Raw genomic sequence first — 57,671 nt, 5'->3', positions numbered from 1 at the left:
AGAGCGGGTCGCCCCACTCTTTCATCATCCTTCCTATTACCATATCTAGTATACCACCCGGTTCCCCAAAAATCAAGGGCAAACCTACAGTTTTTCCAAGGTTTACAGGCCTTTTTCCCGGCAAAGAGGCCTGCGGGCCTCTCTCCCGGCTGCTGTCAGGCCTCTAACTGCCGGGAGAGGAACATGGCCGCGGCCTTGGCGCTTTCGGCGGCCTCCGCGCTGACCCGGGCGGGAGACTTCTCGCTTTTCAGAAGCATCACAGCCCCCATCACGTCTCCTACAGACACCACCGGGAACACAGCCAGCGCTGTGGCCGGCTGGCCCTGGGCCACCAGCACGGTGTTTTCCGCGTTGGAAATGAAATTCCGCTTCCCCTGCACCAGCTCCTCCAGCTGGGGGGAAAGGGGCTTGTGGAGCAGATCCTTTTTGGCAGAGCCGGCTACGGCGATAATCTGCTCGGTATCGCACACCACAGCCCCGTGCCCGGTCAGGTGTACCAGGGTTTCCGCATAAGCGGAAGCCAGTTGGGACATCTCCCCTACAGGGGAATACTTTTTCAGGATTACCCCGCCGGATACGTCTGTGAAAATTTCCATGGGCATCCCCTCCCGGATCCGCAGGGTCCGCCGGATTTCCTTGGGGATAACTACCCGCCCCAGGTCGTCTGCTTGTGTCAAGTAATCACAAAAGAAATTTTCGCTTAAAAGCCCTCTAAACTGGACAAGCTGTCTAGCCATTGAGAAAAATGAGGGCGTTTGTTTCGGATTGCTGGGATTGTAAGAGAATCTATCCACACGCAAGGGGCCCCTTTCCGATAATCAACGGCATTGAGCAACCGTTTGGATGGCGCCGTTTCTGCGCCGTGGTTGATTTCTTCCGGAGGGATTTCCTTTGTTTCCTCATAAAGCCAGTCCAAATTTCGCTGCTCATCGGGCTCCAGATAGTCCCCTTTCAAAACACGGACATCTGTAAATAGCAGTGCCTCAAATTCGTGAAGCTGTATATAGGGGATAAACCTCTCTGGGCGGCCCCTAAAATCCGGGTCTGATGTAATATTTGCTTTCAATGCTTCTTCTAAAATCCTGACAGATTGCCTGTGGTCCTGGTATTCCATCGCCTTCTCATACGCTGGGAAATCCGTCGGCAAACGGAAAAAATCAAACATGGTGGTGACATACGCACCCGTATCCTCAAGCAGCCAATGCATTATATCGTTTTTTGCCTTTTGATATTTTGACATCCCTCCACGGTATTCTTTTCCTGAATGTTTATCACGTCCGGTAAGAACACAGCGGGAATTTAAAACTATCTGCCCCCTGAAATGACGGTTAAGAGAAGACTTTACGAAAACCATTTCTGTCTGCCCTTCTGCCAAAACGTTCACGCGTATCATAGAGGCATCCCTCCCAACACGTTCTTCTCCCACAATTCTCCCAGCGTGTATTCTTTCAGCCAATCCCGCAATTCAGATTCTTTATGCCTGCGAAGGATACTGCATTGATTGACTGCATCATAATCAGCTGTAATTATATCGTCACAGGAAAACTGATCCAGCAGCAGGGGCGATTGGGTTGACACAATGATTTGCGAGGTTTTGCTTGCCATGCAGATCTCCTTGGCCAACAGAGAAATCGCCATGGGATGGAGGCCAATTTCAGGCTCATCTAAAATAATGGTCATGGGCGCGGTCCGGGGCGGTTGGAGCAGCAACGTGGTGAGGGCTACAAAGCGTAGAGCTCCGTCAGAAAACTGATGGGGGCCGAATACTTCCTCGCTGCCAGCCTGCTGCCAGTTTAGGGCCAGCCTGCCGTTATCCGGTTCCAGAATGAAATCATAAAACTGTGGGAGTACCATGCGGATATATCGGACAATCCTTTCGTAATAGAGCACTTCATCCTGGTTTTCCCGCATACGGTATAAAAATGCCGCTATATTCCCACCGTCTGAACGCAGGTAGCCTCCGTCTGTGGTATTGGTACTACTACGGATACGGGAATTTATAGTCGTATCGTTGAAATGGAAAACCTTTAACTGTCCCAAATATCTGCGCAGTGTTTTAGCAGTGGCCTCCCAGTCATCTGCCAGCCCAGCCTCAAAATGGCCCACACCAAATTCTTTCTCAAAAGGCATAAAGTGCCGCTGATCCTGGTATGACATACGTTCTTCGGAAAAAAACATCTGATCAGAAGCGCTTTTTTCAAGGCAAAAGGAATATATGTCCTCTTTTTCTCCTTCATCATCCGCGATTACCAATTTCCCCTGAATTTTCTCTGTTTGCTTTGCCCCCAAATAGAGCAGGGATTGAGGCCCTCCGTGCTGGGAGACATAGTGTTGCATTCCCCGTGTCATCATAAAAGAAATCATCTCTAAAAATGAAATGAGGTTGCTTTTCCCTGCGCCATTCGCCCCAATAATAACATTCACATTATGGAGCTCAATCTGGTTTTGTTCCATATCATTGTTATAAGAACGATATCCCGCCAAAGCGATCGACCGCAATGCTGTCTGTGCCATAAGTTTCCCTCCTTAAAAAGGAAATGCGTATATTCCATATTTTATCTATTATAGCCGTATTTCGTCCATTTTTCAAGCTTTCCATCTAATCTGAATTTCGGAATTATCCAATACATCTACCCTTTCAATGGCATCGTACATTTTCCCCCGCAGCTGCTCATCCGAACAAGCCAGACTATCTACCGCCTCTTTTAACGCCTGCCGGTCACTATCTTCTGCTTTCCTGGCCTGGGCCAGCCTTTCCTCTTCCATCCGCAGCGCAGCCAATTCTTTCTGCAGGCATTCTTTTTCATGAAGTAATTCCGTCTTTTTCTGAAGGAAGTCCTCCTTATCAAAGTTACCGGCGCGGTATTGCTCATATAGACTAAGGTTTTTGCTGTCCAACCCCTCCAATTTCGCCGAGATTACCTTTTGTCGTCCTCTGCACTCTTTCAAAGGGTCTACTGCCGGCGTTTTCCGGCTCTGCTTATATTGCTCTCCCAGCACCGCCAGATGGGCTTTGTACGCTTCCAGCACCACTCTTTCCAATTCAGTGCGGCTCCAATGGATTGGAGCGCACGGGGCGTCCTTCTGGTACATCTGCGTGGCACAGGAATAGTATTCGTCAAGACCAAAGGTCTTGCGCAGCCGACGGCCGCAATGCCCGCAGTAGTAGACCAGATCCGGGCGTTGAGTCCTGATAGCTTTCGTCCGTTTGGGCTTGCGGAGCGTGGCATTGGCCGCCTCATACTCCTCATGGGTCACCAGGGGTTCATGGCTGTCCTCTACGATGACCCATTGGGATCGATCCAGCTTATGCTGGACTTTTGCCCGGATCGTGGTATTCTCACACTTGAAATTGACCATCGCCCCAGTATACTTGTAGTCCTGGATGATTCGCAAAACGGCCTGGTGGCTCCACATGGGAGCGCTGTGCAGGTCGCTGCGGACAGTGCCTTTATGCTGCTGGGGCGTGGGAACACCCCTGCTATTGAGCATGGCAGCAATCTCCGTGCTTTTCATGCCGTCTATGGCAGAACGGAAAATCTCCTGCACAATGGGAGCGGCCACCGGGTCAGGCACCATTTCATGCTTGACCCCTGGTTTTTTCCTATACCCATAGGGGCAGTGGGTCACATACTGGCCTTTTGCCATCTTCATGTGCATGGCGGATTTTACCTTTTCAGACAAATCCTGACTGTACCGCTGGTAAATCAGGTTCTTGAACGCCACTTCGATCCCACCCGTGGTGCCCGCATATTTACTGCTGTCATAGCTGTCATTGATGGCAACAAACCGCACGCCAAGGAACGGGAAGATATGCTCCAGATAATCCCCCGTTTCCAGGTAATTCCTCCCAAACCGGGAAAGGTCCTTCACCACAATGCAGCCAATCTCCCCAGAACGGGCCAGCCCCAGCATCCGCTGCATTTCCGGCCTGTCAAAATTCGTGCCGGTGTAGCCATCGTCCCGGAACTCCCAGATGGGCATACCTTTCAAATCAGCAGTACCCTCTATATATTTTTGTATCACCAGCCGCTGGCTGTGGATGCTGTTGCTTTCATCCTTCAGTACGTTTGATTTCACATCCACGTCCTCCTGGGAAAGCCGCAGATACATGGCAATATGTTTCATCACGCCGCCTCCCGGTATTTTTTACAGGCAGCCAGCATCTTTTCAAATTCATCCATGTACCGGAACTCAATGGAGATGCTGTTGTCTGTGTCCAGCGTCATGCTTTTCACCATGGCCTGTATCATCTCAGCCGAAACACGGTCGGCAAGATAATACTGCTCAATAAGTTGTGACCATTTCTGTTCTCCATCCACCAGTTTTTCCATCTTTTTACGCACTCCTTTTTGTTCGGAAAGCTGCCGTTTCATACCCTGGATTTCATCCAGGTATCGCTTTTTGGCATATACATACTCGTCCCTTGTGAGGATGCCTTCTTTATAATCCGCATACAGGTCTGTGCACTGGCGGTTTCTCTTGTCAATTTCCTGCTCAAGTGCCTGCATACTTTCTGCCGGGGCCTTCTGCTTTGACCTGGTCTTTTCCATTGCCAGGCACTCTTTCAGCACCTTCTGCACATCCAGAAACAAATCCATCTGCCGCCGCAAGATGGCAAGCACAGCCGCATCAAGGTCATCGGCCCGGATATTCTTCTTCGGGCAGGCGGCATCACCTAATTCGATATGCTCCGGGCATTTATAATTAAAATAGCCCTTTTTCCCATCGTGACTGTAGGAATGCACCTGCTTGAGCACCCTCCCGCAGTCCGCGCAGCGCAGCAGGGAGCCATATGGGTTTTCCCGCTTAGGCAAGTGGGCGTACTTTCCATAGCAGCTTTTATATTTTTCTGCCGCCTGTTCGTTTACTGCCTGCACCTTGCCCCACAACTCCATCTCGATAATAGGCTCATGCGTGTTTTCTACCACGTCCCATTCTGCTTCCTCCGTGCGATGGAAGGGGATGCCTCGATACAGCGCGCTGCCAGAGCGTCCCTGGGCCAGGTGGCCAATATACACTACGTTTTTCAGAATGTCAGAAAGCACATGGCGGTTCCAGGGCAGATCCTTCCCCTTTTGGTTATTATTGGAAAAGATACCACGTTCAAACCGCAGGCGGCCCGGGGACGGAATGCCCCTCTCGTTCAATATCCGGGTGATAGTGCTGATTCCGTTCCCCTCTGCCCGCAACTGGAATATCTCCCGGACGGTATCCAGTGTTTCCGGGTCAGGGATAAGGTGGTTTTTATTGCTGGGGTCTTTCAGGTAGCCATACGGGGCATAACTGCCCACATACTCGCCCCGGAGCCGTTTGGCCTTCAGCGCCGAACCGGACTTACGGGAAATGTCTTTGGCATAAATGTCATTGATCAGGTTTTTCAGCGAAGCGCCCAACTCCTCGCTGGAGGACAGGTCCGCGCTGTCATAATGGTCATTGACCGCGATGAAACGGACGCCTAAAAACGGGAACACTTTTTCCAGGAGGTTGCCCGTTTCCACATAGTTGCGTCCCAGACGGGAAAGGTCTTTCACCACAATGCAGTCAATTTTACGGGCACGCACGTCCTCCAGCATCCTGCTAAAAGCCGGGCGGTCAAAATCCGTGCCAGTGCGGCCGTTGTCCGTATAAACCCCCGACAAAGCCAAATAGGGCCTTTCCGCCACATATCCCCGCAAAAAAGCCTCCTGGTTTTCCAAAGAGTCCGCATCCTTCTTGCCGTTATCTTCTACAGAGAGACGAAGATATAGGGCTGTGCGGAATAGACCTGGGGCCTGTACCGCTTCAACCGGCCTGTCCGATTTTCTTGACACGCGCGCCACTGAACTCACCTCCCTGCTCATTCAAAAACTGCATGATATCTTCAAACTGATTCTTCTGCCGGAACACCACTTCAATCTCCGCATCCTCGTACACGTTGATTCGTTCAATCAGGCTGACCACCACCAGCCGGGTAATTTCCGTGATATTCTCATACTGTCTGAACTGCGCAAGCCACCCCTGCTGCTGGCTCATGCCGTGGCGGAGATTGCTGCGCTCCATAGTAAGCCGCTCTATGGCCTGGTTCGCTTCTTGAATGCGGGAAGTAAACTCCTCCTTCATGGACAGGAATTCGTCCTTCGTGAGTATCCCGCTCCGCAGATCCTCATAGATATCTAGGCGCAGGGCGTTGTTCCTTTCCACGACCTGCCGCTGGAACGCTAAGCCAGCATCAATTTTCGCAAGCTCCGTATTCTCCCAGGACAAGGATTCGATTTTGTCCATGGCTTTCTCCATTTCCAGGATAACCTCAATCTGCCTTTGCACGGTGGCAAGGACAGTGGCGTCCAGCACGTCCTCCCGGATGCTGTGCTGGCTGCACTGGGTTTTATCCTGTTTGTAAGAGCTGCACACATAGTAAACGTACCGCTTGCCGCCAGAGTTTACCGTTTTCCGGAACATAGGCTTTTGACAGTCTCCGCAGAAAATACGGCCACAGTAGGGCTGCACAGCCTCCCCACGGGAACCTGCCCGGGTGTCTTCTTGCATAAGCTGCTGCACCAGGTCAAACTGGGGCCTGGGCACGATGGCCTCATGGGTATCCTCTACCCGCGCCCATTCGCGGGGGTCATTGTAAACAATCCGTTTTGTTTTATAATTTAGGGATGACCTTTTCCCTTGTACAAGGGTTCCCGTGTAGACCTCGTTCCCTAAAATCCGGCTCACCGTGACATGGCTCCATTTTGCCTTCCCGCTTGTCTGAAAGCCGGTGACAAAATGACTGCCAGTGGATTTCTTGTACTCTGCCGGTGACAATATGCCCATAGCGTCCAGCTTGCGGGCAATCTGTTCCGGGCTAAAGCCTTCTATTTTCCACTTGAAGATGTCGCGGACGATTTCTGCCGCATATTCATCTATGGCTAAGCGGTTTTTGTCCCCATCGTCTTTCTTATACCCATACGGCGTATAATTGCCCGTGTACGCCCCCTGCCGCCGCTTGGCCTCCAGGTTGCTGCGGACTTTGACCGAGATATCGCGGCTATAGGAATCGTTGATCAGATTCTTGAAGGGGATGATAATATTGTCCGTGCTCCCCATAGCAGCCGTATCATAGTGGTCATTCAGCGAGATGAACCGCACGCCAAGCTGTGGGAAAATTTTTTCGATATACTTGCCGCAGTCAATATAATCCCGCCCAAACCGGGAAAGGTCTTTTACCAGCACACAGTTCACGTCTCCGCGCCGGATGCTCTCCAGCATCCGCTGGAACTCCGGGCGGTCAAAATTGGTGCCGGTGTAGCCGTCGTCCTTATATTCTCCGTATAGCTCCATTTCCGGGTGACCTTTCAAATAGCCCATCAAAAGCTCACGCTGGTTGTGGATGCTGTTGCTTTCCGATTTGCCATTTTCAGAAAGCGAAAGGTCGCCATCATCCTTCGATAAACGCAGGTAGATGGCGACCTTAAACTTCTGTTCAAGCCGCATACTCATAGCGCTTCTCCTTCCTGTATCCCATAAACCTGAATGACAGGGGAGACGCTGATTTTGTCCAAGCTCATTATACAACAAAACGAGAGGAAAATCCAGTGGAAATCTTCCCCAATTTACAGAGAGCTTATCATCGTGCTGAAGCTGTCATTCAGGGTCTTGTCCTTGCCCGCATAGGAAACCCGGACCTTCACGTTCCCCACCCGAAAACAGTACGGGTCCTTTACCTGTTCCACATATGAGCGCACACGCTCCTCGAAAGGCAGGTTGTGGTCTACATGAACGGTGCGGATGTCCACCAGTTCGTCCAGGTCTTTTGCTGTCATTCTTTTTCTCTCTGCCATGTCGGTTGGCTCCTTTCTTTTTCCTAATATTGCCAATTCCCCGTTGGATTATGCACATATGGCCGGTTGGCCATATACAAGACTACACGGAGAAAAGCTCAGGATTACAACTCAAAAACAAAAATTTATCCTCTCCGGTGCCTGTGGCTAACAGGCCATAGGAATCCCACCTCCCCGCCTTCCTCATGGCCGGGCCGCGAATTACGGAAGTATCATTGTCCCGCTGCGGAGTCATCGCGTTGAGTTGGTGCCACCAACTCATACGTGCTTTTTAGAGAGAAAATTTGGAAATATTTTTTAGGATGTGCAGGAAAATATACTGGCGCAAATCCTCGTCCAACACACCGTTAATTCGGCTATAGCGGTTTATCAGGGGCATGTACAGTTCCACAACGTCCGCCAATGCCTCCTTATCACCCGCAACCGCCTTAGAGAGTACTTTAAAAAATATATCAGCAGCCATGATTTTCCCTCTTTTCCAAAGCTTCGCGCAGTTTTTTTAATCCCAGCGACCGCTGCTTGTAAACATACTGCACGGTGCATCCCATCTGATCCGCAATCTCCTGCGGGGTCATGTCGAATAGAAACAGCATGGTGATCACTTTTCTTTTTACTGGTGCTAACTTAGAGAAAGCATCTTCGACATACTCTTCCTCAAATGAAAATGATTCCGTGGCCGTCATCTCCGCAATCCAGTGGATTTCTCCTTCGTAGATGTCCGACTGCTCTTCGTGCAAATCCTCCAGTGAAATAGTATTTGCTACTCTTTCTTGCGATTTAAGGTAATTTAGACGTGCTCTATAGACCGTAACCTTCATCCATTTGGTAAACCGCGCCCTCAACTCGTCCCTTTCTGCGTTTTGCTGATACATGATGTGCTCCTTTCTGCCAGAACACACCATCAGAGCAGCCGAAACACAGAAACCCAGACACACCTTGATGGTATGCCTAGGCTCAAAATCAAAAGTTTATTGGTCTAACGATTCGCGGGATATCACCTCCTGGCCAGAAAAAAGCATAAAAGGCCACCCCACATTGCTGTGGGACAGCCTTTCGCCTCATAAAAAATCACATAGGTATGACTCTTTAGTGTGAATTTCCAAATAAGATAATTCCGCCATTTCCCTTCATTTATATATTATACACTAATAAATTCTAAAAATAAAGAATCTTAAATACATACACTCACTGTTAAACCATTAGTTTGTGTGAATCTTCCATTTTACTGAAATAAATCCAGGTTATCCAGCATTTCATTCACATCTGTATTCTCCTGTAAGGGAACCACTTTATCAGAGGCTTTTGTTTGGCCCAATTGCGCCTGCACCAGTTCCCTCACCATTCTTTCAATATCCCCGGGCTGGATGTTGTATGTGGCGTTTACCTCCACTTTGCATTTCGGGTTCTGCAAAGCCGGGTGGGCCTGCAAATACTCATCCAGTGCTGCAATGATGACAGCACTTTTCCGATTGCCCAGCCGTTCCAAGAGTTCTCCTGCCCGTATCTGCTCCTCCGTCTCCGCCGGGAATTGCAGCGTAAAACGGTACTTCCCATTCTTCCGCATGGCTTACCCCCTCAGCCTTGCAAGCTGTTTTTCTCCCAGCATCTCATAGCCCAGGGCGTTGGCATTGGGGGAGTCGATGAACTCGGCGTTGCCCACCAACGGGGACTCACTCAGATATGGCTGCAGGAGAATGCTGCCACCGCCAATGAAGATAGCAGGGTTGGCACGCAAATCCACCTGAAGCTCCCGGAGCTGGTTGAGGATGTCATTTGCATGGGATTGGGCCGCACGGAAGATTTCCTGCTTGACCTCCTCGGGCAAGTAAATCTTGCGCTCCTGTAACACCGCCGCGATATGCTCGTCCTCGATTTTCATATCATATTGCGTGCTGACCTTGCGGATGACATCGTTGTCCATGGTAATAACGCCCGTTTCCAGCGACCGGCAGAATTGCAGGTCAGGCTTGCCGTTTTGCAGGAGAAGGACATCTGTAGTGTAGCCGCCGATGTCGATAATGAAAAGGCGAAGGGTGTTCAGCACCATGCTGCTCTGGGGCACCACGGCCGCGAACGCTTGCGGGAATACCATCACCTGGTCAATGAGGATGGAATACGTGCGGTCTTTGTAGGTGAATTTTACCGTGCCGCTGCGCTTGAAGTAACCGGCAAACTTCTCCTTCAGACTGCCGTAATGCTCCGGCGGCAGGCCCACAGCCAGTTGGATGCGCTCGGTGGGCGAATAGTGACCCTTGCGCTCCAGCTCACGGGCAATGGCAAACAGGGTCAGGATGAAGTAGCGGTCATCCTGGGTTTTGTCCCGCATATAGTGGAGCCGTTTGCTGGCCAGCGTCCAGAATTTGCCGCCGTACTCCAGAATCTCATCGGACATGGGCGGCTTTACAGTGTGTTCGGTCAGGCCGGAGACAAAGGTGAACCGGGGTGTCTTGATGGCGTAGTTGCCGTGGTCGATTGCAATAAGCATAAGTACCTCCAAGAAGATTATTTGTTGTGATTACACGTCTTACTGTGCGCATTTGCAACGGGAATACGCAAAAATTTGCAAAAGAAAAAGAGCGGTTCTGAACCGCTCCTTCTCTTTACTGTATTTAGGTTGTCTTTATGAACCCATATTTTTCAGGCAGCTTTGGGTCCTGCTGCAGCATGGCCAATATCCTGCAAGCAGGCCCATTGGGCCGATTCCGACCGACTTCCCACGCCTCTACGGTCTTAGGAGAAACCCCCAGAAATTCAGCAAAAGTAACCTGGGTCATTTCCTGCCTGGAACGGATTTGCTTGATCATCTCCGGCGTATACGTCGAAAGAGGCTCAATTTCTTTTGATGAAACACGAACCGTCCGAAATGCACGCTTCCCCTCCGCGTGTTCCAAAGCTTCTCCCAAGCCTTTCATAATGCCTTCATAAACACTCATGCTGTGCCTCCCTCTTTCAGGGCCTTTTCAATCGCCCCAATCATCTTCTTGATTGCTTTCCGTTCTTCTTTTGTAAGATTATCTCTCTCACTCTTAGAATATGCACTGATTAAATATACTCTTTCACAAAACAGAAAATCAACATACGCTACGCGAGCACTGCCCCTTTTGCCTCTTCCTTCAAAAGGGAAACGAAGCTTCCGCAACCCACCGGTTTCCTTTATTACTGGTCCAATTTTGGGGTCAGACAATATCATACGCTGAAGCCTGAGAAGATCCATGTCAGTTAATCCCATGGATTTCCACTGCTTGTCAAACTCAGCAGTCATAACAAACTCCCGTATCATTCTATCCCCGCCTTCCATTTAAGTATACCCTATTCAATAGTAGTTGTCAACCTAGCCTTCCTGCAGAAAGAAAAAGGGCGGCATCTGCCAGCCCTTTCCCTCTATTTCTGTAACTTTGCCCAAATGAAATCATCCAGGCCCTTATAGCGCGGATCCCACACATAGGTGCCGTAACGGAAGCCCATGTGACCCAACAGGCTCAGAAGCTCATCATAGCCCTTCTGGACATACCAGTTCGTGCAGTAGTCCATATCAAAGGCCGTCTTGATTTCCCGTAAACCCACCTGCCGCAGCTCAGACAAAGCCTTTTCCAGCTTTGTCAGAGCATTCACACCGGGCACGGCTAAAACCGTCAGCCCGGTCAGAGCGTGGATAACATCGGCTTTCATGGGGCCTTCTGTCAACAGGATCGTCTCTTTGGGCTCCCCTGCCAAGTGTGTCCAGCCTTCAGCCCTACAGCCGCCGGAAAAACTCCCACTGGAAACCCAGCGGAACTTGCGCTTCTCTGTGTCGTCCAGCCGGACTTGCAACCCCTGCACCCGGCCCTGGATATCCTTCACAGGGATCAGTATCCCCGGGCGCTGGTGGACAAAGGCCCACTGGCCGGATTTTGTGCGGAAGAACCCTGGCACCCCGGCAAGCTGTGCGCCGTACCCCAGCAGGCGGTCGGCAATGGCAATGCCACTGCCAACAGGGATGGATTTGTATCCCAGCCGGACAATGTTGTCATCGGTCAAACCCCGGTTATGCAGGTTCTGCCGATGCCCGCCTGCCAATGTCAGCACGGACAGTAAGTCCTGATACGCCTTGTTCCGGGCCTCAATAGGTGCCAGCCGGTTTTCTCTGGGCTGCACCTGATCCTCCCAAGCGGCAGTCCGTTGGGGCGGGCTTATCCTCTCTATGATAGCCCTGCGTGCCTGCTCCCGGGGCGTGCCGGTAAACAGGGAGTACAGGTCAAAAATACCGCCTGCCTCCCCGCACCTTGCACAGCGGAACACCTCTTTCTTGAGGTTGATGTTCAGATGCTTGCCTTTGCCAGTATCACAACAGGGACAGGGTACATAGAAAGACGCTCTATCCGGGACGGGCAGCCCTAAAAGGGCCACCACATCCACCATGTAAATGCGCTCCATGTCAGGCGCTGGCTTTCAGAGCACAGTCCCGGATGAACTGCGCCGCTGTTTTAATCTCCTCGCCTCCGGTAAACTTCTCCGCGATCCACTTAATGGCCCCGGGGTCCAGCTTCAAGACCTCGCCCAAACTCTTCCCCTTGAACTTGACAATGGGACAGGGCACGTCCATGGCCTGTTTCAACTTTTCCTCCTGGGTCAGCTCTTTGGGGGCGGGGTCATCCACGATATACTCCGGGTCTGCCGGAAGCGGCTCACCCACATTCTCGAGGAACTCTTCCCCGGCAATAGCAAATTGAAGGCCGAAGCCCGCATTACGCAGAGCAACGCCAATAGCCGCCGTCTGCGCCCACTCTCTGGGGGAGACGCTGGGCTTGTCCTCGCACTTGCCACGGGAGGCTGTGGCTTCCGCCAAAAAGCAGTCCGCCGGGTCTTTGTAGCTGGGGTAGACGCGGGCCGTTGCCACGAAGCAGTCTTTACCGGGGGCCGCCTGCACCACAATCTTCCCCTCCGGGTACTTCAACCGGAACCAGGCAATCTGCGCCATGACGGGCAGGCGTTTACGTACTTCGCCGGTGGTCAGGTCAGTATAGTCCACGGCAAAGGGAGTTGGGTCGAAGCCTTCCACCTGATTGATTTTCTCGAAAACTGCTAAATTCAGCGCCATATCGGCACCTCCTCACAGATTGATGTAGGTGTTGCGGTACTGCATCCAAACAGGCAGCACCGTGTTCACATACTGGTTCACTGTATTTTTATACTGTTCCGGCTTGCTGGGGGCAAAGCTGGAAAAACGCTTCCGGCCGTCCTGCACCACCTTTTCAAAGGAAGCCAGGGCGGTGTCGCGCTTTTTCTGCCCGTCCTCGTCGGTCTTGGGGCCGAACCGGCGCTCGGTCAGCACAAAGCGGACGTAGGCGTCCACCATCTGGAAATGGTAGCCCAGCACCCTGGTGTCTAAGCTCATGGGCGCGGACTTGCAGAATGCCTGGAAGGTCTCAATGACGCAGATGCGGTAATTGAGCTCCTGCATCCGCACGACCTCCTTTGTGGGCAGGGTGTTGGCGGAAATGCTGTGATACATTTCCGTCTGCTTCTCCCGGTATGTTTGTAAAACGCTCGCCATAATTTTTGCCTCCTTATGAATTTTGTTGTAACCGCTGGGCCAGACAGGTGCCCCGCTTCTCGGTTTCCGTCTTGCTGATGGCCGTGTAGAGCGCCCGGCGCTCCCCCACCAGCGTGACTTTGCTTTTGCCGCGCGTGATAGCTGTATAAATCAGCGGCCGGTTCAGCATGATGTAGTGGGCTTTTTGCAGGTTGATGAGGACGGACTGGTACTCCGACCCCTGGGATTTGTGGACTGTGGAAGCATAGCCCCAGTCCAGCTTAGAGAGGCTTTCGGTGGAATAATTTACCGTCAGGCCGCCAAAGTCCACCTGAACCGTGGTGTCCTCGCCATAAGAAATGCGGGTGATATACCCCACATCCCCGTTGTTGACTTCCTCCGAGTTCTTTGTCTGCATGACCTTATCCCCCACCCGGAAAACGCGTTTGCCGCAATGGGCCTCCCGTTTTTCCGGGTCAGGCGGGTTCACCAGGTCACGCAGGCGGGCGTTGAGGGAGTCCGCCCCTGTCGCGGTTTTCTTGCGGTAGGGCGTGAGCAGGGCCACGTTGTCCAGGCCGTGCTTCTCCACTTCCCGCATATAAAGCTCTACGATTTTGTCAGCCGATTCCTGAATGGTGGGCGACTCCACAAGGGAGAAATCGTCTCCCCATTCCAGTGTCTTGTAACCATCGCGTATCAGCTTGGCGTTGGCCGCAATGCGGCTGCCCTCTTCCTGACGGAACACCTTATCCAGACGGGCCACAGGCACCTGTTCGCTGGCGATCATCTCGCTGAGCACCGCTCCCGGCCCCACAGAGGGAAGCTGGTCGGCATCGCCGATGAGCACCAGCTGGGAGCCCAGAGACACCGATTGCAGCAGGTAGTTGGCCAGATAAATATCCAGCATGGACACCTCGTCCACCAGTATCAGGTCTGCGTCGATGGGTTCAGGCTGGCCGTAGTCACCATCTTCGTTTGCCAGCAGATTCAAGGTCTTATGCACCGTATTGGCCGGGTGACCGGTGGATTGCTCCATTCTTCTTGCGGCCCGGCCCGTTGGGGCGCAGCAGCAAATCTTATGGTCCGGATGCTGGCGCTTGTAAATGTCCAGAATCGCCCGCTGGATCATGGTCTTGCCTGTGCCCGGGCCTCCCGTGATGATAGAAAGGCTTTGGGTTAGGGCCATCTTAACAGCCGTGCGCTGCTCCGGGGCAAAGTTCACCCCGAAGCGCCTTTCCGCATTATCCAGTTCCGCGTCCAGCTTGAGGCAGCCGGAAACGGGTATGCGCAGAAGCTGCTTAATACGGTTTGCCAGCTTTTGTTCCGCATGGGCCGCCTTTGTGCGGTACACGTTGGGCCCGAAGGTGACGAGCTGACCATTCTCCACCAGACGGGCGGCACGGTTGGCTATCATCATAAAGGTGAGTTTGGGCGTATCCAACAGCTTCTCACAGGCGCTTATGAAAGCGCGCTTTTCCATGCACAGATGACCGCAGCCCTCCGCGTCGGACAGTGTGTACAGCAGCGCCTGGTCTACCCTCTCCGTGGAGAGCGGGTCGATGCCCATGCTGCCGCCGATGGCGTCTGCGGTTTTGAAGCCGATGCCCGCCAGCTCGCACAGCCGGTAGGGGTGGTTCTTCACGATGTCCATGGTCTGCTCCTTGTACTCCTGGTAGAGCTTCACCGCTAGTCGGGGGCTTACGCCGTGGGGGGCCAAAAAAGCCACCACATCCCGGGCACCCCGGTTTACAAGGTAGGACTCCTGGATGGTTTTGAGCTTGCTCTCGCTGATGCCTTTGATTTCCAGCAGACGCTGGGGTTCTTTGTCCAGCACGTCCAGGGCTTTCAGGCCGAAGGCATCGTAAATGCGCTCCGCCATTTTGGGGCCGATGCCCTTGATCTGCCCGGACGAAAGATAGGCGATGACGCCCTCCTTCGTGGGCACCAGCACTTCTTCATAGCGGTCAACCTCAAATTGCAGGCCGTGCTTAGCGCTGCGGCTCCACTGACCCTGTATGTCAAAGCGCAGGTCGGAGGCCGTGGGCAGGCAGTAGCCTACTGCCTTGACCCTGTCCAATGTGTTCCCGGCCATGTCCCGGATCTTCTCGCAGGGCCGGTACATAGCCACCATATAGCTGGACGGGTCGGGGCTGGACGGATAAATCAGCCGTTCAAATTCACATAACAATCGTTGTCCCTCCTATTTGGGTTCTATCGACACCTTCACCTTCCGGCTCTCGGACGCTTTCAGCACCTCTGCGTAAACAGACGGATACTTGGCTTTCAGCGCCTTGGAGTCCGGGCGGCGGGTGGTTTTTGTGACAAAATCAATCAAAAATTTGTCCTTGGTGGTTTCCAGAACTGCGTGTTCGTGGGCCTGCATAATTTCCGCGATGCGCACGCTGTGGGCCTCCACCTCTTTTTCGTACTGCTTAATCTCTTTATTGCAATCCGCGATTTTGCCCTGAAGCAACGCAATCTTGCGCAGGGCCGGCTCGTACTTTGTAGAGAATTCCAGGGTAGGCAGCGCCTTTTGGCTGGCGCCGTAAATCCTTGCCAGCGATTCCATCGCCACCCTGGGGGCCACGTCCGCCATGGTGGGCGGTTTATCATGCTCCAGGCTCCAGACCCACTCCTCCAGGCGTTCAAAAATCATGTCCTCTTTGACCCGGTCACGGGTGATTTCCGGGATTGCAATGTCGATGTCCGGATTGTTGCCCCAGATGGCCGAAAACGCGCCCAGTTCCACATCTGCCACTGCCATATAGAAGCGCAGCTGCAGCTCATAGTGCAACGGGATGGCATCATTGGCCCAATCAGCGGCTTTGTGGTAGGTGCAGGACTTGCACTCCAGGATACCCGGCTCGCCCATGGGATCGATGAACCGGCGGTCAAAGTTTGCCAGGGCGTAGGGATGGTCGGCGTGCTGGTAGAGATTGGTGTCATCCATGACCGTATGCCCCGTCTTTTTCGCGTACCAGTGGGCGGCGATGGGCTCCAACAGGTGCCCCATTTCAAGCTGCCCGCCATTGGGTTTTGGTGCAGGCTTCATCTGCCCCTTTTTGATCTTCCACAGCTCCAGCGGGGTCATCCAGGGGGACAACCCAAAAATAGTTGCCACATCGCTGCCGCCTACAGTGTAGGGAATATCCCCCAAAGGGCCGTGCATCCGTGCTGCCAGCCAATCTTTTTCGCTCATACCTGCGGTGTCGCAGAGGATTTTCGGTGCCGCCATCAGTAGTCCACCCCCTTCGCCAGATCAAAATCTGACCAGCGCAGGGTGAGCGCACGGGCCATATTTTCTTCCACGGCCAGCAGCTTGCCCTCCGGTGCGCCCTGTGTCTTGAGGATGAAGGGGATCTCCTGCATGGCAAAGTACACGTCATGGGCCGTAGCGGAACCACCGCCCAAAGCCATTTCGTACATGGAGATGGCTTCCAGTGCCGCCTTCTTGGGCAGGCTCAGTTTTTTGCACACCCGGGTCATGGCGTTGATGGGGTAGTCCAGCTCCACGTCCAGCAGCTTTTGCAGTTTGCCCACCAAGTCGCCAAACTGGGCAAACACCTGATCTAAGGCATTCTCAAAATCCTTGACCGTATGTCCTTTGCGGTGGTCTACTGCCACGCACTCGCCGATATGGATGGGGTACTGCCCACCTACCAGCAGGGCCGAGACTTTTGCAGAGGCCACGCCCGTGTCCGAAGTCATGAACCGGATGCCGGGCGTGAGCTTTGCCGCCAAAGCACTTTTTCCCTGGGCTGCCAGCAATTTTGCATAGGAACCCAGCAGATCGTCCTTTTGATCGGGCATTGACCAGGCCGCACTGACTACAGAATGGTCGCAGTAGCCGTTTTCAAATTTGTTCCCGGGGAAACGCTCGTCCAGCTTGGCCTTCAGGGTCCGCAGCAGCTCATTGACTGGCAGGACGGAATAATCCGATTCCCCGCCGGCATGGACTGCCGACACTTTTTCATTCCGGATGAGCAGCAGTGCATCGTCACCATGCTCCTTCAGGCAGGCGTTGATGATGTCGGCCAAGGTATCACGCTTGAGTTTGGCCAGTACCGAACCGCTGATTTTGGCCCTGCCCAGCAGGCTTTTGTAAGCCGTATCCCGGACGGGATAGTACCCCTCTGCCATGCGCATGGCAAGGCCCAGGTTCTGGGCGGTGTCCTTTACCGCGTTCAGGCTGACGCCATGGGCGAAGGAAGAAAGGTCGCTATAGAGCGGCGCTTTCGTGTCCAGGGGCTCCACATGCAGGCTCTTGACCTGGCAGCGCTCCCACTGGCTGTGTTTGTTCTGCTCCTCGTGATAGCCCAGCATGGCCGGGAAATCCGGGAAGGTGGCGAAATAGTTGTCATTACACGTTGACATTTTCAGGGCTCCTTTCGGTTGATAAAATAGAAAAAGGCAGCGGCTCCCAGAGGAGTGCTGCCTTTTTGCCAGTTGCCCGGCCCGAAAAATTTTGCACAGAAACAAAAAAGTGCCATCTCGCCCTTTGGCAAAATGACACTGTGTAACTCGTTGACTGTGTTCGCTTTCCGAACCGGATACTGTTGTAGCTATTTTATCAGGTTTGGCGGAAAATGTCAATCTCTCCAGCCCTGCTTTTCCCTCTCACTTTTCTGCGCCTGCCGCATCAAAACATTCACGACTTCCAGGATATTGCTTCGCGCTTCTATGGGCAGTTTGTTCAACTCAATAAATATTTCACCCGAATATCTTTCCATGGAACCCTCCACAACATCGCAAAAGACTTCATCCGCAGAGGCCCCAAGGCAATTCAATAATCTGACCAGTTTTTCAAAACGAGGAAATCTTTCTCCACGTTCCACCAAAGAAATATATGTAGTAGGCAATTTTGCCATTTCTGCAAGCTCCTGTTGGGTGATCCCCAACCGCTCTCGACACTCTTTGAAGCGGTTTCCAAATCGTTTGTCTGTCATGTACCTGCTCCTATCTCGTAAAAAGAATTTACTTTTAAGAGATAGTATAGCTTGTTTTCAACCACACATACAGAACCGGAAAAGTATTTTATATCTGTTAAAGAATCAGGTTTCATAACAAAATTTCAAAAGGGAAGGGCACTGGAAAACACCAGTGCCCTCAATCATTTACTTATCTAACAAACCTTTGTATTTTTCCCTGTCTTCTGAGGGGACATTCAGCGCATCCATTGCTTTCTCCGCTGAGAGCCCTAAATTCATCATCAAAGCCTTCAAATCCTCTAAAAGCTTTTGGGTTTGGCCTTCCGTGCGGCCAGCCCAGCGCTCGTCCCGCATTTTCATTGCCAGTGTCATATATTCCAGCTCCCTTCCACTGTTGTGCTTAATGTCATGGACAGCTTGATCGATTTGCATCAAATACTTTGACTTGGTAACATCAAAAGCTTCGCCAGTATACCCTGCTCGGATATAACGCAGGAATCCCAGCACTTCCGGATTGGCATTCCCCACTGTGAAACCAGCATTCAGGATGAATACGTGGGAGCCATCGTCATATGGAATATTCGGTGCATCTTTGATGTGGCTCTCCCTCTCATAGACAGCCAAACCCGCCTTGAAATAGTCTTGAGTACAGAGGAAAATCACATAGCTGTTGGACATTTGCTCATAATCTTCCCCAGCCTCCAAGGTGTGCCGGTCGATACCGCTTTGGTAGTAACGGGCACGCATCTCCAACTTCCGATGCAAGGTGTTTTGTACTTCCACATCATATTTGGTGTGATTTTCATCCTCCAGATAAACATCCAAACGGATACCATGGGCATCGTATTCATCCTTCAGGTCTTTTTGTTTGTCGATTACCACCACTCGGGCGATTTCTTTTCCAAGCAGAGCCTCCAAAAAAGGCTTGATGTTATCTGGCTGCCGCATCACTTCGCCGAAGATAAAATCATCTGCCAGCGTGAGGTCTTGAAATTTTTTGACAGGCATACTGTATGCCCTCCCTATTTTATTCACTTATAGTATAGTCTTTTTTTTGCCATTTTGCAAGGTCTGGCTATCTGTTTCCTTGCTTTTACTGGTTTGCCTACCTTTTTTATGTCTACATGCAAAAGCTTCCAGGCCGTCCAAGCCAATATCTTCGTTTGATACACCCCTAGCCCGCCGTTTCCGGCATCGCTTCAGAGCCGCATCATAGTTGTAGCCAATGGCGCTGGCATACTTTCCTGCGATTTTCCGGCATCTGGCGGCATGGAGATTGAAGATGGCTCCATGTACCTCTGTCAACTCCCGAGTTGTAACGGCCCTTTCCAAAAGAGCCGCATAGTCCCGCAGAGCATTGACAATCACATAGATATCGCCAAGACAGGTACGGATTTCTTTTTCCTGATGCTCGCTACTACTCTTAGGCAGCTGCATGAACTGCAGCACAGTTCCCTGCCCCATGCCATCCACCTCGGTCATTTCCACGGTTTCCGTGGTCAGACCCGTGATGTTTTTTCAATATTCATTGCTTTCCCCCCTTATAATTTAATGTGCTTTTTCACAACCGCCGTCAGCTTGGCAGGCAGCTTCTCTAAATCCGTGATATCCAGAAAAGAATCCCCGTATATCCGCTGGATGCTGGGCTTGTCCTCGCCAATGGCCGCTGCCACAAATATAACGCCCTTCCGCTGGTACTCCTGCTTGATACCGCGCAAATCCTCCTCGGCGGCAGTACCGTCATACCCCATATCGGCAGGCTGGCCGTCCGAAACCAGAATCAGCAGCTTCACAGCCTCCTGGCGCTTGGAAAGAGCCTCGGCCACATAGCGCAATGCCGCGCCGTCCCGGTTGTTGTTTCGGTCACAAATATCCATCAAACGGTATTTGTCATCCCGGTCGAAGCCATCGAACTCGGCGTAGGAGTACATTTCTACGGTATTCCCACGCCCATCGCGGCCCGTGGAATGCCCATAGACCATGACAGGGATCTCCAGCCCCTCGCAGAAATCATGGAGGATAATGGCAGCAGCCCGGGCATAGGTGGCACGATCCGCACTCCACATGGAGCCGGATTCGTCCACCAGCAGGCCCACCGCCAGTTCGGGTATCTCATTGGGCAGGGCGGTCTTGTAGAACACCTTGCCGTCATTACGGCACAGGGCGTGGGTGTCCAGGCGCCTGCCCATGACGAGGCCGGTCTGCTTACCGCCGCGCCGATGCTCCTTCAACTCTTTGGTGATACTCCGCTGAAGCTGCCGGGAGATGGTGACCAGTCTAGGAGCCACTTCGTTGTACTGCTCCACCAACTGCTCATCCACACGGGCCATGCGGTTGATACGCATATGCACGCCTGCATGGATATCCCCGTAAGCAATATTATTGGCCATCTCATTGAGTTCCTTGAGCCGGTCATTTTCCAACTGCTCGCAGGCGGCGCGTTCCGCCATTTTGTCCAGCACCCGCTCAATATCAGAAGCAGCTTTGTCATACTGCTCCCTCGCATAATCATCATTGCGCTCGATGGCGCCGTCGTGGGGCTCATACAGGGAATCCGTCTGGTGGTAGGGGATACGGCCGCCTTCTTCGGCAGACACGTCCCGCTTGCCTTCTTCACCAGAGCCACCCACCAGCAAAGGCTGTTCTTCCTCCGCATCCGCATGAGTTTCTTCTCGGTTTTCGGCGGTAGCGGAGGGCGTCTCCCCATCTGCATCTTCCGAGACAGGGGCACCGCCCGTGCCAATAGCTGTTATGCCGGACAGCCCGCCCAGACGCTTGGAGACTTCTTCCACCACAGACGCAGTTTCCTCTGCCCTGGCCTTCAAAAGCTCGCAATAGCTTTCAATATAGTCCCAGCAGCGCACCAGAATGAGATTGGCGGTATTCAGGCGGGTCTTGATGGAGTGGTCGGATACCGCCCGGTCAAGCTCGTTTATAAGGCCAAAGGTCATTTGGATGCGTTCATCGCTCAAGGGCTCGTCGCCATACTTGATTTGCCCAAACTTCACATAGCCGAGCATGATTTGCAGGATGCTTTCCAGAATGTGAAAGCATCCATCTTCTTCTGCCTCCTTCATCTGGGTGACAGTAAGCATCTCCTCAAACTGATTCTTACGCATGATATCCAGCCCAAAGCCCAGGGTGCCAGGGAAATCCACCAGCATACGGTTCTCCACATAGCCGTCTTCCAGCATATTCATAATATAACGCACCACGGTCTGCACGGCGTTCAGATTCTTCTCGTCTGTCTTGAGGTATGCCCACAGGGCTTTCTCATGGGCAAAATCATCAGATGTGCGCAGGGCAGGCGGTTCCGGGTACCACACCCCTCGGCCCAAGTAGTTTGTGTGGGTCTGGGACGTGAGGAAATCTGTATAGAGCACATGGCCCAGCTCATGGGCAAAAATCCCGCACACGAGTTGATAGCGCTCCATCCGCCCTTTGATTTTTGTAACAAAGCTGTTCCCCGTATTGATTTTGATAAATGTATTGTCGGTGCAGGCCGTCTCCGGGGATTCCGGCTCCCAGTCCAGCTGCACCCGCACACGCCGGTTATAATGGTAGCGCCGGGTCTGAGCTGCCGCCATGTCCTCAAAATGCCCGGCCAGGGTACGACTGGTGAAAAACTGGCGGTCCGTAATTTTGCTGCGCTTTTCGTTCAGCAGCTTCTTGACTAATTTATGATTCACTCTTGCCATGAGTGGCAAACCTCCTTTATAGAGGAAAAGCCGAGCATAGCCCGGCTTCCCTTTTTACTCTTCTATCTCGAAACCATTTTCCCGCAGCACGTCCAGTGAGCAGAACGTCACCCGCACCCCCTGGGGCACATGGGTCATGCCCCGGTCGGAGGATCTCTTCGCCAGCTTCATCAGGGTAAATTTCATAGCGATGTTCAGGTGCGTGCGCAGGCTGGCCCCGGCAGATGGGTTGTAGGTCTCAATGGCCTGCATCCCCCGGATGAGCAGTTCCTGCTTTACGTCCTCTACCTCCATGCGCGTGGCAGCCACCAGCGGCCAGTTGTCGCGGATGATGTAGCCGGGCAGATCCATGTACTTTTCCAGCAGCTCATTGCGCCGTGTCTCCCTATATGTTTTTTCGATTGTGATCATTTTTACACTCCCTTTTTATTATGCTGTCCTGCGTCTTGGGCTGAAGATCGGCTCCAGTACCGAGCTGACCAGCGCCTCCCGGTCGATTTCATCGGAAGTCGCCTTGCTGATGATGGTGTATAGCGCGGACTGGTACACATCGCCCGTTATCTCCGCACTGACAATCCAATCGATCAGGCTGCGCATACCATAGGAGCCATCTGAAATGCTGTTTTTGCGGCAATACTCCGCCAAATCGTTCACCACCTGCACCATCTGGCCCACCTGATATTCGTCGGTGGCCCCGGTAACGGACATAGCCCGCTGCACCATGACCTCCGGCGTGGGCAGCTCTACGTCCCGTACCAGGCTCATGCGGTCAATCACAGACTGGTTCAGGCCCCGGCACCCCTCATAGCTGATGTTGGTGGTGACCACCACAACCGCGTCCGGGTGCCGCTGGATAATTTCACCAGTGGGCAGGGTAATACTGCCGGACTGCTCCAGCAGGGAGTTCAGCCCCACCAGCACGCCCGGTTGGACGATGGTGGACGGCTCCTGAATTTCAATCACATAGCCGTTTTTCAGCGCCTGGATGAAGTCTGTCTCCACATAGCGGTAGGTCTGCCCGTGGGACTGACTCTCTTCCGTTCGCTGCGATAATTGCCGCACCTTATCTGTCACCAGATTCATGACCACGCCCATACATTCCTGAGCGGTAGCCGTTTCTTTCTCCATGCCCGTCAGCGATTGGTACACCCCCGCCGGGTCATAGTCCATATCATCCAGCCCAGGCAGGCCCATGAGCTTTGCCACATTTTCATAGGTGATACCGCCCATGCTTTCCAGCTCTGCTTTTTCCCTGTCCAAAGCAGCATCCCCAGTGGAGCTACTCTCGGAGTCAGGGAAAATCATGCCCACAAAGTCAAAAACCTCCGTGTTGGCAGAGCAGGTGTACTTTTTATAGGGTAAATGCAACCCGGCGGCGATCGCCTTTGCGCCCATGGTTTTGCCTGTACCGGCCGGGCCCCGCAGCAGGAAATTCCGCATCTGCGCGGGCTTGCCAGTGGTAGCTTGGGCGTGTTTGCAGATATCCACCACCTCGGGCGGAATGATGTACCACTCGGGCAGTTCCGGGATAAGCGTCTGCTCCTGGGGGCTGAAGGCCCTGGGATGCAGTTCGTATTTGCCCACAAAATCGCTGTGTTCTACCATGATCCCAGCCTTTTTGATGGTGGCAGGCCCGGTCCTGGCAAAGATGTCAAACTCGCCCGCCACAACGCTGGTTGGGGTAAACGTCCCCGCGTCCAGCTGGGCCTGGGAGACCCGCATCAGATTGCCGGACTTGTCCACCTTGACTTTAACGTGGGCCTCGCAGGTCTCGTCTTTGACACGGCGGTACACGTTGTCGCAAAGAATCGCCATGTTGTTTACAGCAGCGTTCATGTCCGGGAAGCCGCTGTCATACTGCTCGTAATACTTTTCAAAGGTGTCCTGGAACTCGCTGTCCCGGGAGAGTACCGGGAACATAGCCATCACAACGGCAGCGCCGTCACGGTTGGAGGTATTCAGGACGTAGCTCTCGAAAGTCTCGGTGTCCTTGTTAAAGATGTTCGCCAGGATATCCCCGGTGTCGCCGTTGTACACCACCAGATGGTAGGTGTCCGGGCCCATAGCGGATTTGTACTCCGCCACCGTGCGGTGGTCAATGACACCCACCGCGCCATCTCCGCCGCGCATACTGGCGCACACGGCGTTTACGGCCTTAATGACCGTGGCGCAAAGCGTGGACTGTGTGCCGTCCCCATACTTGGAAGCAACCGGAACTTTTTTGTTAGGCAGGGTGTCGAATGGTGCCGGCAGGGGCCGGGAAAAGTTGAATAGATTATTGAGCGCGCTCATGTTGTACCATCTCCTCTGTTGTGTTGATTTTGATGCCTTCTGCCACGACCCGCGCCGAAGGGAATCCATGCCGACGCAGTTCTTCGCAGATATCTTGCCAGCTTTCCCGCACGGGCAGCTCGGATTCTGTAAGGATCAGGTCTGTGATGCCGCCCTGTGTGGCCTCGGCGCAGCGTTCCTCCAAAGCGAAGGCGTTGGCGTCCACCCACTGGAAGGCCAGCAGATTGTAATTGTTGGGGGCGGGTTCCTGCTCCGGTTCAGCCGAAGTCTCGAAGCGCAGAGCGATAACCCTGCCGTCCAGCAGTACAGCCCTGGCCCGGCGATACCCACCAGCGTGGTTCAACAGGATGTGCATGGGCAGACTCTTGTTGACCTGCCTTTTGGCATCCGCAGACTCCCACACCCAACGGGCACCCGGGTACTCCTGGGCTACCAGCTCGCTGACCCTCTGGCAGGCCGCCGCGTAAACGGTCTGCTCTTCTTCCACATTCATGGTTTTTCGGACGGGCAGGGGCTCCAATGGCGTAAGCTGAGGTCGTTCCGTGTACTGCACTACCGCTCGGATGATGAAAAAAATCCCCACCCCCAGCAGCGCCAGCACAAAGGGCCACAGCCGCAGAAGGTAGCAGGTCAGGATCAGCCAGCCGATGACGCACAGCTTGTCCCTGAGCCCTCTTTGCTTTGTCTGTTGCATAGTGTCCACCTTTCTTTTGGACGCAAAAAAGCGCACAACAAGCAAAAATACTCATTGTGCGCCTTCTACACGCCCGGTTTCATTGTTACATCTCGTCAAAGAACGAGCCGCCGAAAGGTTCGTAACCAGTGAACTCACCAGCAGGCTCTTCCTGTTTGGCGGGAGGTGCAGCCTTCGGTTTGGAATCGTCCTTTTCAGACTGGCCCTTGCCGCCTGCATACTCGATATCCTCCACAACGATGAACACCGATTTGCGGTTTTCGCCGTCCTTGTCTGTCCAGGACTCTTCGTCCAGACGGCCCCGCAGGTTGATGAAGGACTTTTCCTTGAGCTGCATTTTCTCGATCCGGTCCGGCATATCGCCGAAGCCCTTGACCGGGAAATTCACCCAGCGGGATTTGTCATCCGCCTGTGGGTCAAAGACCTTTTTGCCGATCCGGAACCAGACAGCCTTGCCCGATTCTGCGAACTTGATGGCCGGTTCATCGTTGAACCCCTTGGACACAACGGCTCCTGTGATGATGACTTCTAACATACTTACTCCTTTCTGGCGGATATCCGCCACATAAAAATTTCAGCCTCATGGCTCCGGGAAATAAAAAAAGTGCCACTCCGCCTTTTCGGCAAAATGACACTGTGTAACTCGTTGACTGTGATTTCCCGGAGAAACCATGAAACTGTTGTACACACTATAACACATTTGCAGGGAAAGGTCAATCACTTTCTCGCTCCAGGGCGATGCAGGTAGAGAGGCGGTACAGGCCGTCCTGCTCGTAGAGGGGAGTATCGGGCAGCAGGTAAAGGTTGACAGCATCATCGACACGCAGCCCTTTTATTGGTTTCCCCACTAAAATTTGTATGCGCTTGCCCTCCACATCTATAAGGATACGCCTGTGCTTCTCGATTTCCACACAGACACCATGCAGGCACAGATAGTCACTAGCGATGGCCCGCAGGAACAGCCCGGTCCCGCTTACAAGTAGGACACCTCCCGCCATGAGACCCGGCAGGCACAGCAAAATATTCTGGGACAAAATCAGACCAAAAATGGCCAGGACAACGCCCAGAACCACTTGACTTGCTATCTGCTTCCGTAAAGCACAGGGTAGCTTTTTGAATTTCTCCCTCATAAGACATACAACAGAGCCACGCAGGCACCAATCACGACCAGAAGGCAGGCTACAACAGCGATCACCTTCTTGACGATGCCGAAATCCAGACCTTCCCGGCGCTTGTCTGCGTCGAGGGGGATGCGGTCATCATAGTAGCCGTCATAGTCATCTTCAGGTGGTTCAGGGGCGGGTTTGGGGTGCTTCCTTGCTTTAGTGGATTTGGGTTTCTTTTCCTTTTTGGCACGCTCCAGCAGGGCCTTCCCGCACGCCGGGCAAAAAGAAAAGGCGCCGTCTGATACGACAGCGCCGCAATAGGGGCAGTATTTCATGTACTTTTTCCTCCTTGATAAAATAAAAGCTGGCCTCATTCCTGGGGCCAACTTTGCACAATATCATTATAGCAGATTTCCTTTTTCGTGTCACTACCTTAGAATAGGCAAATTATAGGCAACTTTTTCTCACAGAGTTTATTGCAGAAAAACCGGGGTCAAATCCATCACACAATCCTCCAGAATCTGCACAGGCATTTTCTCCCCGGGCAGGCCCACCTCTTTGGGCGTGTAGTAGCCGTTTTCCAAAATGAAAGACTGGGCCGTTTTCCCCTCCGGGTCTACGATCCAATACTCCCGCACCCCGGCCTTGCGGTACAGGTTGAACTTCACCACACGGTCGTGACGCTGGGTGGACGGCGAAAGGATCTCAATAATCAAATCCGGCGCACCTTTGCAGCCTAAGTCATCCAACTTGGAAGAGTCGCAGATAACGGAAATGTCCGGCTGCACCACGGTATCCATGTCCTCGGGGGCATCCCCGTCCCGCTCAAACAGCCGTACATCAAAGGGCGCGGCGTAGATCCGGCAGGTCTTGCCCTGCAAATACCTATGCAACTGCGCAAACAACTCACCGCTGACCTCCTGATGCACCCGCCGGGGCGAGGCCAGCAGCACCGCTTCGCCGTCTATCAATTCATAGCGCTCCCCTTCGTCCCACTCTAACAAGTCTGCAAACGTGTACGTTTCTATTTTTTTCTCCGCCAGTGCCATGCCACAACCTCCGTCCTTCTGCTTTTCTATTATTATAGCAGTTTCCTACCCATTTAGCAACAGAAAACCGGGAACCCACAAGGATTCCCGGCCCAGCCTGTTAAAACATACTCATATCATCATATTTTGTCTCCGGTGGAGCTTCCATCCTCGCAGGGGCCTCCTGCTTCTTTTGCACAGGCTTTTCCGCCTGCCGCGCATACCACGCAGCCAGCCAAGCCTCATAGTGGGCCTTTGTGGTCAGCATGAACCCGCTGAAAACATCCCAGCTCATGCTGACCGCCACATGGTTCTCCGGGTTATTCCCAAAGCGCGGCACGATCAGCCCGGTCTTGTTGGTTTCCCCGGGGCCGCTGTTGGCGACAAACAGGAAATCCGCGTTTTTGCCACAGTGCAGCTCCGCCGTCCGGGACAGGCTCTTGCCGTCTGAGCGGGCACGGCCTATGCGCTGCAGCTTCTCAGCTGAGGTGCCGCCCAGGCACTTATACAGCGGTGCTTTCTCCTCCGATTTCTTCATCTGAACCAGCCTGTGGCGCATCTCACCGGAGGTCAACTTGCGACACAACTCCAGAAATTCATCCACTGCTATGTAGATGTGCACGGAATTGGTCTGCCGCTGGCCTGCCGGGAGCTTCATGTCATAGGTAGCAAAGCCCAGATGTACTTTGCCGAACTCGAAGGCGTCACGCAGGCTTTCCACAAAGCAGTTGCGGGCATCTTTGCGGATGATTTGGTATTGGTTGCGGTTATCGTCCATTTTGTGTACCTCCATGTTGTTGAAAATAAAAAGCACACAAAGGCGAGTATCCCCTGTGTGCTTTTGCTTATAGAGCTGATTTTGTGTTTAAGAGCCTGTCAATCCGTCCGTGCGTAATCTATGACGGCAATCTCCTGCATCAATTTTTGTACGGATGCGATAATCCTTTCTAAACGCTTGATCACATCTGTCGTATAAAGAGTTTCATCACACTCGCTGCATTTATAGCATGGCACATTGCGAACGATAATCAGGCAGCCGCTAGAATCCGTCACGTTGGTTGTAACGCCTTTATCGATAAAAGCTTTGCACTTAGGGCATTTTATGATAGCATCAGTCTGCGCTTTCATATTTGTGAAGCCCTTCTTCCCACAATTCCACAAGAGCCGTCTCCTTACCGCTAAAAAGCTAGTTTTATTGACTGCATTATATGTCACATCGCTGAAGAAGTCAATCTCCTTCTTTTGCCAACTGTTTTAACGCAGCCAGTAAAGTTACGATATTCCTTCGGTACTGCTCCATAAAGGGCTTATCCAAATCAATATCCCCATACCTGTACCAGAGAAACAGCACCAGCGCCTGCTTTTGTTTTTCTGGAGAGATTTTGTTCAAGAGCCGTGCAATCTCAGGGGTCGAGCCAAAATCCATGTCATAAAACTCTTTGTCCTCTTTGGTAAAGACGCTTTTCATCCACCGCTTGACCTGTATCTGGCCGCCCTTAAAATGATGGGCCTGCTCCAGAGCAAGAAGGTAATCATACTTGCCATCACCCTTTGGCTCCAACGCGAACGGGTATAACCGGCAGGCATGGGGCTTTGCGGGATGAATCGTGCAATGGTTGTCCTTGAGGAAGATGCAGGCATCATCTGGCCCAGTTGTTTTGAGCATATAGACACTGTACCCACACTCGTGTAAGGGAACGATTTCTGCGTATCGTGCGTAAACATCGTCCAGGGTATTGATTTGCTCACCCCTGCTTCGCAGGTGCTTTGCCAACCGAAACGCGTCCAATGTGTTCAACGGTACGGTTTCGTGCAAATGACGGCAGCAGTTACCGCAGCGTTTACAGTGAAAGTCTACCCGCTCGGACGGGGAAACGGGTCTTGCCTGAAACGGCCTATCCATCATTTTCCGCCTCCCATTTTGCGATGTACGCCCGGATGTCCTCCACGGCCTGCAAAAGAGTTTTGCAGAGACTCTGGAAGTCGCCATCTGGCAAGACCTCAATGCCTACCAGCCACAAGCCCTCGGGCGTAATCAGAGTGTGCTGCCATGTCATGGAAAGATTCTTTTTTATCAGCTGCAAAGGCAAATACAGCCCCAGGCAGGTGACCGTCCTATCCCCCTCATCGGGCAGGGCATCTTCCCATGCCTCTTTGGGGGCGTCGGTCGCTTCCAGCAGGGCACACACCTGCGAAAGAGGCATATGGTAGCCGGGGAACTGTATGTCCCAATAGCTGTCATCGCCATAGCAAGCCATGCACGCCAGCCGGAAGCCTAAAATCTTTTCCATTTCGTCGGCTATGATTTCGCCAACCTCGTCCCATGTGAGCCGATACGCCCGTTTTTCTGTCAATTTCATAATCAAAACCTCCATAAAAATGGGAAAGCGGGACAGTCATCTGTCCCGCTCCCTTTGTGCCTGTTCAGGCCAGCATCGCTTCAAATTCTTCCTCGGTCAAGGTGGTCACGCCCAACTGCTGGGCTTTGGTCAGCTTGCTGCCAGCCTTCTCGCCCACAATGAGGTAATCGGTCTTTTTGCTCACTGAGGAGCCGGGCTTGGCACCCAGTTCCAACAGTTTCATCTGGATGCCGTCACGGGTGTAATTGACCAGCTTGCCGGTGGCTACCACGGTTTTGCCTGCGAAGGGGTTATTTGTGTTTGTCATGTCATAAGTCTCCTTTATAAATGTAATGTGATGGAGTAGCGGACGCCAAAGCTTTTCTTCCTCTTTGTCCGCGTACCATTTATAGATGTTGTTGTGCATGGTCTCGCCGAAATCGGGCAGCGACGTGAAATCAAAGCCTTTTTTGATGGCCTGCTCGAAAGCGTCCCAGTCTCCGCCGAAAACCTTGTTCAAATCACGCCCGGCGTGGCGGCCCACCATGGGGATGCCCAGCCCGGCGATAAATTTTGCCAGCGTACAGCAGCGGCTCTTGTCAATGGACGCCTGCAGGCGCCCGTAGGACTTCGCACCGAAGCCCTCTGTGTGGATGATTTCCTCCTTGTAACGCTCCAGCGTGTACAGGTCGCCAAAATTGCGGATCCAGCCATGGCCTATGAATTTCTCCAGGGTCGTGGCGGACAGGCCCTCAATGTCCATGCGGGTCTTTTCGCAGAAATGGGCAAACTTCTGCACCAACTTGGCGGCGCAATGGGGATTGTGGCAATGGAGCTGCCGGGTTCCCCCGGAGGTTGTCTCCACAGACAGCGGCTCACCGCAGCAGGGGCAGGTCGCAGGCAGACGGAACGTACCGCTCTTTGTGAGGTTTTCCGCGATTTGCGGGATGATCATATTGGCCTTGTAGACCTGGATGGTATCGCCCACACCAAGCTGGAATCCCTCGAAGATGTCAAGATTATGGAGGTAGGCACGGCTGACGGTCGCGCCATCCATCTCTACCGGTTCAAACAGGCCGGTGATACTCACCATGCCCGTGCGGGTAGTAGCCAGCTCCACGCCCAGAAATTTTGTCTCGAACAGCTCGTCCTTCCATTTGAGCGCGATAAGGCGGTTCTCATGGTGGCCGGTTGCGCCCAGGCTTTTGCCATAGGCGATGTCATTATACTCCAGGATGAGTCCGTCTACCGGGTAGGCATAACGTGCCGGATTCATCGCCGTTATCGCAAGGTTTACACTCCTTGTGTCCGGGTTTGGAAGCAGCCTATGCGGTACAACATCAAACCCGTTCTGGTCTAAGAACGCCAGCTGCTCCATTTTGGTGGCAAACTGCAAATCTGTTACCAGGTCGAACGCAACGAACTCCAGCAGCCTCTTTTTCGATTCTGCCGGGTCCAGCTTACGCACGCTGCCCGCCGCCAGGTTGCGCGGGTGGGTATAGGGTTCCTCCAGGTCCGCGTTGATCTTCTCGAAATTCTCCCAGGAGATGACTCCCTCACCGCGTACCTCGAAAGGCTCGATGGAGGGAACGGCCAGCGGAACATTAAGGAATGTGCGCACCGTGTGGGTCACGTCCTCGCCGATGATGCCCTCCCGGCCTCGGGTGATGGCCTGCTGCAATTTGCCGCCCTCGTAGCGAAGCACCAGGGTCAGGCCGTCCATTTTCCAGGAGAGAACCACTCCCCGGCCGTCGGCAAAACGCACTAAATCATCCATGGACTTGGTTTTATCTGCCGAAAGCATGGGGCGGGTGTGGCGCACCGGGGTGAGCCCTGCCATGATTTCACCCGGCACGGTCTGGGTGGGTGAGCCGGAGAGAATGAGGCCCGTTTCAGATTCCCGTTCCTTCAGCTCGTCTACCAACTGGTCGTACTCCCGGTCGGTCATGATGGGGGTATCGTCCCGGTAGTAGGCGGTGTCTGCTGTGCGTATCTTTGTGATGAGAGCCCTCATACGGCTGGTTTTTGTCTCAAAATCCATTTGTTTTTACTCCTTTATTTTTGATTTTATATGCACGGGGGCCTGTTGGCTCCCGGGGATAAGGGTGGAAATTTATATAAAAAAAGACGCAAAGAATATGTCTCTGCGCCTTTTGTGCCCGGGGGCCATGTATGAAGTTGTGAAAAAAAGAAAAAGCGCCTAAGAGCATACTGCTCCCAGACGCTGTGTAACTCGTTGACTGTGTTTGCTCTGTGGCAAACCGGATACTATGCTAAGTAGTATAGCAGATTTTAGGGGGGAGCGCAAGGTCAAATCCAAAAATAAATCATGCTACCACCGCTCTTCTTGACCGCCACCTCACTACAGCCCTTGCAAAGCCTTCCGTAAAGCTCCGCACTTCTTTCGGTGCCGAGCAGTCCGCAAAGCCGTACAGTTGAAGAATCTGCCCTGTCTCCACATCAATCTCTGTTGTGAAATAAGGCTTGTCCGCCGCACTGTCCCGGCGGATGAAAAAGACCATCCGCCGTCCCATGACATGGTTCTCATAGTAATGGGAAGTTCCTACACAGTGGTTGAGCTTCTGGCCTTCCACGGTAAAATCGCTGCGCTTCTCAGGGTAGGCAATACAAAGGCCATCCTTGACGTAAGGGCGCGCCCACCAGTACAGACCGTTCTCGATAGCACGGGGCAGCCGGTTGTTTTTCAGTTCCTCCTTCCGTTCATTGACGCGGCCAATCAGCAGGCTATGCCGTCCGCACAGATCAGGTGGCTCCAGGACAGCACGCTTTGTCATGTCGCTGGAAAGCTCCTCTGCCATGTTCAGATAGTCACGGTAAATGCCGATGAAGTAGGAGATACCCCGGCGTTTGTATAAAGGGGCAGCCTGCTCTTTCTGACTTTGAACGTACCGCAAAGCGCGTCCTAGCGGGCTAAACTGGATAATCCTCCGCAGATTCTGCAATTCATATCCATTCAAACGCAAGGCACACAGAGTGCGAAGATCATCAGGCGGCACATGGTCTCCGCTGTCGGTTATCAACCGGATTTCTTCAAAATCAGCTTGGCTTTCACGCAGGGCAGGCAAATATTCCTTCCCTATCCCGATGAACTCCGGGAGGCTCCTTGCTTCGCTCCTTGGCAGAATATTGCTGGCTAAGACAGGCAGGCCCGCTTTCAGCAAATATTCTGTCTGTGGAATATCCTTCAGATTATCCAGCAGCCGATGAAAATGTATGGGGCGGCGCAGATCTGTAAGGCTCGCCTGCAAATCCACATGGCAGTAATCCTCCCCGAACACCTCACACAGATTATTTGTGTACACAAAGGTATTGCCATAACACCTTGACCCATTGCGCAGCCGGTACCAATCGAACCCCCGATAAGGCGCCTGACACCAGGCATAGGCGTATTCAGTGGATTTTCCTCTATTGTCCAGCAGCAAAGTTTTGAAATAGTCGGAAAAGTCGTATTGCGGTTTAGGATTATCCGGAAGAATCGTGCGCACCACGTCCACATAGCAGAGCAGAAGCTGGCCCTCTACCTTATAGGCCACACAAATCTTCGCCTTATGAACCACCTCGTTTTTTGCCCATTGGGCACGGTAGTTCACAACAGCGCCGCACTTGGGGCAATGGCCGGAACCGCCCGGCTTGACTTCGCCCCCCACCTGGAAGGCTTTACCGCAATGCCTGCATACAGCCTCGCGCTTTCCTTTTTGTAACTTGGATACATACAGGATGGAATCCGCAAAAACGTGATTCTCGCAGAACTTCGCTAAGTCTTTCGGGTAGGCCGGGAACATCGCAAAGTGTTTCCGCATCCGTTCTTCCCGTGCGTCTCTGGCTTTTTGGCGCTTGTTCCAAGCCGTCTCATAGATAAAACTGCCAATGGCATGGGATACCCAGATATCACTTTTGTCCATGCCCGTTTTAAGGCCTAGGCCGTTTTGAATGGCCTTTACAGATTCCGGGGTGGCCGTGATCTTTTCATAACTGTAAGTGGAGTTTGGGATTGGATTGCGCTTCGTCCAGCCTTGCTCATGGAAACTTTTATAGGGCTGCTCAATCCAAGTGACATAGTTCTTTCCATCCGAAAAGAAACGGTAAGACCGCACACTCTCTACATCTTCCTGAAGGGGCACATATACTTGCCATGCGCTCACGGCAGCCAGAACTACTAACATCAAGACCAGCACAACAAAGATAATATTTTTCCTCATAGCTTGTTGGCCTTCTCTTTCATAGCCTGGGCAGTGGGATTGCTGTAAATCAGCGTAGTCTGCACATTGCTGTGCCCAGCTTGATTGGCTACCTCGTGGATGGAGTAGCCGCTCTCTAAAGCATGGCTACAGAAAAAATGTCTCAAAGATTTTGGCGTGATAACATCCGAATACTTATTGAAAATTTGGTTGATACGGCTGGGTGTCAGCTTGCCGCTCTGTCTGCTTACAAATAAATAAGGGCTGTCAGACCGGCGTTCCTTCAGGTACTCCCGCAACGCGTGTACAATTTTGTCGTTCAGGTAGACCAGCCGCTGCTTGTCTCCCTTGCCAATTATACGGATCTCCCTGGCGGTCAGGTCAACCTGGTCGAGTTTCAAATTGACGCACTCGCTGCGGCGGATGCCCGAGTAGGCGTACAGGGTGATGATGGCATAGTCCCGCTTGCTGCCACTCTCAAGGAGTTTTTGACGGAACACCTCCACATCCTTCTTTGTAATGGTGCAGGGGCTGGCATACTGCAGCTGGATTTTCATGAAATCCCGGGGCAGCACAGCGGCTTCGGCCTGCTGACCAGATTCCACCAGCCACTCGTTCAAATTACGGAGTGCCGACAGGTGACGGTTTACCGTCCGGGGATTATAGCCTTTCACATTGCGCATGAAGGAAATGTATTCCAATACGTTGGCCCGATAGAGCTGGGCTGGCTGCTGGCCGAAGGTTGTCTGGCACCACTTGAGATAAAGCCCTACATCCCGACAGTATGCGAAAGCCGTGTTGGTGGACTTGCCCAGTGTTCGCAGATAATCTGAAAATTGATTTAACATAGAAATCGCCTCCAAACCACATCACACGGTTCGGGGGCGATTTTTACAACTTGAATTTGATTGTGTTTAACTCGTTTTGGGCCACTGACTTAATTATTTCGTTTAACTGGGAGGGGGATTCCTGGCAAATTGAGCGGTTCAGTTAGCTACAATCATTATTGAACAAATCCCGCTGGCGCGGGGGTATTCCAAAGGAAAAAGCTCTCCTGTAAACTAAAGAGAAGCGGGAAACCTCAAAAAACGAACAGGGAACTGATCCAAATGGAAAAAGAGAGAATCATGCAAAAGCTGTGGGAGGACATGACGCTGCGAGGTCTGTCGGAGAACACCAAAAGCCGCTAATTCCCCTTGGCACAACATAGACATAATCACGCATTAAAAAAATTACATATTGACGTCAATGCCTCTCCGAAAGAATATGTGCATAAGTCTATAGTTAAATCCCATATGCTGCCTATTCCATCGGGGAGACCATCTGCATCAAACAAAATAATGTTAGCGTTTCGTACTGCATTTAGCGCAATTGTAATTTCGGATTCATCATTAACACGGACATTTAATTGAGTCCAATCCATGTTTAGGCGTTTCGATATCAAAGCACTCATATAACCACAATTTTGTAGCAATAAGTTAAATTCTTTTATTTTATTTATGTTTTCATGTACAACACTCACGATAGGCGTTGTGCATCGTGCATAATCAAAACTGAGTGCTTTTTTATGCGGATATTCGTATGGTAATGCGCTGATATCTATGCTTTTTATTAGCTGTCCTAAAAAGAATGGAACAGCCATGCTACTAGACCTTTTTAAAAAGAAATTGTCATGCTGGCTCAGTTTCCTAAGTGTTTCCGAGTGGAAATATCCAACTACAACGTCATAAGTAGAACATGATACACTATTTTGCATGATATATTTACATTCTTCTTCATAACTAACCGCAATAACCCAGGGATAACAAGCTGGGTAAGTTAATTCCCGTTCTGGACTAACCGCACAGATTAAGGTGCTTCCACTCTCTGAAAGCGCTTTAGTCACCGCCTGCATCGGTCTTGCACCAAGCCAATTATTCGTTCCAATACTCATACAAATGTACTGTATTTGGTTTTTGTAGCACCAATCAAGAGCTAGGCAAATATTTGGTATTGAAAAATCGTCTTGACTGTTGGATGCAACGGAAATACCAATATGTTCGACCTGCGGAGAAAACTCAACCATAATGGCTGCGCAGACTGAGCCATGTGAAAGGGACTTGCTACTATCCTGATAAGGTAGGCAACATCCGTCAATCACATGATAAGATTTGATAGGTTCACCGGTCATTTCTTTCACAAACTCGTTTGATATATAGTTATCAATAATCGCAATTTTCATTTCTTTCACACTTTCACTATGCAAATTATCATTACACCAACCGCATTTCCTTCCCGACATTGAACTACTAAATGGAATCGACCGCAATCGGCATATCTGTATGCATTTACAGACACAAGCACGGTCTCTTCATCCAATTGCTTGAATTTCGTCAACACAATATGTTTGAGAAATTCTTTTTCCCATAAAACTTCCTCCTGAATCACAATATTCTCGCATATTTCTTGTCATTGTCTTAGTTAATATAACTTCGGGAAGTGTTCCAATTCCTTTGGTATGGTTAATCTAATCTCCGGTAGACTGCACTGGTGTCTACTCTGTGCGTATACCGTAACGCAAGCTACCACCAAAAGGTACAGACCCCTACACATATAATACCCGTTTTCTCTGCTGCTTTCCTTTTCGTACTACACCTCGAAGCAAAGACCTAAGATTTTCTCGCCGCACTATGATTTTTTTCTACTCATTCAGCCAAATGTACGCCCGCCCCTGCATCTTTTCGGCGCACTGCTCCGGAGTGGTCAGGCCGTTATCGTAAAACTCAAGCAAAAACTCGTCCACATCCACGCTGTACAAATCAATATTGACGATGGGACGATCCAGAATCCGGTCCATCATTTCTGTCATGGCCGCTGGGTCAATGGTATCGAAGTCGCTGTATCCCACCGAAAGGTCGTGCAGGCCATTCTGGTCGATATCGGCCAGCATATTCTGGAAAGTGGTTTTACAGAGAGGGATTCGGTTTGTATAAGCCGCCGACGAACCCATCTCCGCAAAGTCCAGATACTCTCTATCCCGGGCACTTATGCAGTACCGGATGAACTCCCAAGCCAGCGGCTGGTTTTTCATGGAGACCGGCACACAGAATTCCTCCACGGAACGCACCCCCAGCTTTCCATCGGAAGAGGTAAGAGGGTATGGCCCCACTGCGTATTCTTTGGGCTGCTGCATGGTAATCAGGTTTGGCAGAAAAGAGTCCTCTAGGACAAAAAAGCCAGGTCGGGCATTTTCTACCACAGTCTTGAATGTGTCCGCCTGCCAGGCAAAAATGTTTTCCGGGTACTTCCCGGTTTTCCGGTAGCTGATATTGGCATCTAAGAGCCCGCCATTGTTCCCCATTCCCAGCAGCTGCTGGTCCAGGCCGGGATCTTCATTGAGCGCATTGTTGGTGCGGGTCAAAAACTCAATGAATTCCGGGGAATCAAAGGCAGCGTCCCGGTTTTCCAGGTCTATATACCGGCAGCGCTCCAAATAGTAGTACAGCCCGTCCTTGCCCGGAGAGGAGAAATTCAAGTTCAAATCCCCGTGTAACTCCCGGGCCTGCTCATACCAGTCCAGAACTCGATTAGCGTCTACAGTTTCAATACTTTCCGGATCGACCTGGAGTTCATCCAGAATCTCACGGTTCAGATAAAGGTCATAAAAGGAAAAAGCAATGGGCAGCGTAGCCAGCTTGCCGTCTACCTCAAAGCCCTCCAGCACATGGGTGAAATAGTCTTCATGATTCAGTTCAGGGTCATGATTCCAGAACTGATAAAGGTCGATCAGCAAACCGTTGCGGGTAAACTGGGGGATATTTATCCTATCCCGGACATCATACATAATATAATCCGCCTCGCCGCTACCAATCTCCATAGAAATCCCCGAAGAAAAGCTATCCTTGGCCATTTGGATCTCTGCCCGGGACATATTGGCCCACTCTAGGCTGGATACGCTGGAGTCCACGTCAATCGTCACATCCGGATGCAGTTTCATAAATTCCTGAATCAGAAAGTACATGGCGGTGTTCTCGTCAAAAGAGATCAGCGTCTTGATGGTTAGCTTGCCGCTCAAGCCATCCGCTTCTGATGTTAATAAACCTTGTTCACTGGCAGAAGACGGTCTCCCCATTGCTTGGCTGTAGATGTCATCCTGTGTGCTTTGGCATCCTGTCATGAGAAGTATGACGGCTGAAAGAAGAAAAAAGACAATTTTCTTTATCATACGCATCTGTGGCACTTCCTTTCCTTGATAAAATTGGCATTCAATAAATATTAAAATAATCTACAGTATTTACACAGCTCCATATAATTTCAAAGGAATCTATAAAAAACAAATTTATATGTTCTAAGAGAGATTATTTAACACCTGAATTTTGCCCAGAAACCCAAATCACTAAATAAAGGTCAAAGACGTAATTCAAAAACGCGAGATTCTCGTGTTCCGAACTACGTCTTATGACCTACCGTACTACACTCACTTTTTCTGCAGAGTACCTATCACGCTGCAACTCGTCCGGAATTAGAGGAACCCACGATGTCATCTACAGAAGTTTGTGCTTCCTTCGGGTACCATGAGGAAACCTCCACCCCGCAGTGACGCAAGCAACTGCAACTGCAACCACAAATAGTCACATAGTAATATGTGCTTGCCATTTGGTTCTCCGTAGACTTTCTCAGCATCTTTTTCATACTTTCACCTCTTTTCTCTAATCGAAGCGATAATCGAATTTATTTAAAAAAATAAATTCCGAAGTTTAATCCTACTCCCTAATCACAATGCGTAAATGTAACATCATGTTATAATTTGTGCATTAATGGCGTTCGCAAGAGAATTTATTGAAAAAACCTCGATATCTTCAATAATCAGATTGAAATTTATTGGATACTCCCTACTTAGTTCAAGCAAGGCATATACTAAATCTCGCGGTGCAATGTGACAAAAAGATGAAAATAAATCCTCATTTTCGTCAGGAATTACACAATTTGAGTTTGCTTCTTTTAGAAATCGCACAATTTTGTCTTTAACCTGCGCAATGTACATAGAATAGCCTCCTTTAAAGATTACTTATCAATAAATTTAATAGAGATTTCCCAAGCTGATTTAAACTTTCTTTGTCAAGTGAATAGAAAAACTCTATATCTTTATTTAGGGGAACCATCAAATTATCAATGGATGAAAAGGCTTTGGTAACATATTCACATTTCCTGGTTTCAAGGGATATATTCATAGATGTATTCGATATAATCACATGTCTTATTGGCGCATTTAGTTTATATTTACATACATTCTTCTGCCATTTAACGTACTCATCAGTAAAATCCATCGCGTAGGAACAGAAAACGGCTGCATCAGGTGTAACTGCTTGAGAAATCAAGTACGCAAAAATTCCCATATCTTCATATTTCATGGGATTCATGGGCATAAAACCACCAGGTACACCAATAAGCATCACTTCAGGTTTATCCTGTACATACTGGTTGTAAAAGAAACGATTGAGAGCGATTATTTTTTCGCGTTCGGTCATTCCACTTTGATATGTCCAAGATGGAATAGACGGGAATCCAAAGAAGTTTGAAAAACATTTTGTTCCTACTTGAGATATGGCATACCCACTATCTATAAAGAATTTACGTAGGGCAACTTGCACCAGAAATTTGTGTGTGTTCGGACCAGAACCCAATATGAAAACCACCGGCACGGGTATCTCGTACACGTTATCTCGCCCATGGTCAGTAGAAAAATCAGCAGGGGCACTACTTCCACTCAAAACAGTAATAGCTTTTGAGTCTACCCCATGAGGTATGTACTCAGCATAAACCCTTTTTCCGCTCGATAAGGCCGCCTGAAATTTATTTAAAACAAATTTCGCTGACATTGATTTTACATTTTCTAAAAAAAGCACAGCATCCGAAGTGCGCAGTTCTCTATCAAAATCGTCAGTAATATATTTTTGGGTAGCTGGACCTCCATCAAGACTAGCAAAATCAACAAATCCAGCGTCCATTTTTCGAGGGACGACAAAAGCTATATTATTAAATTCTTTTACCATATCACCATATCTGGCGAATGCATTCACATCTTTGTTTGCGGGAAAAACTAACAATTTCATCACATCTCCTCCATTCGTTTGAAGTCGCATCCATAATGTTGCAGCATTTCTAAATCTTGAAGTTTCCCTATAAGACTATTTCTTACATGCTCACAATGCTCTAACCGTTTTTCCCTCGACACATCGCCTTTATCAACCATTTTTGCAACACATGTTCCACAGTATAAAAACGCCCAACAATTCAAACATTCTTTCTCTGTATACTTGCCGACATTTATCATTTCTTTAATTCGCTGTATATCAAACCCATTTTCAAGATTCCCTATTTGAAAGGGTTCATTTTCTGAAATTTTTTCGCATGGATAGATATGACCGTCTGCATCAACAAAAACTCTCTTTTCTCCGGGAATACAAGGACCTCCTGGATGATGTTTCGTTATTCCTTGAATTCCACCAGATTTAAGAAGCCTATACATTTTCATAATTTCTGCCGAATCAGATTTCACAATTGCTGATATCGCATCAAATTTCACTAGGCCTAACATTGCAAGAAGAAGCTTAAACTTTTCTTTGCGCACCAACCTATAATAATCATCCCCATATGAAATCGGCTCCTTTAAATCATCACTGCTGACCAATGTTACAGATGAATAAAGTGGACCAAACAATTCATCTGTATCGAGAAAATCCTTAATTTTCCTATAATCTCCATCAGGAGAAATGACCGTATTAGTGTGACATTTTTGAAAATATGTAGGATTTTGCGCTTTCATTCGTTCAGCGTTTAACTTAACTGTCGAGTAAGAGCCTTTACCGTTTAAAAAAACACGATACTTATCCTGCGTTTCTTTCGGACCATCAATGCTGATCATAATAGAAATATTCTTTTCGATAACATACTTAATTACTTCATCGTTAAATAAAGTTAAGTTTGATGTGATGTTATATCTTACTTTTTTCTCAGGGTATGTTTGTTCAATATAACTCACAACACGCTTAATCAATTCAAACTCTAATATAGGTTCCCCACCATAAAAGCTTATGGCAACTTCATCTACATTCGTTGAATGAGACATCAAAAAATTTATAGCCTTTAATGCAATATCAATGCTCATGTGTTTGTTACTGTGTTTTCTGTTATAATAACTACCAGAGTAAGCACAATATGCACATCTCAAATTACAATTTTGTGTTACTTGAAGAACCATTTGATTTATGTGAGTGCTTACGATAGATTCAATTTCATCTGTTGCAGGATGCTCAATACTAACAAGGTCACTCCTATTGCAGAAGCCTTTTCTTTGAAGTTTATTCAAATATATATAATCAATCTCCATCCCAATACCTCCCGCTATGTTCTGCAAGGCATGGTATTCTTCCTGCTGCAACGGGGCCACCCTATTCTTTTCACGATCATATAGCCGAAATCCAAAGGGTGTACTAAATGTGATATATGCCATCTGATATGCCTCCTTTATTTTAGAAAGACTTCCATTACGGCTCTTGCGAAATAGATGATATTGAACGAATTGTGCGGCCAAGGAGTGTCAGGCTCCCTGCGGAGCTTGTGGTAGCGTCCAAGACTTGATCGGAGGCTACGTTGCTATGCGTCCGCATGTCCATTAAGAACAAACAAACTGTGATGTTTGATGCAAATATCAAGAACACAACATACCATGGGCGAGCGTTTAACATTGAAAACAACATCAAATTTTTCGCGCCTTGATTTTAGTAAGCGGTCTATTTTAATTAGGTTATTACTTTCGTGCTAATTCCAGCGCTGGTCTTCGGTGGAGACTGCCTCCAGCATCGACCGAAGCGGGGACATGTATACCGGTTCTGATAGCGAACGCTAATACGCATTATTTGAGTACGTCCACATGGGACATCTCCATCTCCTAGGAATCCCACCACCTTTTGAAAAGGTAGACGAACTTTTCACGTCCCCTTTCCTATACTTTTAGCGCATGGGCAATATTTGACAACCGTTTTTGCACAAAGGGCTCACTAGAAGTGTTGTGCCAAGAGCTAAAACAAAACAGACCTCTTGCGAAAATAATTTTTTGAAGTATGTCAGGGCCCTCGGGCGCACAGAAACGCGCCCTGCGGCAAGACCTTGGGGCTCTGAGTCTCGTCTCCCGACTCGGCCGGTTCGCAGCTTGCAAGCGTTCACGCAGTGAATGTATTGCCTCACACCAGACGCTCGCCCCCAGACCCTGCAAGGGGCTGTCTCGCCTGCCGGATTGGTCAGGTCAAAACGGTCTCCACTGGAGACCTTCCCCGTCCCTTGACCGCGCGATCTTGCCTAGTTTCATCTATTTCGCAAGAAGTCTATTTTGTTTCACCTCACTTTGAAATTCCCTATGCAGGCAAATTTATGAAATACGCTTTGCATAGCGCGCATTAGCACAGAGTTTCATAGCAACCAAATCCCGAAATGGGAAAAAGCCAATTAAACATAAAAATTTTACGCATACAGCGCTTATACCTGCGTTATTACTATATCATAAATATCTAGAGACGTCAAGATTAGATGTAATTAAAATATTCTATTTTTAGAGAATATTTCGAAATTAGTGGTGTACGGGTTACGCAGACAGATTTTTGTCAGACAAAGCGTTTTCCCGTAGGCATGCTGGCACTTGGCAAGAGGAAACAATGCAATCTGGCGAAAAATACGCAAGTAAGACGTGCATAAATAATTTGGGGATAGACTCATGGTCTCGCCAAAAACGAAAAACTCTACGCGTTTAAAGCCAGAAAGAGATTGCTAAGCATCCAATCCAAAACAAACTCAAATCATCTACGGCTGCTCTAGGCTTGTGCTGTATCCTCTTCGTGACTTTTGTTACCCATGCCCAGCACCGGTATTCCTCCCACAGCAACGAACGACATGGTTACGTCGTCTGGCTTAGCCAACTCTTTATGGATGGGGCGCAGTCAGGTGTGATATAACCCACTATACTATGAATCTTATCTGGGAATAGTAGTGCCCCAACTCGTCATTGCTGATCCCTTCTTCCAATGGACACGCCTTTGCTTGCAACGGTAACCAACACTGTTTTTACTGTGTGGCAGGAATTGCGCACACTGGCTGCTCTCCTAGTTCGGCTATATCCAAGCGCTTCCAGCCTCAGCATCTCCCGATTCCATTCATCTAACTCCGCCACAGGTTTCCCACCGTATTCCAGAAACTCACGGACAGATGCTCTGTACAGGCTTTTGTGTGCTCTGCCAGATCTCGCAGCGTCATGCCCCATAGCTTTTGCATGTTTCTCTCTTTTCCCATTTCTGCCTATCCAATTAACACATAACGAGTAAAAGGCGGAGCAGAAACAGCGGCGAGGACAGAACGAGAAAAAAGCCGTTCAGGCTGCCAGCGGCGGTTGACCCGATAGCAGAATTCATCAAAGTACGCCTGCAAATGGGTATTATGCAAGCCATGAAAAGTTCCCAGAATGAAAGCCTTGGCATTTGACACAATGATATGCAGCCATTTCAAGTGCTCCGGGGATTTTTCCAAATCGAAATTTTCTGCTTGTAAGCTATATCCCTCACTCCCCAGCCTGCCGTATGCGGCAAGTCCGTCGCTGTGAATAACAGAACCCGGTTTGACGTGTTCTTTGGCGAATCTGGCAAGATTTTCTCCATTCACTGCGGTCACCACCTGTGCGCGCACATACCTCGGACTCCCGTTTTCATCCAGAGACACAGCGAATATCACCGGGGTCTTATCCGTCCCTCTCCCACGCTTGCCCCCGGCATGGGAACCGCCGAAAAAAGCGTCGCCCAGTTCAATTACGCCACTGAGCATATACTGCGCGTTGCACTCGCCCATGGCATGGCGGATCTTGTGGCTCATGGTCCAGGCCGTGTCATAGGCGATGCCCAGGTCCCGCTGCAATTTTTTCGCGGAGCAGCCGCGCTTGTCCTGGCTCATCATGTGGATGGCCAAAAACCATTTCACTAAAGGTGTGCGACTTTTTTCCATGATGGTCCCCACTATCACGGAGGTCTGCTTCATGCAGTGCCGGCACTACAGCCGGTTCCGGCTCCTGATTCGGAACGGCTCCTGATTCGGAACGGCTCCGCTTTCGCGCCGCAGTGGGGACACACAAATCTCTCCAGCCACCGCATTTTGTACAGATATTCCCGGCATTTTTCTTCCGTGTTGAACCGCTCCATAAATTCTACCATTGTCATGATTTCCCGCTGCGCCATTTTTTCTCCCTCGCTGTCTCTTTTTCTTTCTATTATACCACTTTATGTCATGTTTGGATAAGCAAATTCCCATTTGGATCAGCTTCCTGCTTGACAGTGCAGAGTAAAGGAAAGAATCAGCATGGCATCCATTATCAAAAGAGGCAAAGCCTGTTCGGTTGTCCCTTACTCATTCAGGTATATCCACCCCCGCTCCTGTAATTGTCTGGCGCACTCCTCGGCGGAGATGAGGTGGTTGTCGTAGTAGGCGGCAAAGATATCTTCCAGACTGCCCAGCAGTTCCTGGCTGACGCTCAGGCGGGTATTCAGCTGTTCCATATAGGGCTCGGCGAGCTTCGCAAAGGGTTCCCGGAACAAGGCCGCAGAAAGGTTCCGGAAATTATTCCGGTTGATAGGCAGCGACTGGTTGTAGGGGTGCACGTATTCGTAGTTCTCGCTTACCGAGTCCTTCCAGACCGAATCCGGGAATTCTTTCTCCTCTATTATGAATTTTAGGAACTCCCAGGCCAGCTTTGCGTTGGGGCCTTTCGGAATGGCCAGCAGGGCCATATCGGTGGAAAACGGTATATTCCCCTGGCTGTCCTTATACAGCAGGCCACGGGAGGAGCCTATATCGCGGTCTGACACGGCCTTATTGAAAACGTGCATGCTGGACGAAACTTTTTGACAAAAAGGGCCATCACAGGAAAAACTCGGCCAATACAGGCTGCGGCCGGGCGCTTTGTCCATCGTGTACTCAAAGGGCAGCTCGTCTGTCCGTTTCAGGTATTCAATAAACTCCGGCGTGTCAAACCGGGCTTCCCCGGTCTTTTCGTCCAGGTACTGCGGCAGGACAAACTCCAGGAAGAAGGACTTATTGGTGCGCGGGGCAAAATAACAGCCCTCCTGACCCTTTGAAGCCGGCTCCAGCGCGCCCATGGCGGCGGCCTGCTGGAACAGGTCTGTCAAGTCCTCATAATTTACGCCGTCCGGGAACACATCGGCCCCATTGAGGCCCATTTCATACAGGATATAATCGTTGAGCATGATGAACTTGAAGCGCACCACCGGCGGCACGGCATACAAATGGCCTTCCGTATCCTCCAGGGCCTCCAAAATATTGGTATAATAATCCTCCCGGGAGAACTCCGGGTCCCTGGCCATCCACTCGTTGAGATCCTCAAACAGCCCGGACTTCGCATATTTGAAATAGGACATGGGCCCCAAATCGAGAATGTCCGCCGCTTCGCCGCCCGACAGGGACGTGACGGTCTTGCGGATATAGCTGTCCGCAACGTCAGTTGGCAGCTCCGTGCGTTCGTTCACGATTTCGCCCTCAAAGGTAATGCCCGAAGGCGGATCAATATAGGTTTCTTCCGTCTCGTATTGAAATTGGATCTCCACATCCGGGTGTATTTCCTCAAAGCGGCCAGCCCATATCTCCAGCGGCCCCCACCTGGACGGGAGGGATACCGTCAGCTCGCCGCTCAAAGGGCCCTGGGGCTCCGGTTCATCCTGCCCGCGCTGCCCGCAGGCGGCGAGGGACAGGCACAGGGCGATGGCTAACAACAGAGCGGTAAAACGTTTTTGCATGGCAGGGCCTCCTTTAAAATTATTTAATACACTATAGACGCGGCTACAGGCAGTTTAGTTATTGGTTATTATAACAAAATCAAGGAGCCGGGTTATTGCAAAACATCCCAAAAGAGTGGATTAGCATACATATGAAAAAATCATTTCATTGAAAACTTGTTTCTCAAACTTAAGAATAGTTGCCGCTTTACCACCAGATCTGAGAAGAAAACTTCCTGTATTTATGCTGTTGTCTGCTTTGCTCATATCCTCATTTGGTTAATTCGATGGTTTTAAAACAGGCACTAAGCCCACGCTGAATTTTCTGCGTCGGCTTAGTGAGGAAGCAGGCTTACCAATTCTATTCAGTTTTACAGAGCTGAGTTTTCTCGGCACACTTTGAAGGGAAAAGGCACTTGTCACCTCCTACTATTCGGATTCAGTCCCAAAGAATTGCAAAATATTACTATATCCAATCTCAACACTGACTTCTTCCAAATTAAGAAGGTAATCCCCGTACTTCTGTATCGAAGCCAATCCCCCCTCTATATCCAATAACAGTATCCCAGCTTCCTTCAATGGCTTAACCCATCTAAGGAAATCCTCTGCCGAAGCATGAAGAATCATGTTTGTCCAATCCGTCTGCACCCGATCTGTGAGTAGCGCCGCTTGGTAACGTTCCTGCTTCAATAGGGAAAGCAGTTCCATCATTTGCTCCAACGGTCCGCGCAAGGCTACGGTCGGCATGGGCAGTTCTTCTATGGGGCCGGGCGAACTCGATCCTTCCCACTGGGGTAAATCTGACACCTTCATGCCCTTTGAAATCATTGTGCCCAACGCATAAGGTGTAGCCATACTATTCGTGCGGCACTCAAAAAAAGAGTTTTCCGAAGCCAGCTTTCTAAGTATTGGCGTTGTAAATTCTCCCACGATGACATCGTTTCCTACAAGCGAATTTTCTTCACGATAAAGTCCAACTGTACCGGGTACATAGCGTACACCTGTTACCCAAGGATATGCCGCCGGAAAAGCTATGCAACCTTTGTTGGCGCAGGCAGCATAAATTTGTGTGCCTGCATCTGCCAGTTTCTTAGTTGTCACACCCAGTTCCTTTGTTTCCAACCAGTTTTCGCTGCCAATGCTCATACTGATGCAGGCTGGTGGATTATTCAGGCAGTCTTCAAGTGCGCGGCAAACTTTTTGAATCTGAGCTTTTTCATCATCTTTCGAACATGAATAGCCCACCAAAGAGGCAGGCTCTGGCATGGACTCTGCCAGGATGGAAGAACAAATTGTACCATGGGAGTTGGTCGATCCTGCGGTCATCTGAACCGCACACCCCTCTTCACAAACCCGCATGACAGAAATCGTTTTCCCTGTCCGTTTCAATACGCCAATAGGGGAAATCCAGTTATCTATCACTGCTATGTTCATGATTTCCCTTCCAGATTCTCCCCGTTCGCCCCGAAAAGCTGGCACAGCCCGCCGTTGAAGTCCAGCGCGATTTTCTCGCCAACCTCCGGCGCGCGGAAATGCTGTCCGTCCTTTTCAATCGTGGGCAAAATGAGTACCACATCTTTCCCATTGACGGTGCAATGCACATGGACTTCGCTGCCCATCATTTCTGTGACTTCCACAGTGGCAGAAAGCCCTGTCTCACCGAGACTCAAGTAACCAGGCCGCACGCCCACCGTGACTTTTTGCGGCTGCACCGCCCGTGATGCCAGGCGGTTCTGCTTGTCCATGGGCAGTTCCATGGAGTGGCCCTCCACGGAAATCCGGTAACCTGTTGCGTCATGCTCTAACTGCCCGCTAAAGAAATTCATAGGCGGAGTGCCAATAAAACCAGCCACGAACCGATTTGCCGGATGGTCGAACACCTCCTGCGGCGTGCCAATCTGCTGGATGAAGCCGTCTTTCATGATGACAATCCGGTCACCCAGGGTCATAGCCTCAGTCTGGTCGTGGGTGACATAGATAAAGGTGGTATTGATTTTCTGCCTTAACTTGATAATCTCTGTGCGCATATGGTTGCGCAGCTTTGCGTCCAAATTGGATAGCGGCTCGTCCATCAGCAGCACTTTCGGTTCCCGCACAATGGCCCGGCCAATAGCCACACGCTGCCGCTGTCCGCCTGAGAGCTCTTTGGGCTTGCGGTCTAAATATTCGGTGATGTCCAAGATTTTTGCCACTTCCTGTACGCGCCTGCGGATTGCTTTTTTGTCCACTTTCCGCAGCTTCAGCGGGAACGCCATGTTGTCAAAAACATTCATGTGCGGGTACAGGGCGTAGCTTTGGAATACCATGGAGATATCCCGGTTCTTCGGCTCCACGTCATTCATCAGTACACCGTCTATATACAATTCACCGGCAGTGATTTCCTCCAACCCCGCCACCATGCGCAGGGTAGTGGTCTTGCCGCAGCCGGAAGGGCCTACCAGTACGATAAACTCCTTATCGTCAATATTCAAATTGAAGTCCTGCACGGCCACAACGCCCTCATCGGTCACTTGCAGGTTGGTCTTTCGCTCCGCCGCACCTTTCCCTTTGCGAACGCTGTTGCTGTGAGGATAAATCTTTTTAATATTTCTTAGTTGCAAATTCGCCATGATGTCACCACCTTCAAGAAATCCTTACTTCCATGCCTTCGTACAAGAAGTCTGCTGTCGAGCGTAAAACAATGGGGTTTTCGTTTGAAACCGCCTCGTACACGAACATCCTGCCATCTGGCAGTTCTTGGTACGCAAACACGGAAAGCTGTTTCACCACATACCGCTTACCCCACGGCCCGTCCTGGCGCTCTACCGTATTCATCAACATTCCATCCGGGCCGGGAATAAGACACTCTGCCGGTACGTTTCCCTTTTCTGCTTGGATAAGTTCTACCTGGGGGAGACTGTCTCGGTAGGCGGTCAAACTATAGACTGTAGAACCTACTACCACAATGAAATACACAGCCGCAACACATAAATATACCATGCGCGAGGTTTTCCAGGTGCCTTCTGGTTTGACCGAACCGGCCGCGACGTGTTTCCCTTTTGCTTTCATAAACGCCCCTCCCTATGACTTCACACTGGACAGCGCAATGCCCTCGGTGAGATAATCCTGGCCCAGCAGGAATACCAGCAGCGCGGGAATCAAATAGAACACAGACACGGCGAAGAACATACCCGGATCGCCGGTGACCACGTTACCCAAGTACACAGACAACGGGTTATCATAGGTGTTTTTGATGAAGACTACCGCTTGGTCGACAATATTCCAGTTGTCGGCAAACAGAAGTACCACCAGCGCCGCCACTACGGATTTCAGGTTAGGTCGCACGATGTACCAGTAGGCACGCCAAGGTCCGGCACCGTCTAGTGCGGCAGCTTCCATGCACTCCTTGGGAAAGTTTTTCAGCTGCTGGCGAATGAGGAAAACGCCCAGCGGATGGAACAGTGCCGGCAAGATAATCGCCAAATAACTTTCCCGGATGTTCAGCCAGCCCGCCACGATAAAGTTGGGAACCAGCAGGATTTGCGTGGGCATGAGCATAACAATGATGTACATAAAATAAATAGCTTCTTTGTACTTCCACTTGATGTTTTCAAAGGCGTAGGCCGCCAGCGGGGCAATGACGCACTGGCCAATCAGCACCGGGATCACCAATAAAACGGAGTTCCAGAACATGCGCAGATAACCGGGGCTTTCAAAAAGAAGCTGCTTGTACTGGTCAAGCGTGAAGTCTTGCGGGAGTAGCCCGAACCGCACGAAATGAATGCCGTGAGAACTGAAATCTCCGGCGTTGGACTCTATCATCTCAGCCGAATAGCGACTAACGATCTCATCACCGCTCATGAAGGAATTGGCGAAGATGAAGATGATTGGGAAAAGGGCTACTGCGGCAGAAACTATGATGCAAACCAGCGATGGAAGGTTCTTGCTTCTCATAAATTTTACCACCTTACTTTTCAAGAATTCAATTCTTGAAGGCATTCAAGTATATGTTCATATGTATCGAAACGATTATCTATAATAAACTGGGCGGGAATTGTCATATGAAGATTTGCTTCTATGTCAAAATACACATAAACCAATTCACGAGCTGGCATGCCGATGGTTTCCCCAAACAGCAATTCCGTTCGTAAGTTTGTTCTTTCAAGGAAGTCAATGCCTGTTCTCTTTATAAAAATTTCTCTCAATACACTCTCAATTGCTTTCATTTCATACCTCACAAAATATATAGAAATACCGTCAGCTATACAGGGGGTTAGTTTACTTTAGGACTTCAAATCGGACTTTGGTTAGTTGTGGGTTGTGGCAGACGGGGAAGCATAGCTCGAGGTGCTGTTATAGTCATCGGTCCGCAGCGGAATGTTGCCGCAGGAACACTGGCATCTCCCATCGCACTGGCACGGGACATAATATTGCTCTAAAACCATATTCTGAGCGTTCGTGTTCTTCTTAACTAGTTTCTGGTTTTTCATTTGCTGTTCCTCCTTCGACTTGGGTCATTGCATAGCTGACAGTATATCTACCTCAAATCATTCAGCCAAGAAAATCTCAGCTTTCTCCTGCATCTGCCGGGCACATTCCTCGGCAGACAGGCTGTCCGTGTCATAATACTGGTTCAAGATAGGCTGAAGCACGGTCCCCAGCGCGTAGGGCATGGCAGCCCGGACATTAAACTGCTCCGCGGCCCGTTCTGCTTGTTCCAGGAAAGCATCATCCAGCGGGCACGGTGCCGTTTCTGAATTAAAGCCGGTCATCCATCCGTCCGGGTTGGAACGGGAAGCCTGATCCACCTGTGCATACAATTTAGAGAATGCGCGGAAGTTGGCCTTCTCCACCGGCAAATAACCGGTGGTAAAGTCTGTACCGCCCTCCAGCACTGTGTAATAACCGGGGTTTTCCACATGGCCTATGGCGAATTTCAAGAATTCCCAAGCGAGTTCCGGGTTTTTGCATGACGCGGACACCATATACTGCAAGCCGCTGGCAAAGGTACAAGTCCCCTTCTCCGACATTAGTAGTAAGGGTGGCGTGCAGCCCTCAATTTCTTCTACCAGGTTGGGGAAATCCACCATGCTCACGCCGGTTGACAGCGTGAGGGAAGTATTGCCGCCCGCATTGGACTGAGCGAAATCCTGCATGGTCATGCCGCCGCCCACCATGCCTGCTCCTTCTTCCATCTTTCGGTTAGAAGGCAGGGCCTTTGTGTCGGTCAGATACTGGATAAACTCCGGCGAATCAAAATTCACCATGTCCGTATCCTCATCAAAATAATCGGGGTACACCACTTCCTGAAACAGATAACCGCCGTTCATCAAATCTTCAAACTCCATGGTGAAACCGTCTGCCAGCAGGCCCTTTTCATCCGCTTCCTTATAAATAGAAATAATCGTCTGGTAATCAATTTTGTCCCAAGGCTGGAAAGTATATCCCAGTTCCTCCGTAATATGGGAGTTCAGCACTACCGCCGTGTAGTTAAACAGCACAGGGAGCTGATACAGCTTATCTTTATACTCCAGGGCTTCAAAAAGGTTCGCAAAATAGTCCTCTTTGTGGAAATCTGCATCGTTGTCCATCCACTCGTACAGGTCAAGCGCATAGCCGTTTTCAGCAATATTTTTGGCAGAAACCATGCCGTCCCAATACGTAATGATGTCCGCGCTCTCGCCGCCCATAAGCTGGGTTGCCAGCCGCTGGGAGTAGGCCGTGTACGCTTCCGTGGTCAGCCGCTCCCCCTCGGGCAGGGAGTAGTCCACGGTGATTTTCACGTTTGGATATTCTTTTTGGAAAGCTGACACTACCGCGTCCGTACCATAGTCCGCTATTTTCCGCATATCGGAAATGGTCAGCTCTCCAGAGAGCTCCTTTTTCGGTGATTCTTCTGCTTCGCTCTCTACCGGCTCGCTTGCATCTGCCTGCACCGGACTGGAAGTGGGCAGAGAAGATTCCTCCGTGTACTTAGAGTAGATGGCTTCCTGGTCAGACTGGCAGGCCGTCAGACAAAGCAGCAAAGCCAAAACGAAAGCGATTGTCCTTTTTTTCATAACTTTTCCTCCTTAATCAATTAACCGCACTTCCATCCCTGGGTAGGCCCTGTCCCCTTCTAAATTCACCACAATGGGGGCCTTGCCGATGTTCGTAGATGGAAGTACATATTCACTGTCATTATTGGGGGGCCACACATTTCCTACTGCTTCTTCTTGCAGGACAAATCTTGTTCCCCATGGCCCTTGCTGGGATTCTACCGTGTATAAGCAGGCTTCGCCGCGCTCATTATAGTGTACGGACGCGCGAGGCACTGCGCTCGGGTAGGCTTTTGTCTCTCCCGTTATGGCGATGTTCACGGTTTCCCCTTCCTGCAAGTCACCTTCTGTGATTTCCAGATAAAAGGTCACGCCGGTGCGTTCATAGACCGTTCCTTCCTGCCTGTCCACCACAGCTTTACCGAATTCTTCACCGTCTTTTGAAACGGCTGCCTGCTGCCCGGGTAAAATCACCTCTCCCGGCACGCCGCTGCCAAAGGGAATATGGCACACAAGCTGTCCCTCTTGCACGGTAGCCTGGGAGTGTAGTTCGTAGGGAATCTCCTGCCTGGCAGGTCGGGTCAGACTCACGCCGGGAAGGTTTGCTATGTAGCCAGTTTGGGAGTAAACAGTGAAAATTGAAATAGCCACAAGATATGCCACCAACATTACAAAGACTATCCATCTAAAAAACTTAACTTGGCGTACATCCATTCAATCCCCCCTGATTATTATTGTTATCTTTCATGCTAGTGCCCGATAAAGAAGAAATAATATTTTGCATAGCAAGTTTAATTCCCATTAAATCACCAGCAGCACTACAAGTATTGGGATTGACCTTTTCCAGCTGATCTTGCACAAACTTTTGCGGGAGGGTAAGATACTCATATTTCTTCTGTGTTTCGACTGAAGAAAAATCAAATGTATATCTTGAGACAAAATGATAGGCGACATCTACGCCAAAATGATGTTTGAAGAGTCTATCCGTCCCAACAAAATACATACTGGAATCCTCTTCCACCGGACATAGCGCGCAGAGCACAGCAGCGTCCGGTGGCACCGCATAGTTTATCATCATACCCAAAATGCCGTAGTCTTCCGCATATTTGTAACTGTACGGAAATATTGCACCGGGTCTCCAAATATGGAGTAACTGGATGTTCCTGTGTTTTTACATAATCCGAGCGCAGATACCCCTGCTGCTTTAATTCCTTGATTTCGGGAGCTTCATTATTCTCCGATCCTTGTTTTAGCATCTCATAGACATGGCAAGGTATCATCACGAGATCATTCTTATTCACATCATAGAAATAGAAATGTTCCGATGTGCTGAATAAGTGAATATTAGGTGTGTTCATTTTGTCCTCCATTTTTATCCCGATATGTCTTCTACTGATACGCATCTGTGACACGCTTCTGCAAGTAGAAAACGATGAGCAAAATCACACCGATAACCAGGAATAAGATATATGCTGCACTAGAGAGCTTCTGCATATTCAAAGAGAGAAATTGATTGTTCATATAGTGCTGTAACATATAAATATCCGGGCTAGGATACGCCCCGTAAAGCATATAGACCTCTTTGAACACCTTGAAGGAGTTCACGATGCTCATCAGCAGCACTACAAATGTGGTGGGACTCAGATAAATCCAGGTCACGTTGGTGAACTGCCTCCACTTCCCCGCCCCTTCCAGGGACATCTGCTCGTAGTATGTTTTGGGAATCCAGTTGAGCCCCGACCAGAACAGCACAATATTATAACTCACATTCTTCCACAGGAACACGGTCACCAATACGCCCATGGCCCAGCCGTTTTGGGACACCAGTTCGTGGCTGAAGCCCATTTGCAAAAGCAATTTTTGTGCAAGCCCATTGGAATCAAACAGCACCTTCCAGAAATACACAATGGTGCCCGAGGGTACAACCAGCGGCAGCAGCATCAGCATGGTGGCGGGCACGCGGCCTTTTTTCATGCCCTGCAGGCAGAGGGATAAGAAAAGAGAAATCCCCATGCTTAGCGGGACGGATAGTCCAATAAAAATAATCGTGTTCAGCGCCGCCGACTGGAATAGGGAGTTCGTCAGCGTGTCGATAAAGTTTTGCAACCCCACAAACTCCTGCGCGCCCATGTTGTCTACCAGCGCATAGTAGAGCGAAAACAGGAACGGGATGGCGTAAAACAACAGTACGCCCAGCAGGCTGGGCAATAAAAACAGCCAATAAACCTTGTCTTTCTTCATACCTCACCTCATATGTGCATCTGGAGTCTCTTTTACTTATCCTAGATTTTTGATTTTACAGACCGGTCTTCAAAAAGCAACCTTGGAACGGTTTTCATTCCAAACATCCTGCTAAATGGTTTTGTTCCATATTGCAGAACATGATATCCCTTACTCTTGAAAAACTTTCCAAGTTTCAGTTCCAGTGTGAATTTATCACAATTTTCTCCAGTTCCCATGACAAAAATAATGGGAACTGGTAAAGACAAAAGATTGGTGAATCTGTCTGGGTTAATCTTGACATCTTCATATCCCAACACTTCTATTCCCTTCGTGGAACAACTGTCTCCCAGAAGCTGCGAAAGTGTTTCAGTTACAAAGAGTTTTTTCCCACTTTTAATCGTAAGATCGACCTGCTCCCTATATATATCAATATCAGAAATCATGGGGGCAGTTGAAATAAAAACTGCATCTGCCTCACTCAAGGCCGTTCTGAAGTCATTCCTGACAAGATGGCCTGTTATGCCACCCCCGTCACTTACTCCTGCATCTTTGCCCGTCATGGCCAAACTATCCAAGGATACCGGAAGAATCGAACTGTAGTTTACCACCATATCTGAGCAACGCAAAAAATCGCTTACCTCCCTACAAAAGGGATAAACAAGTAGTGTTTCCATTCCTATTCGCCTTTCTGAATATCATATTGGTTAAAGTCATAACCATATTCCTGTAGAATCATAACATTACGCAGTCTTTCCTGCGCAGCATGGCGGATGTTTGCGCATTTTGAAAGACGTTTTTTTCTGCTAAGGCCATTACCACCCAATGAAGCAGCAACACACGCCGTGCAAAAAGGAAACGCCCAACACTTTTTACACTCCGCTTCTGTCGTTTGCGCTATATTTAGAATTCTTCTCACAGCTTCTATGTCAAAGCCTTCAAAGATATTCCCAATGCACATTTCTTTACTCTCATTGACTTTCTCGCACGGAAACAAACGCCCATTTACATCACAAAATGACCTGCTTGTTCCGACAATGCAAGGCCCAGACGGCGCTGCGGACTTAACCTTATAATTTCCTATCGTCAATCCATCATAGGTCTCCTTGAGTGTAGTCTGATAATCCCCCATTATCAAGTACTGCTCGGGTACTTCCACCTCTCCAATCATACCCAGCATCTGAGCAACTTCGCCGGCCTGCTGATAAGCCGCAGTTTTTTCGTCAAATTTGATTTTTTCATCCAGACCTGTATCGCTTAACAAACTCACTTTACTGTTCAGTTTCCCAATTATGTTATCCTTAATCAGAAAATCCTCTACTGATTTGAAATCGATATCCGGACTCAGCACCGTATTTGTAGACATGGTTGCGTAAAGGTCTGGATGATTTTTCTGAATATTCTCAAGGTTTCTGATTACCAGGTCAAAAGAACCATGACCGTCTATAAAACATCTGTGTTTGTTATGCAAGTCCTTGGGGCCATCCAAGCTTACCATAACAATAAAATGGTTCTGGTCAAAATACTCTGCTACTTCTTCCGTCAAAAGCGTGGCGTTGGTTGTAATCGCAAACCTGACTGCTTTAGTAGAATATTTCGCCTTAACATATTCTACAACCTTATGGATTAACTCTATCTCCAACAGTGGCTCTCCACCATAAAAGCCGATAACAACCCTGTCAGACAAATAAGAGTGTTCCATCAAAAAGTCCACTGCAGAAAGCGCCACTGACAAATCCATCCGCCGATTGGAATGTGTTCGGTTGTTGTACTTACCCGAATATACACAGTACTCGCACCGCAAATTGCAATTTTGGGTGACCTGAAGTGCCACCTGCTCCATTCGGCCGTTCAAATGCAGTTCGATATCCTTCGTGAATGGATGTTCTATGGTTTCTATGCTGTTATCCATGCATAGCCCTTTAGCCTGCATTTTGCTTATCGCCGCCTGACGAATTTCGTTGCCCTGTTTTCCCTTTAGAGCGTCATACATCTCCTTGTCGATTTCAACCACCTTGTTTTCGGGGCGATCATACAGGTATGAGTGACTTTTTGTACTAAATATTGTAAAAGGCATTCTTTCACCTCTCCAGTTTTGAAAAGTTCTGTTATTAAAAGGACATCGAGGGAGACTCCAGAGTTTAACCACCGCAGCCCCCCTCGATGTATAGCATTCTCCGCTACGTTTTATCTTCTTTTAGTAGCCATAGGACTCGACGTAGCCAACCAGATTGCCATATTCGGTTTTTGTTGCCGTCGCGTAGTTCGAAGGGCAACCTTTACACCCACAGGGGCCGCAACCTCCGCAGGTACCTCTCAAGGCATAATATGTTTTGAGAGAATCCTTCCGAACCGACTTCTTCAGTTCCTTTTTCATCCGTTACACCTCCTTCCGATTTTAATTATTTAACAAAAGCACGTGGGCTTTTGTTTCAAAGTTTGAATGTACAATATTCCTCACTCCAGCAGGAACATTTCCGCTCGCTCCTGTATTTTCTGCGCACATTGCTCCGGAGTGAGCAGATCATTCTGGAAATATTGATTGAAAATTTCATTGATATCTATCATCAACACATTGTTATTCGTGAGTAGGCTGATGGCGTTCACCCGGCTGGCCCACTGGTCTGCCATTTCCACAGCGGCTTTGTCGTCCAGGAACACGCTCCGGGCCAGTTCCAATGCGTTGCGGCGGTTCAGCGGAGTGGGGCCGAAGTAATCGCCCTCATAGGGCAGCTGGCCTTCCAGTTCCATTTCGCTGAGGAAGAACCGCAGGAAACGCCACGCCAACTCCTTATTCTCACTGGCAACCGGGATGCCCACCGGCCCCACCACCGCGCCGAACTGAATGGTGCCGTCCGATGCGGCAAGCTGAATGGCAGCCGTGGCCGAATCCGATTCCTCACACAGCGGGGTGTGTCCCGCGCTCAGTATTTCGTCCACGGAATCGTCCATAAAAACATTGTCCGCCATTTCCAGGCTTTTCAGGCTGCTGTATTCCGGCTGGAACTCTTGTATGTTGTTCCAGCTTACAGTTTTCATGGCCGTCAGGGTTTCGGCAAACGAGGGGTCATCAAAGGAAGCAGCTCCTTCCTTCTCCTTCATGTACCGCTGGTATTCGGTCTGGAAGCAGGTGTAGGGGTTGTAGGTTCCGCCCACAAAGAAGCCGTCTTTGGGCACAGCGCCGGAATCCACAGCCTGATTATACCACTGTATCATCTCAGGGAAGCTGGCTGTCTCGGGTGTCCCGGTCACGCCCGCCGCCTCCAGATATTTCTTATTCAGCCGCATACCTCCCGCAAGAAAGGCCAGCGGCAGGCCCGCCATGCTGTCCTGATACGTCACGGCGTCCAGCACGTTTGTGTACAATTCGTCCTTCCTGACCACGGGGTCGTTGTCCATCCACTCCAGCAGGTTTTCAAAGACGCCGCTCTCCACGCAGCCGTAATAGGGCAGATAGTTCAAGTCCACCAGGTCTGCGGGGGCTTCGCCGCCCATCAGCTCCACAATGGTCTGCTGGGCATATTCTGTCCGGTCTGTACCCACCCCTACCAGTTCCACCTTTACGTTGGGGTACTTTTTGTTAAAATGTTTAATCCACCTTTCCCAATAAAAACTGTCTGGCGTCTTAAGGGTGAGCGTCCCGCTGATGTCGGCATCGTCCTCTACCGGAGCGGAGGCTTCGCTTTCCGTCTCCAGTTGGGATTCCGGTGCAGAGCTGGTTTTGGTCAGCTCGTCAAACTTCTTGTCCTCCTCGCTCTGCCCGCACCCCGTGAAAACGGATGTACAAAGGAGAACTGCCATAATCAGCGAAATAATCTTTGGGGATTTCATCGTAGACGCCTCCTGATGTGTAAACTCTATCTAAACTATCACGTTTGTCCTTCTTGTATTTTCCCGATTTATATTTTATTATGTTTCGAGATTCCTGTCAATACTCAAGATAAAAAAAATATTCTAATCCATTTGGTTTTTTTATTTTTGGAATTCCTAATTACAGGGTATTGACAGCAGAACGGGAAAACG

Annotated in this window: 58 protein-coding genes; all 58 read right to left on the bottom strand. The window is 50.1% G+C overall.

What is annotated here, in order from left to right:
* Positions 1-155: 155 nt before the first annotated feature.
* Positions 156-677, bottom strand: coding sequence for a stage V sporulation T C-terminal domain-containing protein (locus tag VSQ30_RS02845; RefSeq protein ID WP_502876176.1), 522 nt, complete (start codon positions 675-677; stop codon positions 156-158).
* Between the two features lie 23 nt (positions 678-700).
* Complete coding sequence (locus VSQ30_RS02840; protein ID WP_334461851.1) at positions 701-1,393, bottom strand: DUF4276 family protein; 693 nt, start codon at positions 1,391-1,393, stop codon at positions 701-703.
* Positions 1,390-2,514 (bottom strand): AAA family ATPase, encoded by a 1,125-nt coding sequence (locus tag VSQ30_RS02835; protein ID WP_334461850.1) that lies wholly within the window; start codon positions 2,512-2,514, stop codon positions 1,390-1,392. Before VSQ30_RS02835 ends, VSQ30_RS02840 begins: the two co-directional genes overlap by 4 nt.
* Positions 2,515-2,586: 72 nt before the next feature.
* Entirely contained in the window at positions 2,587-4,128 is a 1,542-nt protein-coding gene (locus tag VSQ30_RS02830; RefSeq protein WP_334461849.1) for a recombinase family protein, read from the bottom strand.
* Positions 4,128-5,843: a recombinase family protein gene (locus VSQ30_RS02825; RefSeq protein WP_334461848.1), complete on the bottom strand. Its 1,716-nt coding sequence runs from the start codon at positions 5,841-5,843 to the stop codon at positions 4,128-4,130. Before VSQ30_RS02825 ends, VSQ30_RS02830 begins: the two co-directional genes overlap by 1 nt.
* Complete coding sequence (locus VSQ30_RS02820; RefSeq protein WP_334461847.1) at positions 5,785-7,470, bottom strand: recombinase family protein; 1,686 nt, start codon at positions 7,468-7,470, stop codon at positions 5,785-5,787. The genes VSQ30_RS02825 and VSQ30_RS02820 overlap by 59 nt, the downstream gene beginning before the upstream one ends.
* Before the next feature lie 113 nt (positions 7,471-7,583).
* The gene (locus VSQ30_RS02815; RefSeq protein ID WP_334461846.1) at positions 7,584-7,811 is read right to left on the bottom strand and encodes a DUF6870 family protein; all 228 of its coding nucleotides are present in this window, start codon (positions 7,809-7,811) and stop codon (positions 7,584-7,586) included.
* Positions 7,812-8,082: 271 nt separating this feature from the next.
* Positions 8,083-8,274 (bottom strand): helix-turn-helix domain-containing protein, encoded by a 192-nt coding sequence (locus VSQ30_RS02810; RefSeq protein WP_334461845.1) that lies wholly within the window; start codon positions 8,272-8,274, stop codon positions 8,083-8,085.
* Positions 8,264-8,683, bottom strand: a complete 420-nt coding sequence (locus VSQ30_RS02805; protein ID WP_334461844.1) for an RNA polymerase sigma factor — start codon at positions 8,681-8,683, stop codon at positions 8,264-8,266. The genes VSQ30_RS02810 and VSQ30_RS02805 overlap by 11 nt, the downstream gene beginning before the upstream one ends.
* Positions 8,684-9,033: 350 nt before the next feature.
* On the bottom strand, positions 9,034-9,375 hold the full coding sequence (locus VSQ30_RS02800) for a hypothetical protein (protein ID WP_334461842.1): 342 nt from the start codon (positions 9,373-9,375) through the stop codon (positions 9,034-9,036).
* Positions 9,376-9,378: 3 nt separating this feature from the next.
* Complete coding sequence (locus VSQ30_RS02795) at positions 9,379-10,296, bottom strand: ParM/StbA family protein (protein WP_334461841.1); 918 nt, start codon at positions 10,294-10,296, stop codon at positions 9,379-9,381.
* A 124-nt stretch (positions 10,297-10,420) separates the two neighbouring features.
* Positions 10,421-10,744: a helix-turn-helix domain-containing protein gene (locus tag VSQ30_RS02790; RefSeq protein WP_334461839.1), complete on the bottom strand. Its 324-nt coding sequence runs from the start codon at positions 10,742-10,744 to the stop codon at positions 10,421-10,423.
* Entirely contained in the window at positions 10,741-11,091 is a 351-nt protein-coding gene (locus VSQ30_RS02785; protein ID WP_334461837.1) for a type II toxin-antitoxin system RelE/ParE family toxin, read from the bottom strand. Before VSQ30_RS02785 ends, VSQ30_RS02790 begins: the two co-directional genes overlap by 4 nt.
* Positions 11,092-11,192: 101 nt before the next feature.
* The gene (locus VSQ30_RS02780; protein ID WP_334461836.1) at positions 11,193-12,224 is read right to left on the bottom strand and encodes a DUF3854 domain-containing protein; all 1,032 of its coding nucleotides are present in this window, start codon (positions 12,222-12,224) and stop codon (positions 11,193-11,195) included.
* A 1-nt stretch (position 12,225) separates the two neighbouring features.
* Positions 12,226-12,888, bottom strand: coding sequence for a hypothetical protein (locus VSQ30_RS02775; protein WP_334461834.1), 663 nt, complete (start codon positions 12,886-12,888; stop codon positions 12,226-12,228).
* Positions 12,889-12,900: 12 nt separating this feature from the next.
* A complete protein-coding gene (locus VSQ30_RS02770) occupies positions 12,901-13,344 on the bottom strand; it encodes a hypothetical protein (RefSeq protein WP_334461832.1) in 444 nt (147 codons plus the stop codon).
* 13 nt (positions 13,345-13,357) lie between these two features.
* Entirely contained in the window at positions 13,358-15,511 is a 2,154-nt protein-coding gene (recD2, locus tag VSQ30_RS02765; protein WP_334461829.1) for an SF1B family DNA helicase RecD2, read from the bottom strand.
* Between the two features lie 12 nt (positions 15,512-15,523).
* Positions 15,524-16,558: a YqaJ viral recombinase family nuclease gene (locus VSQ30_RS02760; protein ID WP_334461827.1), complete on the bottom strand. Its 1,035-nt coding sequence runs from the start codon at positions 16,556-16,558 to the stop codon at positions 15,524-15,526.
* On the bottom strand, positions 16,558-17,697 hold the full coding sequence (locus VSQ30_RS02755) for a hypothetical protein (protein ID WP_334461825.1): 1,140 nt from the start codon (positions 17,695-17,697) through the stop codon (positions 16,558-16,560). Before VSQ30_RS02755 ends, VSQ30_RS02760 begins: the two co-directional genes overlap by 1 nt.
* A 215-nt stretch (positions 17,698-17,912) precedes the next feature.
* Positions 17,913-18,269, bottom strand: coding sequence for a helix-turn-helix domain-containing protein (locus tag VSQ30_RS02750; protein WP_334461824.1), 357 nt, complete (start codon positions 18,267-18,269; stop codon positions 17,913-17,915).
* Positions 18,270-18,437: 168 nt separating this feature from the next.
* Positions 18,438-19,259, bottom strand: a complete 822-nt coding sequence (locus VSQ30_RS02745) for an Rpn family recombination-promoting nuclease/putative transposase (RefSeq protein WP_334461822.1) — start codon at positions 19,257-19,259, stop codon at positions 18,438-18,440.
* Positions 19,260-19,286: 27 nt separating this feature from the next.
* Positions 19,287-19,700 carry a hypothetical protein gene (locus VSQ30_RS02740; RefSeq protein ID WP_334461821.1) on the bottom strand — a complete coding sequence of 138 codons (414 nt, stop codon included), beginning with the start codon at positions 19,698-19,700 and terminating at the stop codon, positions 19,287-19,289.
* A 92-nt stretch (positions 19,701-19,792) separates the two neighbouring features.
* A complete protein-coding gene (locus VSQ30_RS02735; RefSeq protein WP_334461819.1) occupies positions 19,793-21,949 on the bottom strand; it encodes a vWA domain-containing protein in 2,157 nt (718 codons plus the stop codon).
* A gap of 54 nt (positions 21,950-22,003) precedes the next feature.
* The gene (locus VSQ30_RS02730) at positions 22,004-22,360 is read right to left on the bottom strand and encodes a hypothetical protein (protein WP_334461817.1); all 357 of its coding nucleotides are present in this window, start codon (positions 22,358-22,360) and stop codon (positions 22,004-22,006) included.
* Between the two features lie 18 nt (positions 22,361-22,378).
* Positions 22,379-24,241, bottom strand: coding sequence for a P-loop NTPase family protein (locus tag VSQ30_RS02725; RefSeq protein ID WP_334461816.1), 1,863 nt, complete (start codon positions 24,239-24,241; stop codon positions 22,379-22,381).
* Complete coding sequence (locus tag VSQ30_RS02720) at positions 24,225-24,935, bottom strand: hypothetical protein (protein WP_334461815.1); 711 nt, start codon at positions 24,933-24,935, stop codon at positions 24,225-24,227. The genes VSQ30_RS02725 and VSQ30_RS02720 overlap by 17 nt, the downstream gene beginning before the upstream one ends.
* An 85-nt stretch (positions 24,936-25,020) precedes the next feature.
* Positions 25,021-25,470 (bottom strand): single-stranded DNA-binding protein, encoded by a 450-nt coding sequence (locus tag VSQ30_RS02715; RefSeq protein ID WP_334461814.1) that lies wholly within the window; start codon positions 25,468-25,470, stop codon positions 25,021-25,023.
* Positions 25,471-25,648: 178 nt separating this feature from the next.
* Positions 25,649-26,065, bottom strand: coding sequence for a hypothetical protein (locus VSQ30_RS02710; protein ID WP_334461812.1), 417 nt, complete (start codon positions 26,063-26,065; stop codon positions 25,649-25,651).
* Complete coding sequence (locus tag VSQ30_RS02705; RefSeq protein WP_334461810.1) at positions 26,062-26,376, bottom strand: hypothetical protein; 315 nt, start codon at positions 26,374-26,376, stop codon at positions 26,062-26,064. The genes VSQ30_RS02710 and VSQ30_RS02705 overlap by 4 nt, the downstream gene beginning before the upstream one ends.
* Before the next feature lie 138 nt (positions 26,377-26,514).
* The gene (locus VSQ30_RS02700; RefSeq protein ID WP_334461809.1) at positions 26,515-27,090 is read right to left on the bottom strand and encodes a Uma2 family endonuclease; all 576 of its coding nucleotides are present in this window, start codon (positions 27,088-27,090) and stop codon (positions 26,515-26,517) included.
* 100 nt (positions 27,091-27,190) lie between these two features.
* Positions 27,191-27,847: a hypothetical protein gene (locus VSQ30_RS02695; protein WP_334461806.1), complete on the bottom strand. Its 657-nt coding sequence runs from the start codon at positions 27,845-27,847 to the stop codon at positions 27,191-27,193.
* Between the two features lie 98 nt (positions 27,848-27,945).
* Positions 27,946-28,197 carry a type II toxin-antitoxin system MqsA family antitoxin gene (locus VSQ30_RS02690; RefSeq protein ID WP_334461804.1) on the bottom strand — a complete coding sequence of 84 codons (252 nt, stop codon included), beginning with the start codon at positions 28,195-28,197 and terminating at the stop codon, positions 27,946-27,948.
* A 100-nt stretch (positions 28,198-28,297) separates the two neighbouring features.
* Entirely contained in the window at positions 28,298-28,972 is a 675-nt protein-coding gene (locus VSQ30_RS02685) for a YkgJ family cysteine cluster protein (RefSeq protein WP_334464782.1), read from the bottom strand.
* Positions 28,965-29,429, bottom strand: a complete 465-nt coding sequence (locus tag VSQ30_RS02680; RefSeq protein ID WP_334461802.1) for a hypothetical protein — start codon at positions 29,427-29,429, stop codon at positions 28,965-28,967. Before VSQ30_RS02680 ends, VSQ30_RS02685 begins: the two co-directional genes overlap by 8 nt.
* 64 nt (positions 29,430-29,493) lie before the next feature.
* The gene (gene ligA / locus VSQ30_RS02675; RefSeq protein WP_334461801.1) at positions 29,494-31,449 is read right to left on the bottom strand and encodes an NAD-dependent DNA ligase LigA; all 1,956 of its coding nucleotides are present in this window, start codon (positions 31,447-31,449) and stop codon (positions 29,494-29,496) included.
* Positions 31,450-31,735: 286 nt separating this feature from the next.
* On the bottom strand, positions 31,736-33,628 hold the full coding sequence (locus tag VSQ30_RS02670; protein ID WP_334461800.1) for a PcfJ domain-containing protein: 1,893 nt from the start codon (positions 33,626-33,628) through the stop codon (positions 31,736-31,738).
* A complete protein-coding gene (locus VSQ30_RS02665) occupies positions 33,625-34,455 on the bottom strand; it encodes a tyrosine-type recombinase/integrase (protein ID WP_305117604.1) in 831 nt (276 codons plus the stop codon). The genes VSQ30_RS02670 and VSQ30_RS02665 overlap by 4 nt, the downstream gene beginning before the upstream one ends.
* 368 nt (positions 34,456-34,823) lie before the next feature.
* A complete protein-coding gene (locus tag VSQ30_RS02660) occupies positions 34,824-35,828 on the bottom strand; it encodes a S8 family serine peptidase (RefSeq protein WP_334461798.1) in 1,005 nt (334 codons plus the stop codon).
* A 459-nt stretch (positions 35,829-36,287) separates the two neighbouring features.
* Positions 36,288-37,661, bottom strand: a complete 1,374-nt coding sequence (locus VSQ30_RS02655; protein WP_334461796.1) for an ABC transporter substrate-binding protein — start codon at positions 37,659-37,661, stop codon at positions 36,288-36,290.
* Positions 37,662-38,381: 720 nt separating this feature from the next.
* Positions 38,382-38,630, bottom strand: a complete 249-nt coding sequence (locus VSQ30_RS02650) for a hypothetical protein (RefSeq protein ID WP_334461793.1) — start codon at positions 38,628-38,630, stop codon at positions 38,382-38,384.
* Positions 38,631-38,643: 13 nt separating this feature from the next.
* Complete coding sequence (locus tag VSQ30_RS02645; protein WP_334461792.1) at positions 38,644-39,699, bottom strand: TIGR04066 family peptide maturation system protein; 1,056 nt, start codon at positions 39,697-39,699, stop codon at positions 38,644-38,646.
* On the bottom strand, positions 39,699-41,099 hold the full coding sequence (locus VSQ30_RS02640) for a radical SAM/SPASM domain-containing protein (protein WP_334461790.1): 1,401 nt from the start codon (positions 41,097-41,099) through the stop codon (positions 39,699-39,701). Before VSQ30_RS02640 ends, VSQ30_RS02645 begins: the two co-directional genes overlap by 1 nt.
* Before the next feature lie 1,835 nt (positions 41,100-42,934).
* A complete protein-coding gene (locus VSQ30_RS02635) occupies positions 42,935-43,630 on the bottom strand; it encodes an IS1595 family transposase (RefSeq protein WP_305117204.1) in 696 nt (231 codons plus the stop codon).
* Between the two features lie 29 nt (positions 43,631-43,659).
* A complete protein-coding gene (locus VSQ30_RS02630; RefSeq protein WP_305117208.1) occupies positions 43,660-43,776 on the bottom strand; it encodes a transposase in 117 nt (38 codons plus the stop codon).
* 249 nt (positions 43,777-44,025) lie between these two features.
* Complete coding sequence (locus VSQ30_RS02625; protein WP_334461788.1) at positions 44,026-45,432, bottom strand: ABC transporter substrate-binding protein; 1,407 nt, start codon at positions 45,430-45,432, stop codon at positions 44,026-44,028.
* 408 nt (positions 45,433-45,840) lie between these two features.
* The gene (locus VSQ30_RS02620; RefSeq protein WP_305117206.1) at positions 45,841-46,845 is read right to left on the bottom strand and encodes a S8/S53 family peptidase; all 1,005 of its coding nucleotides are present in this window, start codon (positions 46,843-46,845) and stop codon (positions 45,841-45,843) included.
* Entirely contained in the window at positions 46,842-48,020 is a 1,179-nt protein-coding gene (locus VSQ30_RS02615; RefSeq protein ID WP_334461785.1) for an ABC transporter ATP-binding protein, read from the bottom strand. The genes VSQ30_RS02620 and VSQ30_RS02615 overlap by 4 nt, the downstream gene beginning before the upstream one ends.
* Before the next feature lie 13 nt (positions 48,021-48,033).
* On the bottom strand, positions 48,034-48,459 hold the full coding sequence (locus VSQ30_RS02610) for a hypothetical protein (RefSeq protein WP_334461784.1): 426 nt from the start codon (positions 48,457-48,459) through the stop codon (positions 48,034-48,036).
* 12 nt (positions 48,460-48,471) lie between these two features.
* A complete protein-coding gene (locus VSQ30_RS02605; RefSeq protein WP_334461781.1) occupies positions 48,472-49,344 on the bottom strand; it encodes a carbohydrate ABC transporter permease in 873 nt (290 codons plus the stop codon).
* A gap of 20 nt (positions 49,345-49,364) precedes the next feature.
* The gene (locus VSQ30_RS02600; protein ID WP_334461780.1) at positions 49,365-49,616 is read right to left on the bottom strand and encodes a hypothetical protein; all 252 of its coding nucleotides are present in this window, start codon (positions 49,614-49,616) and stop codon (positions 49,365-49,367) included.
* A 321-nt stretch (positions 49,617-49,937) separates the two neighbouring features.
* A complete protein-coding gene (locus tag VSQ30_RS02595) occupies positions 49,938-51,449 on the bottom strand; it encodes an ABC transporter substrate-binding protein (protein WP_334461779.1) in 1,512 nt (503 codons plus the stop codon).
* A 12-nt stretch (positions 51,450-51,461) separates the two neighbouring features.
* Positions 51,462-52,079 (bottom strand): hypothetical protein, encoded by a 618-nt coding sequence (locus tag VSQ30_RS02590; RefSeq protein ID WP_334461778.1) that lies wholly within the window; start codon positions 52,077-52,079, stop codon positions 51,462-51,464.
* Between the two features lie 43 nt (positions 52,080-52,122).
* On the bottom strand, positions 52,123-52,506 hold the full coding sequence (locus VSQ30_RS02585) for a hypothetical protein (RefSeq protein ID WP_334461777.1): 384 nt from the start codon (positions 52,504-52,506) through the stop codon (positions 52,123-52,125).
* Between the two features lie 311 nt (positions 52,507-52,817).
* Positions 52,818-53,669: a carbohydrate ABC transporter permease gene (locus tag VSQ30_RS02580; protein ID WP_334461775.1), complete on the bottom strand. Its 852-nt coding sequence runs from the start codon at positions 53,667-53,669 to the stop codon at positions 52,818-52,820.
* 41 nt (positions 53,670-53,710) lie between these two features.
* Positions 53,711-54,211 carry a P-loop NTPase family protein gene (locus VSQ30_RS02575; protein WP_334461774.1) on the bottom strand — a complete coding sequence of 167 codons (501 nt, stop codon included), beginning with the start codon at positions 54,209-54,211 and terminating at the stop codon, positions 53,711-53,713.
* 116 nt (positions 54,212-54,327) lie between these two features.
* Complete coding sequence (locus VSQ30_RS02570) at positions 54,328-55,725, bottom strand: radical SAM/SPASM domain-containing protein (RefSeq protein ID WP_334461772.1); 1,398 nt, start codon at positions 55,723-55,725, stop codon at positions 54,328-54,330.
* Between the two features lie 120 nt (positions 55,726-55,845).
* Positions 55,846-56,025 carry a hypothetical protein gene (locus VSQ30_RS02565; RefSeq protein ID WP_334461770.1) on the bottom strand — a complete coding sequence of 60 codons (180 nt, stop codon included), beginning with the start codon at positions 56,023-56,025 and terminating at the stop codon, positions 55,846-55,848.
* 80 nt (positions 56,026-56,105) lie between these two features.
* Positions 56,106-57,479: an extracellular solute-binding protein gene (locus tag VSQ30_RS02560; protein WP_334461769.1), complete on the bottom strand. Its 1,374-nt coding sequence runs from the start codon at positions 57,477-57,479 to the stop codon at positions 56,106-56,108.
* Positions 57,480-57,671: the final 192 nt, after the last annotated feature.

Origin of the sequence: Acutalibacter sp. JLR.KK004 (assembly GCF_036941085.1) — a bacterium.
Classification (GTDB): Bacteria; Bacillota; Clostridia; order Oscillospirales; family Acutalibacteraceae; genus Acutalibacter.
The sequence above is the reverse complement of the archived record's forward strand: the minus strand, read 5'-3'. Positions and strand labels throughout refer to the sequence as shown.

Bases quoted from the DNA above. Each gene is read 5' to 3' on its own strand.
- VSQ30_RS02840 (WP_334461851.1), bottom strand. From the start codon at position 1,393: ATGATACGCGTGAACGTTTTGGCAGAAGGGCAGACAGAAATGGTTTTC.
- VSQ30_RS02835 (WP_334461850.1), bottom strand. From the start codon at position 2,514: ATGGCACAGACAGCATTGCGGTCGATCGCTTTGGCGGGATATCGTTCT.
- VSQ30_RS02830 (WP_334461849.1), bottom strand. From the start codon at position 4,128: ATGAAACATATTGCCATGTATCTGCGGCTTTCCCAGGAGGACGTGGAT.
- VSQ30_RS02825 (WP_334461848.1), bottom strand. From the start codon at position 5,843: ATGAGCAGGGAGGTGAGTTCAGTGGCGCGCGTGTCAAGAAAATCGGAC.
- VSQ30_RS02820 (WP_334461847.1), bottom strand. From the start codon at position 7,470: ATGAGTATGCGGCTTGAACAGAAGTTTAAGGTCGCCATCTACCTGCGT.
- VSQ30_RS02815 (WP_334461846.1), bottom strand. From the start codon at position 7,811: ATGGCAGAGAGAAAAAGAATGACAGCAAAAGACCTGGACGAACTGGTG.
- VSQ30_RS02810 (WP_334461845.1), bottom strand. From the start codon at position 8,274: ATGGCTGCTGATATATTTTTTAAAGTACTCTCTAAGGCGGTTGCGGGT.
- VSQ30_RS02805 (WP_334461844.1), bottom strand. From the start codon at position 8,683: ATGTATCAGCAAAACGCAGAAAGGGACGAGTTGAGGGCGCGGTTTACC.
- VSQ30_RS02800 (WP_334461842.1), bottom strand. From the start codon at position 9,375: ATGCGGAAGAATGGGAAGTACCGTTTTACGCTGCAATTCCCGGCGGAG.
- VSQ30_RS02795 (WP_334461841.1), bottom strand. From the start codon at position 10,296: ATGCTTATTGCAATCGACCACGGCAACTACGCCATCAAGACACCCCGG.
- VSQ30_RS02790 (WP_334461839.1), bottom strand. From the start codon at position 10,744: ATGAGTGTTTATGAAGGCATTATGAAAGGCTTGGGAGAAGCTTTGGAA.
- VSQ30_RS02785 (WP_334461837.1), bottom strand. From the start codon at position 11,091: ATGATACGGGAGTTTGTTATGACTGCTGAGTTTGACAAGCAGTGGAAA.
- VSQ30_RS02780 (WP_334461836.1), bottom strand. From the start codon at position 12,224: ATGGAGCGCATTTACATGGTGGATGTGGTGGCCCTTTTAGGGCTGCCC.
- VSQ30_RS02775 (WP_334461834.1), bottom strand. From the start codon at position 12,888: ATGGCGCTGAATTTAGCAGTTTTCGAGAAAATCAATCAGGTGGAAGGC.
- VSQ30_RS02770 (WP_334461832.1), bottom strand. From the start codon at position 13,344: ATGGCGAGCGTTTTACAAACATACCGGGAGAAGCAGACGGAAATGTAT.
- VSQ30_RS02760 (WP_334461827.1), bottom strand. From the start codon at position 16,558: ATGGCGGCACCGAAAATCCTCTGCGACACCGCAGGTATGAGCGAAAAA.
- VSQ30_RS02755 (WP_334461825.1), bottom strand. From the start codon at position 17,697: ATGTCAACGTGTAATGACAACTATTTCGCCACCTTCCCGGATTTCCCG.
- VSQ30_RS02750 (WP_334461824.1), bottom strand. From the start codon at position 18,269: ATGACAGACAAACGATTTGGAAACCGCTTCAAAGAGTGTCGAGAGCGG.
- VSQ30_RS02745 (WP_334461822.1), bottom strand. From the start codon at position 19,259: ATGCCTGTCAAAAAATTTCAAGACCTCACGCTGGCAGATGATTTTATC.
- VSQ30_RS02735 (WP_334461819.1), bottom strand. From the start codon at position 21,949: ATGGCAAGAGTGAATCATAAATTAGTCAAGAAGCTGCTGAACGAAAAG.
- VSQ30_RS02730 (WP_334461817.1), bottom strand. From the start codon at position 22,360: ATGATCACAATCGAAAAAACATATAGGGAGACACGGCGCAATGAGCTG.
- VSQ30_RS02725 (WP_334461816.1), bottom strand. From the start codon at position 24,241: ATGAGCGCGCTCAATAATCTATTCAACTTTTCCCGGCCCCTGCCGGCA.
- VSQ30_RS02720 (WP_334461815.1), bottom strand. From the start codon at position 24,935: ATGCAACAGACAAAGCAAAGAGGGCTCAGGGACAAGCTGTGCGTCATC.
- VSQ30_RS02715 (WP_334461814.1), bottom strand. From the start codon at position 25,470: ATGTTAGAAGTCATCATCACAGGAGCCGTTGTGTCCAAGGGGTTCAAC.
- VSQ30_RS02710 (WP_334461812.1), bottom strand. From the start codon at position 26,065: ATGAGGGAGAAATTCAAAAAGCTACCCTGTGCTTTACGGAAGCAGATA.
- VSQ30_RS02705 (WP_334461810.1), bottom strand. From the start codon at position 26,376: ATGAAATACTGCCCCTATTGCGGCGCTGTCGTATCAGACGGCGCCTTT.
- VSQ30_RS02700 (WP_334461809.1), bottom strand. From the start codon at position 27,090: ATGGCACTGGCGGAGAAAAAAATAGAAACGTACACGTTTGCAGACTTG.
- VSQ30_RS02695 (WP_334461806.1), bottom strand. From the start codon at position 27,847: ATGGACGATAACCGCAACCAATACCAAATCATCCGCAAAGATGCCCGC.
- VSQ30_RS02690 (WP_334461804.1), bottom strand. From the start codon at position 28,197: ATGAAAGCGCAGACTGATGCTATCATAAAATGCCCTAAGTGCAAAGCT.
- VSQ30_RS02685 (WP_334464782.1), bottom strand. From the start codon at position 28,972: ATGGATAGGCCGTTTCAGGCAAGACCCGTTTCCCCGTCCGAGCGGGTA.
- VSQ30_RS02680 (WP_334461802.1), bottom strand. From the start codon at position 29,429: ATGAAATTGACAGAAAAACGGGCGTATCGGCTCACATGGGACGAGGTT.
- ligA (WP_334461801.1), bottom strand. From the start codon at position 31,449: ATGGATTTTGAGACAAAAACCAGCCGTATGAGGGCTCTCATCACAAAG.
- VSQ30_RS02670 (WP_334461800.1), bottom strand. From the start codon at position 33,628: ATGAGGAAAAATATTATCTTTGTTGTGCTGGTCTTGATGTTAGTAGTT.
- VSQ30_RS02665 (WP_305117604.1), bottom strand. From the start codon at position 34,455: ATGTTAAATCAATTTTCAGATTATCTGCGAACACTGGGCAAGTCCACC.
- VSQ30_RS02660 (WP_334461798.1), bottom strand. From the start codon at position 35,828: ATGAAAATTGCGATTATTGATAACTATATATCAAACGAGTTTGTGAAA.
- VSQ30_RS02650 (WP_334461793.1), bottom strand. From the start codon at position 38,630: ATGTACATTGCGCAGGTTAAAGACAAAATTGTGCGATTTCTAAAAGAA.
- VSQ30_RS02645 (WP_334461792.1), bottom strand. From the start codon at position 39,699: ATGAAATTGTTAGTTTTTCCCGCAAACAAAGATGTGAATGCATTCGCC.
- VSQ30_RS02640 (WP_334461790.1), bottom strand. From the start codon at position 41,099: ATGGCATATATCACATTTAGTACACCCTTTGGATTTCGGCTATATGAT.
- VSQ30_RS02635 (WP_305117204.1), bottom strand. From the start codon at position 43,630: ATGGAAAAAAGTCGCACACCTTTAGTGAAATGGTTTTTGGCCATCCAC.
- VSQ30_RS02630 (WP_305117208.1), bottom strand. From the start codon at position 43,776: ATGCGGTGGCTGGAGAGATTTGTGTGTCCCCACTGCGGCGCGAAAGCG.
- VSQ30_RS02625 (WP_334461788.1), bottom strand. From the start codon at position 45,432: ATGCAAAAACGTTTTACCGCTCTGTTGTTAGCCATCGCCCTGTGCCTG.
- VSQ30_RS02620 (WP_305117206.1), bottom strand. From the start codon at position 46,845: ATGAACATAGCAGTGATAGATAACTGGATTTCCCCTATTGGCGTATTG.
- VSQ30_RS02615 (WP_334461785.1), bottom strand. From the start codon at position 48,020: ATGGCGAATTTGCAACTAAGAAATATTAAAAAGATTTATCCTCACAGC.
- VSQ30_RS02610 (WP_334461784.1), bottom strand. From the start codon at position 48,459: ATGAAAGCAAAAGGGAAACACGTCGCGGCCGGTTCGGTCAAACCAGAA.
- VSQ30_RS02605 (WP_334461781.1), bottom strand. From the start codon at position 49,344: ATGAGAAGCAAGAACCTTCCATCGCTGGTTTGCATCATAGTTTCTGCC.
- VSQ30_RS02600 (WP_334461780.1), bottom strand. From the start codon at position 49,616: ATGAAAGCAATTGAGAGTGTATTGAGAGAAATTTTTATAAAGAGAACA.
- VSQ30_RS02595 (WP_334461779.1), bottom strand. From the start codon at position 51,449: ATGAAAAAAAGGACAATCGCTTTCGTTTTGGCTTTGCTGCTTTGTCTG.
- VSQ30_RS02585 (WP_334461777.1), bottom strand. From the start codon at position 52,506: ATGATGATAAACTATGCGGTGCCACCGGACGCTGCTGTGCTCTGCGCG.
- VSQ30_RS02580 (WP_334461775.1), bottom strand. From the start codon at position 53,669: ATGAAGAAAGACAAGGTTTATTGGCTGTTTTTATTGCCCAGCCTGCTG.
- VSQ30_RS02575 (WP_334461774.1), bottom strand. From the start codon at position 54,211: ATGACGGGCAAAGATGCAGGAGTAAGTGACGGGGGTGGCATAACAGGC.
- VSQ30_RS02570 (WP_334461772.1), bottom strand. From the start codon at position 55,725: ATGCCTTTTACAATATTTAGTACAAAAAGTCACTCATACCTGTATGAT.
- VSQ30_RS02565 (WP_334461770.1), bottom strand. From the start codon at position 56,025: ATGAAAAAGGAACTGAAGAAGTCGGTTCGGAAGGATTCTCTCAAAACA.
- VSQ30_RS02560 (WP_334461769.1), bottom strand. From the start codon at position 57,479: ATGAAATCCCCAAAGATTATTTCGCTGATTATGGCAGTTCTCCTTTGT.